Annotated in this window: 53 protein-coding genes and 1 other annotated feature; of the genes, 24 read left to right on the top strand and 29 right to left on the bottom strand. The window is 52.2% G+C overall.

Annotated elements, in window-relative coordinates; all coding sequences use genetic code 11:
• Positions 1 to 215: 215 nt before the first annotated feature.
• On the top strand, positions 216 to 893 hold the full coding sequence (locus CX651_RS03450; protein ID WP_101053542.1) for a cytochrome b/b6 domain-containing protein: 678 nt from the start codon (positions 216 to 218) through the stop codon (positions 891 to 893).
• 60 nt (positions 894 to 953) lie between these two features.
• On the opposite strand, the gene CX651_RS03455 is transcribed toward CX651_RS03450, so the two are convergent.
• A complete protein-coding gene (locus CX651_RS03455; protein ID WP_039034231.1) occupies positions 954 to 1,406 on the bottom strand; it encodes a c-type cytochrome in 453 nt (150 codons plus the stop codon).
• Positions 1,407 to 1,603: 197 nt separating this feature from the next.
• On the opposite strand from CX651_RS03455, the gene trpR reads away from it, so the two are divergent.
• The gene (gene trpR, locus CX651_RS03460) at positions 1,604 to 1,879 is read left to right on the top strand and encodes a trp operon repressor (RefSeq protein ID WP_101053544.1); all 276 of its coding nucleotides are present in this window, start codon (positions 1,604 to 1,606) and stop codon (positions 1,877 to 1,879) included.
• Position 1,880: 1 nt separating this feature from the next.
• Here the strand turns inward: trpR and CX651_RS03465 are convergent, their stop codons facing one another.
• A complete protein-coding gene (locus CX651_RS03465; RefSeq protein ID WP_101053546.1) occupies positions 1,881 to 2,261 on the bottom strand; it encodes a hypothetical protein in 381 nt (126 codons plus the stop codon).
• A 153-nt stretch (positions 2,262 to 2,414) separates the two neighbouring features.
• Positions 2,415 to 3,026 (bottom strand): peptidylprolyl isomerase, encoded by a 612-nt coding sequence (slyD, locus tag CX651_RS03470; RefSeq protein ID WP_101053548.1) that lies wholly within the window; start codon positions 3,024 to 3,026, stop codon positions 2,415 to 2,417.
• Positions 3,027 to 3,504: 478 nt separating this feature from the next.
• Positions 3,505 to 3,625 (top strand) — a sequence feature (Thr leader region).
• Positions 3,626 to 3,659: 34 nt separating this feature from the next.
• On the opposite strand from slyD, the gene thrA reads away from it, so the two are divergent.
• Genes thrA through thrC form a run of 3 tightly spaced genes read left to right on the top strand, consistent with a single transcriptional unit; the run spans position 3,660 to position 8,403 of the window.
• Positions 3,660 to 6,125 carry a bifunctional aspartate kinase/homoserine dehydrogenase I gene (thrA, locus tag CX651_RS03475; RefSeq protein ID WP_101053550.1) on the top strand — a complete coding sequence of 822 codons (2,466 nt, stop codon included), beginning with the start codon at positions 3,660 to 3,662 and terminating at the stop codon, positions 6,123 to 6,125.
• Positions 6,122 to 7,081, top strand: coding sequence for a homoserine kinase (gene thrB, locus CX651_RS03480; RefSeq protein WP_101053552.1), 960 nt, complete (start codon positions 6,122 to 6,124; stop codon positions 7,079 to 7,081). Before thrA ends, thrB begins: the two co-directional genes overlap by 4 nt.
• A gap of 38 nt (positions 7,082 to 7,119) precedes the next feature.
• The gene (thrC, locus tag CX651_RS03485; protein WP_101053554.1) at positions 7,120 to 8,403 is read left to right on the top strand and encodes a threonine synthase; all 1,284 of its coding nucleotides are present in this window, start codon (positions 7,120 to 7,122) and stop codon (positions 8,401 to 8,403) included.
• Positions 8,404 to 8,554: 151 nt separating this feature from the next.
• On the opposite strand, the gene CX651_RS03490 is transcribed toward thrC, so the two are convergent.
• Positions 8,555 to 9,196: a trimeric intracellular cation channel family protein gene (locus CX651_RS03490; RefSeq protein WP_101053556.1), complete on the bottom strand. Its 642-nt coding sequence runs from the start codon at positions 9,194 to 9,196 to the stop codon at positions 8,555 to 8,557.
• Between the two features lie 360 nt (positions 9,197 to 9,556).
• On the opposite strand from CX651_RS03490, the gene ltaE reads away from it, so the two are divergent.
• Positions 9,557 to 10,573: a low-specificity L-threonine aldolase gene (ltaE, locus tag CX651_RS03495; RefSeq protein ID WP_101053558.1), complete on the top strand. Its 1,017-nt coding sequence runs from the start codon at positions 9,557 to 9,559 to the stop codon at positions 10,571 to 10,573.
• A gap of 166 nt (positions 10,574 to 10,739) precedes the next feature.
• Positions 10,740 to 11,108, top strand: coding sequence for an acyl-CoA thioesterase (locus CX651_RS03500; RefSeq protein ID WP_025009448.1), 369 nt, complete (start codon positions 10,740 to 10,742; stop codon positions 11,106 to 11,108).
• A gap of 91 nt (positions 11,109 to 11,199) precedes the next feature.
• On the opposite strand, the gene CX651_RS03505 is transcribed toward CX651_RS03500, so the two are convergent.
• The 3 genes from CX651_RS03505 to trhP all read right to left on the bottom strand — a co-directional run bounded on the left by CX651_RS03505 (position 11,200) and on the right by trhP (position 13,293).
• Positions 11,200 to 11,400, bottom strand: a complete 201-nt coding sequence (locus tag CX651_RS03505) for a hypothetical protein (RefSeq protein ID WP_101053560.1) — start codon at positions 11,398 to 11,400, stop codon at positions 11,200 to 11,202.
• Between the two features lie 7 nt (positions 11,401 to 11,407).
• On the bottom strand, positions 11,408 to 11,659 hold the full coding sequence (locus CX651_RS03510) for a YfhL family 4Fe-4S dicluster ferredoxin (RefSeq protein WP_028779037.1): 252 nt from the start codon (positions 11,657 to 11,659) through the stop codon (positions 11,408 to 11,410).
• Positions 11,660 to 11,928: 269 nt separating this feature from the next.
• On the bottom strand, positions 11,929 to 13,293 hold the full coding sequence (gene trhP / locus CX651_RS03515) for a prephenate-dependent tRNA uridine(34) hydroxylase TrhP (protein ID WP_101053562.1): 1,365 nt from the start codon (positions 13,291 to 13,293) through the stop codon (positions 11,929 to 11,931).
• 311 nt (positions 13,294 to 13,604) lie between these two features.
• Between trhP and CX651_RS03520 the strand changes: the two genes are divergently transcribed.
• Both CX651_RS03520 and CX651_RS03525 read left to right on the top strand, forming a co-directional pair.
• Positions 13,605 to 14,447: an HDOD domain-containing protein gene (locus CX651_RS03520; RefSeq protein ID WP_039034241.1), complete on the top strand. Its 843-nt coding sequence runs from the start codon at positions 13,605 to 13,607 to the stop codon at positions 14,445 to 14,447.
• A gap of 47 nt (positions 14,448 to 14,494) precedes the next feature.
• Positions 14,495 to 15,988: a putative bifunctional diguanylate cyclase/phosphodiesterase gene (locus CX651_RS03525; RefSeq protein ID WP_101053564.1), complete on the top strand. Its 1,494-nt coding sequence runs from the start codon at positions 14,495 to 14,497 to the stop codon at positions 15,986 to 15,988.
• 2 nt (positions 15,989 to 15,990) lie between these two features.
• On the opposite strand, the gene CX651_RS03530 is transcribed toward CX651_RS03525, so the two are convergent.
• Together CX651_RS03530 and CX651_RS03535 are read right to left on the bottom strand one after the other, a co-directional pair.
• Positions 15,991 to 16,425, bottom strand: coding sequence for a thioesterase family protein (locus CX651_RS03530; RefSeq protein WP_101053566.1), 435 nt, complete (start codon positions 16,423 to 16,425; stop codon positions 15,991 to 15,993).
• 62 nt (positions 16,426 to 16,487) lie between these two features.
• Entirely contained in the window at positions 16,488 to 17,234 is a 747-nt protein-coding gene (locus CX651_RS03535; RefSeq protein WP_101053568.1) for a substrate-binding periplasmic protein, read from the bottom strand.
• A gap of 189 nt (positions 17,235 to 17,423) precedes the next feature.
• Between CX651_RS03535 and CX651_RS03540 the strand changes: the two genes are divergently transcribed.
• Complete coding sequence (locus CX651_RS03540) at positions 17,424 to 17,849, top strand: OsmC family protein (RefSeq protein ID WP_101053570.1); 426 nt, start codon at positions 17,424 to 17,426, stop codon at positions 17,847 to 17,849.
• Positions 17,850 to 18,058: 209 nt separating this feature from the next.
• On the top strand, positions 18,059 to 18,412 hold the full coding sequence (locus CX651_RS03545; RefSeq protein ID WP_101053572.1) for a DUF1428 domain-containing protein: 354 nt from the start codon (positions 18,059 to 18,061) through the stop codon (positions 18,410 to 18,412).
• 83 nt (positions 18,413 to 18,495) lie between these two features.
• On the opposite strand, the gene CX651_RS03550 is transcribed toward CX651_RS03545, so the two are convergent.
• The 3 genes from CX651_RS03550 to ettA form a co-directional block, all read right to left on the bottom strand.
• Positions 18,496 to 21,615: a multidrug efflux RND transporter permease subunit gene (locus tag CX651_RS03550; RefSeq protein ID WP_101053574.1), complete on the bottom strand. Its 3,120-nt coding sequence runs from the start codon at positions 21,613 to 21,615 to the stop codon at positions 18,496 to 18,498.
• Positions 21,615 to 22,712 carry an efflux RND transporter periplasmic adaptor subunit gene (locus CX651_RS03555; RefSeq protein WP_101053575.1) on the bottom strand — a complete coding sequence of 366 codons (1,098 nt, stop codon included), beginning with the start codon at positions 22,710 to 22,712 and terminating at the stop codon, positions 21,615 to 21,617. Before CX651_RS03555 ends, CX651_RS03550 begins: the two co-directional genes overlap by 1 nt.
• Positions 22,713 to 22,964: 252 nt before the next feature.
• Entirely contained in the window at positions 22,965 to 24,632 is a 1,668-nt protein-coding gene (ettA, locus tag CX651_RS03560) for an energy-dependent translational throttle protein EttA (RefSeq protein WP_025887609.1), read from the bottom strand.
• A 228-nt stretch (positions 24,633 to 24,860) separates the two neighbouring features.
• On the opposite strand from ettA, the gene glyA reads away from it, so the two are divergent.
• From glyA to CX651_RS03615, 11 genes are all read left to right on the top strand, one after another.
• The gene (gene glyA, locus CX651_RS03565; protein ID WP_101053577.1) at positions 24,861 to 26,114 is read left to right on the top strand and encodes a serine hydroxymethyltransferase; all 1,254 of its coding nucleotides are present in this window, start codon (positions 24,861 to 24,863) and stop codon (positions 26,112 to 26,114) included.
• A gap of 109 nt (positions 26,115 to 26,223) precedes the next feature.
• Positions 26,224 to 26,676 carry a transcriptional regulator NrdR gene (gene nrdR / locus CX651_RS03570; protein WP_025009434.1) on the top strand — a complete coding sequence of 151 codons (453 nt, stop codon included), beginning with the start codon at positions 26,224 to 26,226 and terminating at the stop codon, positions 26,674 to 26,676.
• Between the two features lie 40 nt (positions 26,677 to 26,716).
• Positions 26,717 to 27,841 carry a bifunctional diaminohydroxyphosphoribosylaminopyrimidine deaminase/5-amino-6-(5-phosphoribosylamino)uracil reductase RibD gene (gene ribD, locus CX651_RS03575; protein ID WP_101053579.1) on the top strand — a complete coding sequence of 375 codons (1,125 nt, stop codon included), beginning with the start codon at positions 26,717 to 26,719 and terminating at the stop codon, positions 27,839 to 27,841.
• Complete coding sequence (locus tag CX651_RS03580; RefSeq protein WP_101053581.1) at positions 27,842 to 28,498, top strand: riboflavin synthase; 657 nt, start codon at positions 27,842 to 27,844, stop codon at positions 28,496 to 28,498. It abuts the gene before it with no gap.
• An 81-nt stretch (positions 28,499 to 28,579) separates the two neighbouring features.
• On the top strand, positions 28,580 to 29,686 hold the full coding sequence (gene ribBA / locus CX651_RS03585) for a bifunctional 3,4-dihydroxy-2-butanone-4-phosphate synthase/GTP cyclohydrolase II (protein ID WP_028779054.1): 1,107 nt from the start codon (positions 28,580 to 28,582) through the stop codon (positions 29,684 to 29,686).
• Between the two features lie 119 nt (positions 29,687 to 29,805).
• Positions 29,806 to 30,282 carry a 6,7-dimethyl-8-ribityllumazine synthase gene (gene ribH / locus CX651_RS03590; protein ID WP_025009431.1) on the top strand — a complete coding sequence of 159 codons (477 nt, stop codon included), beginning with the start codon at positions 29,806 to 29,808 and terminating at the stop codon, positions 30,280 to 30,282.
• 13 nt (positions 30,283 to 30,295) lie between these two features.
• Positions 30,296 to 30,703, top strand: a complete 408-nt coding sequence (nusB, locus tag CX651_RS03595; protein ID WP_101053583.1) for a transcription antitermination factor NusB — start codon at positions 30,296 to 30,298, stop codon at positions 30,701 to 30,703.
• 88 nt (positions 30,704 to 30,791) lie between these two features.
• The gene (thiL, locus tag CX651_RS03600) at positions 30,792 to 31,748 is read left to right on the top strand and encodes a thiamine-phosphate kinase (RefSeq protein ID WP_101053635.1); all 957 of its coding nucleotides are present in this window, start codon (positions 30,792 to 30,794) and stop codon (positions 31,746 to 31,748) included.
• On the top strand, positions 31,749 to 32,243 hold the full coding sequence (locus CX651_RS03605; protein ID WP_101053585.1) for a phosphatidylglycerophosphatase A family protein: 495 nt from the start codon (positions 31,749 to 31,751) through the stop codon (positions 32,241 to 32,243).
• Between the two features lie 284 nt (positions 32,244 to 32,527).
• Positions 32,528 to 33,973: an NfeD family protein gene (locus CX651_RS03610; protein WP_101053587.1), complete on the top strand. Its 1,446-nt coding sequence runs from the start codon at positions 32,528 to 32,530 to the stop codon at positions 33,971 to 33,973.
• A 1-nt stretch (position 33,974) separates the two neighbouring features.
• A complete protein-coding gene (locus CX651_RS03615) occupies positions 33,975 to 34,769 on the top strand; it encodes a slipin family protein (RefSeq protein ID WP_039034261.1) in 795 nt (264 codons plus the stop codon).
• A gap of 283 nt (positions 34,770 to 35,052) precedes the next feature.
• Here CX651_RS03615 and CX651_RS03620 read toward each other — a convergent pair whose 3' ends face one another.
• The 3 genes from CX651_RS03620 to CX651_RS20235 all read right to left on the bottom strand — a co-directional run bounded on the left by CX651_RS03620 (position 35,053) and on the right by CX651_RS20235 (position 36,341).
• The gene (locus CX651_RS03620; RefSeq protein WP_101053637.1) at positions 35,053 to 35,370 is read right to left on the bottom strand and encodes a hypothetical protein; all 318 of its coding nucleotides are present in this window, start codon (positions 35,368 to 35,370) and stop codon (positions 35,053 to 35,055) included.
• 13 nt (positions 35,371 to 35,383) lie between these two features.
• Positions 35,384 to 36,022: a hypothetical protein gene (locus CX651_RS03625; RefSeq protein WP_101053589.1), complete on the bottom strand. Its 639-nt coding sequence runs from the start codon at positions 36,020 to 36,022 to the stop codon at positions 35,384 to 35,386.
• A 187-nt stretch (positions 36,023 to 36,209) separates the two neighbouring features.
• Entirely contained in the window at positions 36,210 to 36,341 is a 132-nt protein-coding gene (locus CX651_RS20235) for a hypothetical protein (protein ID WP_268249203.1), read from the bottom strand.
• Between the two features lie 562 nt (positions 36,342 to 36,903).
• On the opposite strand from CX651_RS20235, the gene CX651_RS03635 reads away from it, so the two are divergent.
• Entirely contained in the window at positions 36,904 to 37,188 is a 285-nt protein-coding gene (locus tag CX651_RS03635; protein WP_101053639.1) for an energy transducer TonB, read from the top strand.
• Between the two features lie 71 nt (positions 37,189 to 37,259).
• Here the strand turns inward: CX651_RS03635 and CX651_RS03640 are convergent, their stop codons facing one another.
• The 6 genes from CX651_RS03640 to nadK all read right to left on the bottom strand — a co-directional run bounded on the left by CX651_RS03640 (position 37,260) and on the right by nadK (position 46,339).
• On the bottom strand, positions 37,260 to 37,829 hold the full coding sequence (locus CX651_RS03640; protein ID WP_101053593.1) for a LutC/YkgG family protein: 570 nt from the start codon (positions 37,827 to 37,829) through the stop codon (positions 37,260 to 37,262).
• Between the two features lie 4 nt (positions 37,830 to 37,833).
• Entirely contained in the window at positions 37,834 to 39,210 is a 1,377-nt protein-coding gene (locus tag CX651_RS03645) for a lactate utilization protein B (protein ID WP_039035939.1), read from the bottom strand.
• Between the two features lie 10 nt (positions 39,211 to 39,220).
• A complete protein-coding gene (locus CX651_RS03650) occupies positions 39,221 to 39,964 on the bottom strand; it encodes a (Fe-S)-binding protein (RefSeq protein ID WP_101053595.1) in 744 nt (247 codons plus the stop codon).
• Positions 39,965 to 40,275: 311 nt separating this feature from the next.
• The gene (locus CX651_RS03655) at positions 40,276 to 43,080 is read right to left on the bottom strand and encodes an FAD-binding and (Fe-S)-binding domain-containing protein (protein ID WP_101053597.1); all 2,805 of its coding nucleotides are present in this window, start codon (positions 43,078 to 43,080) and stop codon (positions 40,276 to 40,278) included.
• Between the two features lie 80 nt (positions 43,081 to 43,160).
• Positions 43,161 to 44,807: an L-lactate permease gene (locus CX651_RS03660; RefSeq protein ID WP_101053599.1), complete on the bottom strand. Its 1,647-nt coding sequence runs from the start codon at positions 44,805 to 44,807 to the stop codon at positions 43,161 to 43,163.
• Between the two features lie 653 nt (positions 44,808 to 45,460).
• Entirely contained in the window at positions 45,461 to 46,339 is an 879-nt protein-coding gene (gene nadK / locus CX651_RS03665; RefSeq protein ID WP_039035936.1) for an NAD(+) kinase, read from the bottom strand.
• Positions 46,340 to 46,433: 94 nt separating this feature from the next.
• Between nadK and grpE the strand changes: the two genes are divergently transcribed.
• Complete coding sequence (gene grpE, locus CX651_RS03670; RefSeq protein WP_101053601.1) at positions 46,434 to 47,051, top strand: nucleotide exchange factor GrpE; 618 nt, start codon at positions 46,434 to 46,436, stop codon at positions 47,049 to 47,051.
• Positions 47,052 to 47,195: 144 nt separating this feature from the next.
• Here grpE and CX651_RS03675 read toward each other — a convergent pair whose 3' ends face one another.
• From CX651_RS03675 to CX651_RS03710, 8 genes are all read right to left on the bottom strand, one after another.
• Positions 47,196 to 48,914 carry a proline--tRNA ligase gene (locus CX651_RS03675; protein ID WP_101053603.1) on the bottom strand — a complete coding sequence of 573 codons (1,719 nt, stop codon included), beginning with the start codon at positions 48,912 to 48,914 and terminating at the stop codon, positions 47,196 to 47,198.
• Positions 48,915 to 49,014: 100 nt separating this feature from the next.
• Positions 49,015 to 50,193, bottom strand: a complete 1,179-nt coding sequence (locus tag CX651_RS03680; protein WP_157822661.1) for a GGDEF domain-containing protein — start codon at positions 50,191 to 50,193, stop codon at positions 49,015 to 49,017.
• A gap of 98 nt (positions 50,194 to 50,291) precedes the next feature.
• Positions 50,292 to 50,945 (bottom strand): acyltransferase, encoded by a 654-nt coding sequence (locus tag CX651_RS03685; protein ID WP_101053607.1) that lies wholly within the window; start codon positions 50,943 to 50,945, stop codon positions 50,292 to 50,294.
• Positions 50,942 to 51,676 carry a tRNA (N6-threonylcarbamoyladenosine(37)-N6)-methyltransferase TrmO gene (gene tsaA / locus CX651_RS03690; RefSeq protein WP_101053608.1) on the bottom strand — a complete coding sequence of 245 codons (735 nt, stop codon included), beginning with the start codon at positions 51,674 to 51,676 and terminating at the stop codon, positions 50,942 to 50,944. The genes CX651_RS03685 and tsaA overlap by 4 nt, the downstream gene beginning before the upstream one ends.
• A 10-nt stretch (positions 51,677 to 51,686) precedes the next feature.
• A complete protein-coding gene (rcsF, locus tag CX651_RS03695) occupies positions 51,687 to 52,067 on the bottom strand; it encodes an Rcs stress response system protein RcsF (protein WP_101053610.1) in 381 nt (126 codons plus the stop codon).
• A 61-nt stretch (positions 52,068 to 52,128) separates the two neighbouring features.
• Positions 52,129 to 53,397 (bottom strand): amidohydrolase family protein, encoded by a 1,269-nt coding sequence (locus tag CX651_RS03700; RefSeq protein ID WP_101053641.1) that lies wholly within the window; start codon positions 53,395 to 53,397, stop codon positions 52,129 to 52,131.
• 32 nt (positions 53,398 to 53,429) lie between these two features.
• The gene (locus CX651_RS03705; RefSeq protein WP_101053612.1) at positions 53,430 to 56,516 is read right to left on the bottom strand and encodes an amidohydrolase family protein; all 3,087 of its coding nucleotides are present in this window, start codon (positions 56,514 to 56,516) and stop codon (positions 53,430 to 53,432) included.
• A 260-nt stretch (positions 56,517 to 56,776) separates the two neighbouring features.
• Positions 56,777 to 57,172 carry an H-NS histone family protein gene (locus tag CX651_RS03710; protein ID WP_101053614.1) on the bottom strand — a complete coding sequence of 132 codons (396 nt, stop codon included), beginning with the start codon at positions 57,170 to 57,172 and terminating at the stop codon, positions 56,777 to 56,779.
• Positions 57,173 to 57,348 lie beyond the last annotated feature (176 nt).

Genomic DNA, 57,348 nt, shown 5'->3' on the forward strand with positions numbered 1-57,348 from the left:
TTGTCACTTATTTGATCACTTAGACAAGTTTGGACAATTTTGCCCTGAAAAGTATTGAACCCAGGTTGATAAAGGGCCATATTTGATGAGATCACTGAGTATCAATCCTTTCCAATTGCCTCCTCCCGTCGCTTTAAATATCATCATGTGTATTATCTATAACTCTTTACCCTTATGCCGTTCGGGCCAAAACGGGTGATAACAGGAAGTACTTTATGAATAACAACGAAGTTAAAGTGAAGGTCTGGGATATACCTGTGCGGGTGTTTCATTGGGGCATGCTGCTGCTCTTGGGCGGGCTGTGGTGGAGTGCCGATCAGGGGGAGATGAGCTATCACCAGTTGTTCGCCTATAGTCTGATGATCTTGTTGGTGGTACGGCTTATTTGGGGCTTTATCGGTAGCGACACTGCCCGTTTCAGTCATTTTGTCCGTCATCCCCGTCAGGCATTGGATTATCTTGCCAAGATGCGGGCCAAGCAGGCTCCTCATTCTTTAGGGCATAACCCTCTTGGGGGTTATATGGTGGTACTTTTACTGGTCATAATCAGCTTGCAATTGGTGTCGGGTTTGTTTGCCACAGATGAGATATTTACCGAAGGGCCCTTGGTTTCTTATGTCAGCGGTGAAACCGCTAGTTGGTTTACCTGGTTACACAAGAAGAATTTCGATCTTTTATTGATCCTTGCCGGTATTCATGTGGCCGCCGTCTTGCTGCACCGCTTCAAAGGTGAAAAGCTGGTGGGGGCAATGTTCAGTGGCTATAAGCGCTTACCGGCTGCAGAAGCGCAGCAACCCAGGTTTGCCTCTTTGATACTGGCATTGGTGCTTTTATTGGTAGTCGCCGTGCCTGTGGTGCACTTTTTGATGATGCCAGTGATAGGCATGTTGTAAGTTTCCAAGCAATAAAAAGCCTGCTAGATGCAGGCTTTTTATTGTGATGACTAAAAGGGATTAGTCTTTTTTGTATACGTCGTGGCAGCCTTTGCAACTCTTGCCAACGGCACCGAAGGCTTTTTTCAGCTCATTCTTGTCGCCGCCTTTGGCTGCAATAGCCAGGGCGTCGGCATTGGTTTGCAGTTCTTTGAACTTGGCTTCAAAGTCAGCCTTGTCGGCCCAAATCTTGGCCAGAGCTTCAGTATCACCTTTGTCGGAACCATCGATAAAGCCTTCCAGTGGCAGTTTCGCCAGGGCGGCCACATTGGCTGCACGCATAGCTGCAACATCGGCGTTAAAGTCTTTCTTGCCTTTGAGCATGGCACCGATATCACCGAAGTTATAGGCCATCAGGCTGAAACCAGACTGACGGTACTGGATGGCATCATCGCTGCTTTCAAAGTTGTGGGCCTGAACAGCTGTAGCGCTAAGCGCCGCGGTGGCGGCTAACATCAGTAAGTATTTTTTCATTATCATTCTCACAAGTTTGTGCGTTAATGTGACATTGCTTGGCTATTGTACACATTTTGTTTGACCTAGGGAGTAGACTTTTTCAGTTTACATGTAAAGTTTTGTCAGTAACTGGCTGCTAAAACACGACTTTTTTTCGCAGGAAAACAACGCTATACTGTGTTCACGTACCATTACGTGAACACGAAAGAGTTGCTATGCGCCCTGATTGGATATCAGTACTGGAGAAAGTACTGGCTCACAATAATCCCGAAGACCTAAACTGCCTGTTTGAATTGTTGTTGACCGATGATGAAAGACATGCCATCGCCGGCCGTTTGAAGGTGTTTCAGGTATTGCTTGAAGGGGAGATGAGTCAGCGGCAGATTGCGGCCGAGTATGAGGTGAGCATAGCAACCATCACCCGTTGTTCCAACTATTTGAAGCATATGCCCGCAGCGCTGAAGGAAAAAATCCGAGCCTTGATCCTTTGAGTTACATCAGGGGTTGTCGCGGCAATTTGTGGCGGCGGTAGAGGTGGCGCTGATTCAGAATATAGCCGCTCCAGGCACAGAAGAGCAGCCCCAGTAGCTGGTAAACTTCTTGGTCGGAAAACCTTAACAGTAGCATGCCCGACAGCAGCCAGAGGAAAGGCAATCCTGCATACAGGGGTTCGGGCCAAACTCCTCCCCGCCGTAAGCGTTTGGGATCGCTGCGTCTGTGACTCGAACGCAGGTTGTAAATCCGGGCCGCGGCCAATATAAGCAAAACGGAACCCAGGATCCCAAGCAAGGATTCGAGTAAATAGAGCGCCAGGCTACCGGTCAAAAAATACAGATAGGGCAGGCTCTCGTAGACCAATCTGGACAAGATCACGGGGCATTTCTTCGCATCCGGGGTATCTATTGATTTTAGTCCAAAGAATTACGTCCAACCTTGTTTTCTAAAGTGCCATAAACAAAGAGTCCGGCATTGGCCGGACTCTCGATTGATAGCAATAATTTGCTAGGTGGTCTGTCTGCTTGGTTATTAACCGCGGCAGCCGCAACCACCGTTACCGTCACAGCCTTCTTTCTTGGCGTCTTCCTCTGCATCTGAATTACAGCAGCCGCCGTGCTCGTGATCATGACCGCCACAGCAACCGCCGTGATCCTGGCCGTGACCACCACAACCGCCATGGGCGTGGATATGGCCGTGAGCAATCTCTTCGGCTGTCGCTTCACGCACGTCCATCACTTCGACATTAAAGGTCAGTGATTGGCCTGCCAGAGGGTGGTTGCCATCAACGATAACACTGTTGTCCAGTACTTCGGTCACTTGTACCGGGCGCTGGCCCATTTCAGTTTCGGCGATGAAGCGCATACCAGGTACTATGTCCTGGATATCGCCAAAGGCTTCCAGAGGAACTTCCTGACGCAGACCATCATGGTATGGGCCATAGGCTTCTTCAGACTCTATGGTCACTTCCAGCGTATCGCCTTTGCTCTTGCCTTCCAGTGCTTTTTCAAGTCCCGGGATCAGGTTTTCCATACCGTGGAGGTAGACCATAGGATCTGCCTCAAAAGAACTTTCTATCAACTGACCCTTGGCGTCAGTCAGGCGGTAGTGAATGGTAACCGCACTGTGTTGGGTGATTTGCATATCGCCTCCCGTTCAGAATGTGGCCGCATGATAACGTGCTTTTTCCGCGCTGGCGATATCCGAGCGTTGCTTATGCCAACTGTTGCACAGAGTTTTGCCGCCAAGATGACATTTTGGGGCAGGCTGGAACTAAAAAAGCCATTATTTTTTAAACGTCTTTTCTAAAAATTCTATTTGGGTGTCTTTGATTGCACTTGCTTGGCTGAGACTCAGCTTTTTAGCCAAATACACTTTACGTTAAGGTTAATTATAATGAGGGAGTTTTGTTGATACTTATCCAGTTAAAAACAGACTTTGGTGAGACTTATTCAATGAGATTGGCATTTTATTAGAATTTTCATGAAAGCGCCCCTTGACAAATGCTACAGAAAAAAGCAATCCTGTTTGTATTGCTGTCATTCCAAGGAGCTAAACTCCTGAATGAACCGGCCTGAACACAAGAGAATAAAACGAGTATAGAAACCCAATGTATCAGCTAAGCTCAGTTGTAATTACCACCATTACAACCACCACCATTACCAGTGTGGGGGCGGGCTGACTATACCCTGAAGAATTGCAAACAAGAAGCCCGCTCCCACCAAGGAGCGGGCTTTTTTGTTTCCTGGGCGGGCGCGGTATTTAAAGGAGAGACAGATGAAAGTGATGAAGTTCGGCGGTACCTCGCTGGCAAACTGGCAAAGGTTTGAAATGGCAGCAGAAATTGTTCTGACCAGTGCCAGAGAAGAGCAAGTGGCCACAGTGCTGTCGGCTCCGGCAACCGTAACCAACAATCTATTGGCCATGGTTGATAGGGTATTGGCAAAGGGGGATGTCGACGAGGCGCTTGCCAAGGTGGCTGAGGTATTTGAAGCTTTGTATGCCGATGCATCTGTATCTTTTGCAGAGGAAGCCAGACAACAGCTGAAGAAGGTATTGGCACAACAGTTGGCGAGTTGGCGGGCAAAATTGGCTGGGGTTCAGCTTCTGGGGGAGTGTCCTGACAGTGTGCGGGCCGAGATCCTGGTGGCAGGTGAGCGACTCTCCGCAGCCTTGATGGTTGAAGTGCTCAAGGCCAAGGGAGTCAGTGCCGGTTTACTCGACCCGAGAGAATTATTCCTCGGCGTCGGCACACCATTGGAGTCTGTGGTGGATATCGCTGTCAGTAAGCCCAGATTTGCGTTGCTTAAACTCGATGAGCAGAGAGTGTGGGTCATGCCGGGGTTTACCGCTGCCGGTGCCGATGGCAAGGTGGTGACTCTGGGACGCAATGGTTCGGATTATTCGGCGGCAGTTCTGGCAGCCTGTCTGGATGCTGACAGCTGCGAAATCTGGACAGATGTCGATGGGGTATACAATACCGACCCCCGGGTGGTTGCCGATGCCAAGCTGCTCTCCCAGCTCAGTTACCAAGAGGCAATGGAACTTTCCTATTTTGGCGCCAAGGTGCTGCACCCCAAGACCATTTCGCCCATAGCCCAGTTCCAAATCCCGTGCTACATCAAAAACAGCTTTAACCCCAAAGCGCCGGGCACTCTGGTATCCAATCTGCCGGATCAGACCGGGTTGCAGGTCAAGGCGATTTCCAATCTGGATAACCAAACCATGTTCAACGTCTCAGGCCCGGGAATGAAAGGCATGGTGGGGATGGCGTCGCGTATTTTGGAGTCCATCGCCAGAGCCAAGGTTTCGGTATCGCTGATCACTCAAAGCTCCAGTGAGTACAGCATCAGTTTCTGTGTGGCCACTTTGGATGCCCCCAGAGTCAAGTGGGCGCTGGAGCAGGAGTTTGAACTAGAGCTCAAGAGTGAACTGTTGGAGCCGCTGGAGATGCGGGATCAACTGGCGATAGTGTCCCTGATAGGTGACGGTATGCGTACCCATAAGGGTGTGGCTGCGCGCTTCTTTCAGGCCCTGGCCCAGGCCAGTGTCAATATCATCGCCATTGCCCAGGGCTCGTCCGAGCGCTCCATTTCTGCCGTGGTCGAGCAGCGCAAGACGCGTCATGCGGTAGCTGCCTGCCATCAGGGCTTTTTCGATGTGCAGCAGTATCTCGATGTCTTCCTAGTTGGCGCCGGTAACATTGGCACAGGCTTGCTGGAGCAGATAAAACAGCAGGAAGCCATGCTCAAAGGGCAACATATTAGTATTCGGGTTTGCGCCATCGCCAACTCAGGCAAGATGTTGCTCGACGCCGCCGGTATCTCCCTTGCCGATTGGCAGTCAAGGCTCAACGATTCGCCCGTCGCCTTTGATCTGACACAGATGTTGGCCTGGGCCAAGGAGCAGCAGTTACTCAATCCCGTATTGCTGGATTGCACCTCTTCGGATGTCATTGCCGGCCGTTATCTGGATGTGATGAATGCCGGTTTGCACGTGGTGACACCCAACAAGAAGGCCAATACCCGTGAGTTGGCTTTTTACCGCGCGCTGCGGCAAACCGCGCTGGCCCAGCGGCGCCAGTTCCTTTATGAAACCAATGTCGGCGCCGGTTTGCCGGTTATCGATAACCTGAAAAAGTTGCTGTTTGCCGGTGATAAGCTGCTGCGTTTCCAGGGGATACTCTCGGGTTCGCTGTCGTTTATCTTCGGTATGCTGGATGAGGGGATGAGTCTGTCACAGGCCACGGCTATAGCCCGGGAAAAGTGCTTCACCGAGCCGGACCCCAGGGACGATCTCAATGGTATGGATGTAGCGCGCAAGGTGTTGATTTTGGCACGGGAAGTGGGCTTGCCGCTGGAGCTGGATGATATTCAGGTGGAGTCTGTCTTGCCGGATGACTTCGATGCATCAGGCGATGTAGCCCAGTTTATGGCGGCTCTGCCACTGCTGGATGCGGCCGTTGCCGAGCGAGTCGCTGCCGCCCATGCCAAGGGTAAACGCCTGCGTTATGTCGGCCAGATAGATGAGTCAGGTTGCAGGGTGCGTATCGCCGAAGTGGCGGCCGATGATCCCCTGTTCAGCGTCAAAGGTGGTGAGAATGCACTGGCTTTCTACAGCCGCTACTACCAGCCGATCCCCTTTGTACTCAGAGGCTATGGTGCCGGTACTGAGGTGACGGCCGCCGGGGTGTTTGCCGACTTACTCAGAACCCTCAACTGGACTCGGGAGGTCAGCGCATGAGTCAGTTTATTCCCGCCAATGCACCTGTGACTGTCTATGCGCCCGCCTCTATGGGAAATGTCGGTGTCGGCTTCGATTTGCTGGGCGCCGCACTGGCCCCCATTGATGGCAGTTTACTGGGGGATACAGTTACAGTGGGCGCCGCGTCTTGCGGCGTTTCTCTGACTCAACTTGGCCCCTGGGCTCATAAGCTGCCACAGGAGCCGCAACAGAATATTGTTTATCGCTGCGCCGAGTTTTTCCTAGGTGAGGCCGGGATCAATCAAGGCGTTTCTTTGACCCTGTCCAAGAACCTGCCGGTAGGCAGCGGCCTTGGCTCCAGTGCCAGCTCAGTGGTGGCGGCGCTCTATGGTCTCAATGAATATTTTGGTCGCCCCTATGATGAGCAGGTCTTGCTGGGGTTGATGGGGCGTTTTGAAGGGGAGATCAGTGGCTCGGTGCATTATGACAACGTGGCGCCTTGCTACTTGGGTGGATTGCAACTGATGCTGGATTTACCCGGGCGTATCTGCGAGCCCTTGCCGGCCTTTGATTCCTGGTACTGGCTGGTGGCCTATCCCGGGATTTCATTATCGACAGCGTCCATGCGCGCCTTGATGCCGAACCAATATGACAAGGGAACCTGCATAGAATTTGGTCGCAATCTCAGCGCCTTTGTTCATGCTTGTTACCGCCAGGATGAGGCGCTGGCGCTGACTGTGTTGAAAGACGTGTTGGCCGAACCCTATCGGGCCGAGGCTATCCCCGGGTATCTGGCGGCGCGGCGCGGATTGTCTGAGCTGGGTATGTTGGCCACCGGGATTTCCGGCAGCGGCCCAACCCTGTTTTCTATCAGCGGCGATCTGGCCCGCGCCGAGCAGGCCAAGCGCTACCTGGAACAACACTATTTAACCGAAGCGGGCGGCTTTGCTCACATCTGCCGCCTGGATATGCAAGGCACCCGGGTATTGTCCTGAAACGCATTTTCATCCAAAAAAGAATTTAAGGCATCAATATGGAACTCTATAACCTCAAGCACCCGGCACAGCGGGTAAGTTTTACTGAAGCGCTCAAGCTGGGTCTTGGCATGGACCGAGGGCTCTTTTTCCCAACCCGGATCCCGAAACTGGCAGATGTCGATGCCTTGTTGGCTCTGCCTTTTGTCGAGCGCAGCAAGCAGATACTCGGCGCCTGGCTCGCCGATGAACTGGGGCAGGACTGTGTCGACAAACTGGTGGAGCAAGCGTTTAATTTCCCTCTGCCGCTGGTGCAGGTGGATGCGCAGCGCAGTTGTCTGGAGCTGTTTCATGGGCCAACCTTGGCTTTCAAAGACTTCGGTGCCCGTTTTATGGCTCAGTGTCTCAACCAGCTTGGCGGCTCAGAGCCGCTGACCATTTTGACCGCGACCTCCGGGGATACAGGCGCGGCGGTGGCCGATGCCTTCTTTGGCCTGGATAAGGTGCGGGTGATGGTGCTCTATCCCAAAGGCAAGATCAGTGAGTTGCAGGAGAAGATGTTTGCCACTCTGGGCGGCAATATTCACACCGTCGCGGTCGAAGCCGACTTCGATGCCTGTCAGCATTTGGTCAAGCAGGCCTTTGAAGACAGTGATATTCGTGACGGTTTGCACCTGAACTCGGCCAACTCCATCAATATCAGCCGTTTGCTGGCGCAGATCTGTTATTACTTTGAAGCGGTCGCCCAGCATAGAAAGCTGCATCAATCGGCGCCGGTTGTCAGTGTCCCCAGTGGTAACTTCGGTAACCTGACCGCGGGTCTGCTGGCCAAAGCCATGGGATTGCCCATCAAGCGCTTTGTGGCGGCCACCAACAGCAATGATACTGTACCGCGCTATTTGAGTTTTGGTGATTGGGCGCCGCGGCAAACTGTTGCGACCATGTCCAACGCCATGGATGTGTCCGAGCCGAGCAACTGGCCCAGAGTGGAAGCGATTTTTGCCGAGATGAAATGGCCGCTGTCTGACTTGTCCGGCTTGGCGCTTTCCGAGGGGCAAACCCGTCAGGCCATGTTAGCGCTTGAGCAGACAGGTTATCTGGCAGAGCCCCATGCAGCGGTGGCCGCCGAGGCACTGCGTTTGTCACTGCAGGATGAAGAGCAGGGGATTTTTCTGGCAACCGCACATCCGGCCAAATTCAAGGATGTGGTCGACCGCGAGTTGAACACCTGTCTGCCACTGCCAGAGGCATTGCAAAGGGTGGCTGATAAGCCGCTGCTTTCGGCTGTTCTGCCGGCCGATTTTGATAGCCTTAAACAGCATATGTTTTCGGTATTGGATTAGGGATTAGAGCTTGGTTTTGGAGGTCAAATAGGCTTCCAAAATCAAGGGTTAGGTGAAACATCTACAGCTGTAGGCGAATCAATACAGATCCAATAGATAAAACAATACGTTGGATCTGTGTTTGGCTTGGCAGTATCTGCCAAGTGTATGATCAATCCAGGTGTGGATCTGAGCCGGTTTGGTAGTCGAAAGTTGGCATGGCCCAGTGATACTTAATAGCCAGCATCCTCAAACTGAACCCCAGAGTGAGACACAGGCTGAGATTTAGCCATTCTGCCAGTTGCCATTGCGACAAAAATACATAGAGCCCGGCAGTGATGATGGAGATCACTGCGTACAGCTCCTTGCGAAAGATCAGCGGCATCTGATTACAGAGAATGTCGCGAATAATACCGCCGAAAACCCCGGTAACCACACCCATTACCACAGCCACTACGGGACTGAAACCCAGCAGCAGGGTCTTTTGGGCTCCGACAATGGAAAACACAGCCAGTCCAAGGGCATCGATTGCCAGAAACAGCTTTGACAGGTAACGCATCACAGGGGCGATTATCACAGTTAGCAGTGAAGCAAAGCCGATAGCCACCAGATAATGCCAGTTTTCTACCCAGATCAGCGGGTAGTTACCCAATAGCATGTCTCTGAGCGTGCCGCCGCCTATGGCGGTAGCACAACCTATAATTACCACGCCAAAGAGATCCATCTGTTTTTTACCCGCCGCCAAGGCGCCGGTCATTGCTTCGGCCAGTACACCAATCAGCCAAAGTATGGCGATAAACTGAGCTTCTTGCATAATATTCGCATCAAAATGACAGAGGATCAGAATTCTGCCGGAAAATACCGCAGTTTAACAGTGATTTTATTTAAATATTTTGATTAGTTTTATTTATGTATTATTTGGCTTGTTTAGGTTATAAATTTTTAGTTTTATGATTTTAAATGGTTTTATTTTTTACTTTGCATGAGGATTACTGATTGATGTGTGTGATTGTCTTTCTCTCGTTTTGTTTGGACTATTTGGCTGTGTCAATTTGGTAAAAAGTCCAGTTATATAGCTTTGCCCTCCTGGCGCTGTACAGTCAAGCCGAGCGGCGCTAGAGTGTTTTGTCCCATGTATCTTAATGTGGGCAACTGGATGTGATATGGGGGATAGATGATAGATTTCAGAAGTGATACCGTGACCCAACCTACTGCGGCGATGCGCCAGGCCATGGCGGCCGCGCAGGTGGGCGATGATGTTTACGGCGATGACCCTACGGTCAATCGCCTCGAAGCCATGGCCGCCGAGATGTTCGGTTTTGACAGTGCCTTGTTTACCAGCTCGGGCACTCAGGCCAACCTGTTGGCACTCATGTCCCACTGCGAGCGGGGCGATGAATACCTGTGTGGCCAACAAGCCCATAATTATAAGTTTGAAGGAGGTGGTGCGGCCGTGCTTGGCAGTATTCAGCCTCAACCACTGAATAATCAGGCCGACGGCAGTATAGCGCTTGAAGATATTCGCGCTGCCATCAAACCCGATGATTTTCACTTTGCCCGCACCCGTCTATTAAGCCTGGAAAACACCATAGGTGGAAAGGTATTGCCACAGGAATACCTGGCCAAGGCGCAGCAGTTGGCCTTCAATCACGGTTTGAAAATCCATCTTGATGGCGCACGGGTGGCCAATGCTGCTGTGGCGCAGGGGTTGGAGATAGCCGATATAACCCAATATTTCGACTCGGTATCCATCTGTCTATCCAAGGGGTTAGCGGCACCGGTTGGCTCTTTATTACTCGGAGATGAGCGGCTTATTAATAAGGCGCGTCGCTGGCGGAAGATGCTGGGTGGCGGAATGCGCCAGGCCGGTATTCTGGCTGCGGCAGCCGAGCTGGCCTTGACTGAGCAGGTGGCGCGTTTGGCGGAAGATCACGCCAATGCCAAGGCTTTGGCCGAAGGTTTGAGTCAGTTGGAAGAATTGGCATTGGATATGAGCCAGGTACAAACCAATATGGTGTTTGCCACTTTGGCCGATGAAGTGGATATTGAAGCTCTGGTCAAAGGCTTGTTGCAGGAAGGAGTGCGTATCAGCGGCGCTCGGCAACTACGCCTGGTGACTCACAAAGATATCAGCGCTGCTGATATCGACAAGACTCTGCAGGCCTTCAAGCGGGTGCTCAGCCAGGTTTGAGCACGGTCCATTAGGGTGCAGCAGGAGTTATCCTGGTGCATCGCAATGGTATTTATGAGCATAAGTTTGGTGTAACTTATTGAATTATATTGATTGAATATTTGGCGTCCAATTTGCTTTAGTTCAAGTGCGAATTTCAATCATAGGCGAATGCGAGGACGCAAACATGAAATACTACAGTCGGCGTTTGGTTAAACACGAACATCTCAACCCGGCGGGAGCCTTGTTCGGTGGACAGTTGATGAGCTGGATTGATGAGGAAGCGGCCATCTTCGCCGCATGCCAGATGAAGAGTGTCAGCCATGTGACCAAGCTTATCTCGGAAATCAACTTTATGACCCCGGCCAAGCTTGGGGATGTGATTGAATTTGGCCTCGAGCTTATCAGCCTGGGACATACTTCCATCACTATTCGCTGCGAAGTGCGCAATAAATTGAATCTGGCACCTATTGTCAGCATTGACAAGATGGTCTTCGTTAATGTGAATGAAGCCGGTTTGCCCGTGCCTCACGGTATGAGGGCCAATGCCGCCTGATAACTCTGATGTTTGAATGTGCTTGCCAACCGGGCAGAACTTTGCCCTGTTGGCTGGCGAGAAAGGGCTTGAACTTCTTGGACGTGATGGCTCAGTCTTTCAATTCTTCCTTGACCGATTTGGCGGCATCACGGGAGGCGTGGCCGATTTCACGGGTCACATCCCGGGTGGTGTGGCCTATCTCCTTGGTCACGTCTCTGGTGGTGTGGCCTATGGTTCGGCCGGTTTCCTTGAGCTCGGCACAGGCGCCAAGACTAAGTAATGCAACAAGAAGCAGTAATGTTTTCATCATTTTATCCTTATAGCTTGCCGGTCAATTGAGCGTATTTTACCAGCAATTCGTCTTGGGTTTCCTGATGTTCGGGATCCTTGTCGATACAGTCTATAGGGCAGACAGAAACACAGGTTGGGTTGTCATAGTGGCCAACACATTCGGTGCAGCGCGCCGGATCTATTTCATAGATCTCTTCACCCATAGTGATGGCTTGGTTGGGACACTCGGGCTCACACATATCGCAGTTAATGCAGCTGTCATCAATGATTAAGGCCATTGCCTTGTCTTTCCTCGAAATTACTTATCCTGTCTTGCAGGCTTTCGTTCAATGCTTGGCGCACAAAAATAGTGGCAAGTGGCGCTCAAGCTAAGTCATAACACAGATTTTATCATAGGGGGAGCACCTGTCGGCACCACTATTATTGATAACCAGTGTGCATGGCTACAAAGGGATTGTTATAGAGCACTATGGCTTGCGTAAAACGAAAGACTGCCTGAAGGCAGCCTTTCGTGTAAAGGTTGAGAACATACTCAGGAAGACAGGATTCACTTGGTTGCGGCGTGTGGATTGCGGGTATCAGTTCCTTCCGGCAAGTTACGCAGCAAGATGGCCGAGTCCAGTTCCAAATCGGCCGGTACCGGCATATAGACAGTATGGCCCGATCCTAAACCTGCCTCAACGGCTTCGCCCTTACGGTTTTGCAAACTTTCCAATGTCAGGTTGATGTTGCCTTGCGGTGTCATCATCTCCAGGCTGTCACCCAGCAAAAACTTGTTCTTCACTTCGATTTCGGCCAGGCCTTCGGCGTTACGCTTACCGGTAAACTCACCGACAAACTGCTGGTTGTCACTGATAGAGTGGCCGTATTCGTAGTTCTGGTACTCATCGTGAACATGACGGCGCAAGAAGCCCTCGGTGTAGCCCCTGTGAGCCAAGCCTTCCAGGCGGTTCATCAGGCTGCGGTCGAAGTCTTTTCCGGCTGCGGCATCGTCTATGGCCTGACGGTAAAGCTGCGCCGTGCGCGCCACGTAGTAGAAGGACTTGGTGCGGCCTTCAATCTTCAATGAATCCACGCCGATACGGCTCAGGCGCTCTACGTGCTGAATGGCGCGCAGATCTTTGGAGTTCATTATGTAGGTGCCGTGCTCGTCTTCGAAGGCCGGCATATATTCGCCGGGGCGGTTGGCCTCCTGCAGCAGGAAAATCTGATCGCTGCTTGGGCCCTGGCCTAAAGTCGGCTGCTCTATCTGCACCGGATTGACTGCGACTATGTCGCCGGTTTCATTTTCCTTGGCCTCGTGGGCATCATACTTCCAGCGGCAGGCGTTGGTGCAGGTGCCTTGGTTAGGGTCGCGCTTATTGATATAGCCGGACAACAGGCAACGGCCGGAATAGGCCATGCACAGTGCGCCGTGAACAAACACTTCCAGCTCTATGTCCGGGCAACGCTGACGGATCTCTTCGATTTCATCCAGTGACAGCTCGCGGGAGAGGATCACGCGTTTAATCCCCTGGGACTGCCAGAATTTGACCGAGGCCCAGTTGATGGCGTTGGCCTGTACCGAAAGGTGTACCACCTGCTCGGGAAAGGCTTCACGAACCATCATGATGAGACCGGGATCTGACATGATAAGGGCATCCGGCTGCATGGCGACCACAGGCTCCATGTCCTTGATATAGGTCTTGAGCTTGGCATTGTGGGGAGCGATATTGCTGACCACATAGAGTTTCTTGCCCAGAGCATGGGCTTCCTGAATACCCGTAGCCAGATTTTCCATCTTAAAGTCGTTGTTACGTACCCTTAAGCTGTATCTGGGTTGGCCTGCATATACGGCATCTGCACCATAGGCAAAGGCATAACGCATATTTTTCAGGGTCCCGGCGGGAGACAGAAGCTCTGGTTTAAACATAATTTACTCTCAATTAACGGCAGTCCGGCGGTTGCGCGACTTGGCAGCAGGGGCGGCATTTTACTCAATTAGGGCCGGGCTATCAAATATCCCCGCCCCGGGTTACCAATCAGTAAACTTTGGCCATTTAAAATTGCCTGAATGGCTCAACTTGGCAAGCCATTACGAGGTCTTCAATCCCGGCAAGTTGTTACTTGGTTGAATTTTAGTGGCAGTCAACATCACTTGACGCTTTTTTACGCTCGCGGCCGCCGGGGTTGCTGATATACTGAGTCACAGTATTTGAACAGTTTTTTTACATTGGAGAGTGCATGTCTACCGAACATCAACTCTTGGTTGGTTTGTTGCGGAAACTCAAGAACGATACCCTGGTGCTACCCACTTTGCCGGAAGTGGCCATGCGGGTGCAGGAAGTCGTCAGTCGTCCCGATTCAAGCCTGAGGGAGGTTGCCGATATCATAGGTCAGGATGCCGCCATATCGGCGCGTATGATCAAGGTAGCCAATAGTGCTTTCTACAGCCGGGGGATCCCGGCGGAAAACATCAACAGCGCGGTGACCCGTATAGGCTTGGCGCAGATAAAATCCATCGCTACCTCTATCGCCATGGAGCAGCTGTTTATTTCCACCAACGAAATGGTGTGGGAAGTCATGGACGAAGTGTGGCGCACATCAATAGATGTTACCGCTGCGGCCGGCGCCATGTTACTTATCTATAACAAGACCCATCCGGGCAGCGGCCTGAATTATGATACTTTGACCCTGGCGGGCCTGGTGCACAATATAGGTGCCTTGCCGGTACTGACCGAGGCCGAGGCACACCCCGAGCTCTTTGGCAGCATAGATCAGCTAAGAGCCTTGGTGCGCAAGATGCAAGGGCCCATAGGGCGGGCGGTACTCAAGAGCTGGGACTTTGCCCCGGATGTGATGGAAGTGGTCGAACGCTGGGCCGATCTGCCCTATCTGCCGGACCATGTGACTTACTTGGATTTTATTCGTTCGGCGGCCTTCTATACCGGTGAGTTACGAGCCGGCGCCGAGCTTGAGCAGCGTTTGGAAGTCTTTGTTGACAGAGGTCTACCCGTCAGTGCCGAACTACTTGGCTGTGATGAGTTTCTGGATAAATATCATTCAATCAAGCAAAGCTATGAGTAAGTATTGAATTAACCCATCTTTGTCGTTCACGGGAGAATACCACTTTGATGATAGGCCCATGGTTGCTTTCTATCGCGTTAATTACTGTGTTTATTCTCCTTTTGTGGCGCCGCCAGCGCCAAAAAGAACGTCGCTTTATCAAGCGGCTTGGCATGCAACTCGATAATCAGATAAAAGCCCGCGCACCACTCGAACTGCCTTGGGTGCCGGTCGCATTTTATGATTTGGTTAATAGTCTGGAGAAGTTGCTGCAGGCGCTTCCGCCTCCCGTGGGGAAAGATAAACTCACAGGCCTTGCCAATCGGGTAGGGCTCAAGCGCAGCGTTACCGCCTTGATGCCGTTGCAACAGGGCACCATGGTGCTGCTGGACATCTACCGTTTCCGTTACGTCAATGACTTGTTTGGCTTTGCCTTTGGTGATCAGCTGCTCAAGCAGATGGCAGACCGCCTGCTGGGGTTGCAACATGGGCCCAGGTTATTGGCGCGAATGAATGAAGATGAGTTTCTGCTGTACTTTGAGCAGCAACAGACAGAAGAAGATCTTCATCGGCTGCGGGGCAGGTTGCAGGTGCCTTTTGATATTGACGGTACGCCTGTAAGTATTCGCATTCAGATGGGTTATCTGGATTTACATGCTCATCATACCAATCTCAGCTTGATGTTGCGCCGCCTGGATCTGGCGCTGAAAAAGGCCCGCAATAGCCGTGATCTGCTGGCCGGTTATCAGACGGGTGAAGACAGTATCCAAATGCGCGAGCTGGAGATCATCAACAGTCTGCCCAAGGCGTTGAAGACAGGTCAGTTGTATCTGGTTTACCAGGCCAAAGAAGAGGTGAACAGTGGCCTTTGTCGCCAGGTCGAAGCGCTTATTCGCTGGGAACATCCGAAATTCGGCGCCATTTCTCCGGCCGAGTTTATTCCGTTGGCTGAGTATTCCGGCATGATAGGCCTGGTGAGTCATTGGGCGCTGGAGCAGGTGATGCTACAGCAGCGTAAGTGGCGCAGTGGTGGCTTTAAAGTGCGAATTGCACTTAACCTCTCGGCGCAGGACCTCAACAACGGCTGCATGCTGCAGGAGATTGAACGTCAGTTGCAAGAATACCAGTTGCCGGGTGATGTGCTGGCGATAGAGATCACCGAGAGCAGCCTGATGGCCGACCTCGAGCAGGCGATAAAAATCCTGGAGCGGCTGCGGCAACTGGATATTCGCCTGGCGATAGATGATTTTGGTACCGGGCACTCGTCGCTGGCCTATTTGAAAAATCTGCCGGTAGATGAAGTCAAAATCGACAAGGCCTTTAACGAAGAGCTGCTCAGCAACAGTAATGCCAAGCATATCATGCGTGCCAGTATTCAGATGGCCAAGTCGCTGGGGTTTGAGGTCACTGTCGAGGGGGTAGAGTCGATGGCGCTGAAACAGGTGCTAATTTCCATGGGGGCTGACCAACTGCAGGGAGATATTGTTGCCAAACCCAAAACGGCGCCGGAACTGGAGTACTGGTACGCTAAACACTGCATACATGCCAAGACAGCAGGCTGAACTCAAGGGAACTCAATCTGCTGTAGTTGAGCAGCCAACTGTTCGAGTAGTGTCGCAGGCATGGGACAAAGCTGACGCTGACTATTCATGCATACCATTTCCACCCTGCCGTTGACCGCAGCCCTGACAGCGTTTTCACGCCAGATCTCCTGTTCCCACACTGTGCGGTATTTGCTTTCGAAGGCAAAGCGGGTACGGACATCCAGGATATCGGCAAATTCGACCCCTTCCTGACAGGTAAGCTCGGAGCGGTAGACCGCAAAACCTATTCCATCCGAATGCCACAGGCGTTTGAGTTCGTTGGCCCCTATGACCTGTTCACGGGCGCGCTCGAAGTACTTCAGAAAATTGGGGTGATACACCACGCCGGAAAAATCTGTGTCTTCGTAGTAGATCTGCAATTGAAAATGGAACCAAGGGCTGAAGCTGAGTTGCATGCGGATACCTGTGGTAGATTCGTGCCCGGCAGTTTAACACTGTGATAGCGAAAGATGAGCACTCAGAAGCGACCATTGTTGATTATTTGCTGATATTGACCGCTTTGTTTCATCTGTCGCAACCCTTTATCCAATGCCTTGGCCAAAGCCGGTGAGTCGGCGTCCTGCAGTGAGAATGCCAGGAATATTCGGCTCTGATGGTTGGGAAATGCCGGCAGAATCTCCTCCTTCACTCCCATACGTTTGATAACGCCTTCGGCCACCTTGTCGAACATAATGGCGGCATCTATACGGTTGAGCAGCAGGAGATTGAGCAGTTGTTCCTGACTGGCGACCTGAACCAGCTGCAACTGTTTGCTTAGTTTGGCGAATTCATCGCCATATTCATAACCTTTGATAACCCCTACGACACTCCCCCTCGGAAGTTGCCATTTGTTTTGGGCACTCAGTGGCCGGTTTTTGTTGTAGTAGAAGGAGGCATTGGCAATAAACAGTGGCTCTTCACCAAACAGAAAACCCGCCTCAGTACTGCGCTCACGAGTGACATTGAACACTCCTTGAACCTGGCCCTTTCGGGCCATCATCAAGGCTCTGGAGTAGGGTACTACCAAGCTTTCCACTTGGATATGTTCAATAGAAAAAGCCGCGGCGATCAGTTGGTGAGATAAGCCTTGCCCGGTTCTGTCGGCGAAAGGGGGCCAACTGTCTTCGGCGGCGAGTAAGACTTTATTCTGAGGGGTTGCCCTGGTTGACTTGGTAGGTAATATGCAAAGAAAACAAATTAATACAGCTATTATTCCAGATCTCATTCTCGTCCTTTGGTTGAGCGGCCCGGTTATAAAGACTAAAAATAGTACCTGAGTCTTAGTCTTTTCGATAGTCTCAGCGAGACAAGTTTTTGAGTTGTGAGCTTGGCGACAGTTACGTTATACGGGTTTGCATTACAATAATCATTAGATTAATCTCATTAAAATTTTTCTAATGGATGAGGTAGTACCATGCCAGAAAAGATTATTGAACTTGAAACCAAAATGGGTAAAGGCTGGAAAGTGACAGCACAGGTGCGTGAGCATACCTTGGTCATTGACCAACCGACGGCCGGTAACGAAGGGGCCAATCCGCTGGAGACTTTCCTGTTTTCTCTGGGGGGCTGTATTTCTGCCATTGCCAGAATGGTGGCCAGAGAGCAGAAAATCGATCTCCGGGGGATGAATATCAAGGTGCGTGGCGAGATGAATTCCGACGGTTTGCTGGGGAAAGTCAGCGAGGATCCTGTCGGATTTCGCCGTATCACCTTGGATGCCGATATCGATGCCGACTTGACGGCAGAGCAGAAGCAGCAGTTTCTCGATACTGTCTGCCATCGTTGTCCCGTGCATGACAACCTGCTGAGTGCCTCAAGAGTTGAGCATCAAAGTATCTGAGGCCTGAAGCTTCAAATGCGCTTGGCTTGAGCACAGCCAATCCTGGCCAAACCCGGGCTAAATAAAATAAAGCGCTGATCCAGGCTTGCTGCTGTGAATACTGGCAGGCTGACAGATAACCACTGACTCAGACGGCAAAATGCCGTTTCGCCTCCTACACTTGCAAGGGAAGATGCAAGTTCAGGGATAACAGAGCAAAGGAGGCGAAAATGAGTTATATCGATGTGGTGGTCGCTCCGGTTCCCAGCGCCAAGAAACAGCAATATCTTGAGCATGCACGCCGGGCGGCGGGTCTGTTCAAGTCTCAGGGCGCTTTGGAGCTGGTAGAATGCTGGGGGGATGATGTCCCGGAAGGTAAGCTTACTTCCATGCCTATGGCGGTAAAGCGCCAAGACGACGAGACTGTGGTGGTTTCCTGGATCCTTTGGCCGGACAAGGCCACGCGTGATAAAGGCATGCAGTTTATCATGACAGATCCTTCCGTTCCCGAGACTCTCGGCGATATGCCGTTCGATGGCAAGAGAATGATCTGGGGCGGCTTTGAGATGCTGTTCAAGGAATAGCTTTTCTTTTACTCCTCAATAAAACAAGGGATGCCGCTTGGCATCCCTTGTTTTATTGAGGCTCCTTATTGACCCAGACAGAATCAATCTGAACCTGAGCCTATGTTTATCTGCGCCTGCTGCCGGGCGATAGCGGCATTGAGCCTGTCTTTGACATGGCCGGGCGACTTGGTGTTATAGGACAAGAGTCGATACATGGCCGGGATCACCAACAGGGTGACAAAGGTCGCAAACGCCATACCGAAGAACACCACAGTACCCACGGCAATACGGCTCTCAGAGCCGGCACCAGTGGAGAAGATAAGCGGAATCGCGCCGACAATCGCGGTGAAGGAGGTCATCAGGATAGGCCGCAAACGCCGCGCTGAGGCATCGATAACCGCCTGTTCGAAGGCCAGCCCCTTGTCTCGCAGTTGGTTGGCAAATTCGACGATCAGAATCCCGTTCTTGGTTACCATGCCTATCAACATGATCATCCCTATCTGGCTGTAGAGGTTGAGTCCTTGTTGTGTCAGCCACAGACCAAGGAAGCCGCCGAATACCCCCATAGGGACGGTCAACATCACCACCAGTGGGTTGATAAAGCTTTCGAACTGAGCCGCCAGCACCAGATAAACCACCAAGAGGGCCAAACCGAATACCAGCAGCATGCTGCTCTGGTTTTCCTTGAAGTCTTTCGACTCACCTGTGTAGCTGATACTGATATCACCGGGCAGGGATTCAATCGCCTTGGCGTCGAGGAAATCCAGTGCTTCCCCCAGAGTGGCGCCATCCATGAGGTTAGCCTTGATGGTGATGGATTTTTGTTTATTGGTATGGCTCAGTCGCTGCGGCGAGGCCACTTCTTCGATATGCGCCAGGCTGTCGAGGGTAACCAGCTCGCCCTTGGTGGTCCGCATATAGATCTGGCTGAGGTCGCTCATGCTGCTGAACTGTTTTTCATCCCCGCGCACGTAGACATCATACTCTTCACCCCTGTCCACATAAGTGGTTTGCTTGCGGCCGCCGAGCATCACCTCCAGGGTTTCCGAAACATCGGCAACACTGACACCAAGCTCTGCCGCCCTTTGTCGGTCAACCGTGACCAGAAGCTCAGGGGTGGTTTCGGCATAATCCAGATCGGCGCCGCGCATCAGGCCACTGCTGTTGGCCTCCTGTTGCAGCAGCTGTGCCCATTTGAACAGCTCTTTATAGTCGGATCCGCCGATAACAAACTGCACCGGCTCACTGGAGCGTCCACGGAAGCCGGGTAACATGGGACGCACCATCACATCGGGAATATCTTTCAATACTTGGGCTATCATCACCAGCGCCTGATCGGCGTTGATATCCCTGTCCTCCCAATCCTCGAGCTGCATGATCACAAAACCTGTTTGATCACCGGCGCGGCCACCAAAGGCCGGCGCCTGCACACTGAAGGACTTGAGCACGCCCTGGCCCAGCAGCGGCATCAGCCTATCCTGTACTATATCCATGTTGGCTGTCATGCGGTTATAGCTGGTGCCTTCGGCGCCCTTGATAAAGGCGAAGATCACTCCGCGGTCTTCCTGCGGCGCCAGCTGTGCAGGAATATGGTTTACCAGCAAGGCACTGCCGCCGATACAGGCGAGGATCACCAGGGGCGCCGCAACCTTGTGACGTATGGCAATGGCCACCATGGCGCGATACTTAAGCTCGAGCGCCGCAAAGAATCGATTCAAGGCGCGGTTGAAGGCGTTGGGTTTGACATTGGCCTTGAGCAACTGGCTGCTGAGCACAGGTGTCAGTGTTAGCGCGACCAGGGATGAGAACAGTACAGACACCGCCAGCAGCACGGAAAACTCGGTGAACAGCAAGCCGACCATGCCTTCCATAAAGGAGATGGGCAGAAATACCATCACCAATACCGCCGTGGTGGCAATAACGGCAAAGCCCACTTCGCGGGTGCCCTTGTAGGCGGCCAGCAGCGGATCTTCCCCGCGCTCTATGTGGTGAAAGATATTCTCTACCACCACAATGGCGTCATCCACCACCAGGCCTATGGCCAGGATCAGTGCCATCAGGGTCAGCAGGTTGATGGAAAAGCCCAAGAAGTAGGCGGCCATAAAGGCCGAGATCAGCGATACCGGCACAGTCACAGCAGGAATAAGCGTTGCCCGCAGCTGGCCGATAAAAATATACAGTACCAGCAGTACCAGCGCCGCCGTGATATAGAGGGTGTAATACACCTCGTCTATGGCCTGATCGATAAACACGGTCGAGTCGTAGTCCACATATAGCTGGGTACCGGCCGGCAAAAACTTTTGCAGTGCGTCCACCTGCTTGTAAACATCTTTGGCGACATCCAGCGGGTTGGCATCCGATTGCGGCACTATCCCCAGGCTGAGGTTGACTATGCCATTGCTCTTGAAAGTGGAGTTTTCATTCTCGGCGCCGACAAACACCTCGGCCACATCCTTGAGATAAACCGGCGAGCCGTTTGCGCTGCTGACCTGCAGATAGTCGAATTGCTCAGGGCTCAGATAGAGGCGGGCGGTGCGCACTGTCATCACTGTGGTGTCGTTACGCAGCTCGCCGCCGGGGGATTCCATATTCTCCGCCTTGAGGGCTGTAAGGATATCCTGCACAGTGACATTGCGACCGGCCATCTGCTCAGGCTTGAGGCGCACATACATCACCTTGTAGAGACCACCTGAGATATCCACCGAGCTGACCCCTGTGATCAGGTTGAACTTATCTTCCAGTACCCGGCGGGAATAGTCAGTGAGCTGGGTACGATCCATCTCGCTGGAGCTCAAGTTGACATAGATGGAGGGCTCGCCCGAGCCGTTGTCTTTGGAGACTACCGGGTCGTTGGCCTCTTCCGGCAGCCTGCGCTGCGCCCTGGCCACCGCATCACGGACATCGCTCACCCCTTCGGTGAGATTCCAGCCCAATTTGAAGGTCACAGTGATCCGCGACATGCCGTTGCGGCTCACCGAGGTGATTTCATCGATACCGCTGATGCCTGTCAGCTCATCCTCAAGGTTTTTAGTGACCTGACTCTCCATGATAGAGGCGCTGGCCCCTTCATAGGTGGTCATCACAGTGACGACCGGGCTCTCCACATCCGGCATTTCCCGCACCGACAGCTTGCTGAAAGACACCAGACCAAAGACACACAAAAGCAGGCTCAGCACTATGGCACTGATTGGCCGTTTGACCGATACATCGGATAACAACATCAGTGAAGCTCCCCGGTCTGCTGTACTGCTTCGGCGGTCAAGGGCTTGACACTGGCGCCATCACGAATATTCACCAGCCCCTGAACAACAATGCGATCCCCCTGGCTGACGCCATCTGTGATCAGCACCAGATTGTCGACCCGGGCGCCCAGATGCACTTCGGTGCGGTGGGCTATGCTGCTTTCATCTATGCGATAGACATAACGCTTGGTGCCGGAATACTCCAACGCCTGCACCGGCACTACCGCCTGATGCAGTGGTGGGAAGGTCAGGGTGGCCGACAACATCATGCCAGGCCTCAAGTGTTTGTTTGGGTTGTTGAACTCTACCCTTACCCTGACATTGAGTGTATCCGGGTTGACTCTGGGATCTATGGCAACAACCTTGCCCTGAAATAGTTGGCCGTTCCAGGCACTGCTGCTGCCTTGTACCTGCATGCCGACACTCAGTTGCGACAGATAAGACTCGGGCACCTGCAGATCGAGCCGCAACAAGCTCAGATCATCGAGACTCAAGAGTTCGGTTCCTTGGCTCACCAGCTTACCCTTGCTGAAATCCACCAGGCCCACTGTACCGGAAAAGGGAGCCCGCAGATGATGGTAGGATAGTTCGGCCCTGGCCGAGGCCAGCCTGGCTTCGGCGATACTGACGCTGGCGCGTTGGGCATCAATTTCTGTCTGGGTAATGGCGTTGCGGCCGATCAGTTTTTCATATTCGCCCAACTTACGCCGCTCATCGGCCAGATAAGATTCGGCTTCCATCACTGCCGCCTTGGCCTTGGATTCTTCCAAAACCAGCAAGAGTTCACCTGCCTTCACCTCTTGATTGGAGCGCACTGCGATAGCGTCTATCTTGCCGGCGACTTGAGGCGCTATGGTGACCGAGCGTTCTGCTTCCAGCTTGCCTATCAGAGTCAGGGATTGCGCCAGGGATTGCTCTGTGACTGTGGCGGTAATTACGGGAACGGCGGCTTTGCCCATCCCCATCCCCATGCCTGAGCCGGGCTTTTTGACGGTATTTTCTGCCGTTGGCGTCAATAGGAGATAGGTGGCCACACAAAGGCCAAGGACCACTAGTCCTATGTAGCTTTTCTTCATGGTGTCTTATCTGATTCCGGTAGAGGTCCATTGCGGATCTTGAGGGCACCTATTTTACGTTAGCCTTATGCATAAAGCTGGTAAATGAGTGTAAAAAAGCGCAAATTCCAGTACGAAAATGTGACTGGAAAATCGATTTACGTAACCGCCTCTGGCCTATGCTATTTGAATGACGTGATGTTCAGGGAATAAAAAACGGAGGCAGCTACCTCCGTTTTTTTATGTATGACTGTGGGTATTGCCCTTGAGGCCCTACTTGGTCATCCGCTTGTACTTGAGTCTGTGCGGCTCAATCACATCGGCACCGAATTGGTTTTTCAGCCAGGCCGAGTATTCTGTGTAGTTACCTTCGTAGAAGTTAACCTGACCCTCGTCACGGTAGTCGAGGATGTGAGTACAGATACGGTCGAGGAACCAACGGTCGTGCGAGATCACCATGGCGCAGCCCGGGAATTCCAACAGCGCTTCTTCCAGTGCCCGCAGAGTTTCCACGTCCAGATCGTTGGTCGGTTCGTCGAGCAGCAACACGTTGCCGCCGGCTTGCAGCAGCTTGGCCAGATGCACCCGGTTACGTTCACCACCGGAAAGTGAGCCGATGATCTTCTGCTGATCGCCACCACGGAAGTTGAAGCGACCGACATAGGCGCGGCTCGGGATCTCCAGATTGTTGATCCGCATTATGTCCTGACCGCCGGAAATCTCTTCCCAAACCGTGTTCTTGTCGTTCATCGAGTCACGGAACTGTTCCACAGAGGCGATTTGTACCGTATCACCTATCTCGATTTCACCGCTGTCCGGTTGTTCGGCGCCACTGAGCATTCTGAACAGGGTCGACTTACCGGCACCGTTGGCACCGATAATACCGACGATGGCGCCCTTGGGAACACTGAAGCTTAAGTTGTCTATCAGAATGCGGTCACCATAGCTCTTGGTGAGATTACGCACCTCAATTACCTTGTCACCCAGACGAGGACCGGGCGGAATAAACAGCTCATTGGTCTCGTTGCGGCGCTGATAATCTGAGCTGTTCAGCTCTTCGAAGCGGGCCATACGGGCCTTGCCCTTGGACTGACGTCCCTTGGCACCCTGACGCACCCACTCCAATTCCTTGGCGATCGTCTTCTGGCGGGCGCTTTCGCTGGCGGCTTCCTGCTTCAGACGGGCATCTTTCTGCTCCAGCCAGGAGGAGTAGTTGCCCTGCCATGGGATACCTTCACCCCGGTCCAGTTCCAGGATCCAGCCGGCGGCATTGTCGAGGAAGTAACGGTCGTGGGTAATGGCGACTACAGTGCCTGAGTATTCCTGCAGGAAGTGCTCCAGCCAGGCAACGGATTCGGCATCCAGGTGGTTGGTCGGTTCGTCCAGCAGCAGCATCTCCGGCTTTTCCAGCAGCAGACGACAAATGGCCACCCGGCGACGTTCACCCCCGGAGAGCACCTCCACCTTGGCGTCCCATTCCGGCAGACGCAGGGCGTTGGCGGCGCGCTCGAGAATGTTGTCCAGATTATGGGCATCCTGCGCTTGAATGATGGCTTCCAGCTCGCCTTGCTCCTTGGCCAGGGCGTCGAAGTCGGCATCCGGCTCGGCATAGGCCGCATAGACTTCATCCAGACGCTTGAGGGCGTTTTTGGCTTCGCTGACGGCTTCTTCTATGGTTTCCCGTACTGTCTTGTTGGGATCAAGCTGGGGCTCCTGGGGCAGGTAACCTATCTTGAGTCCCGGCATGGGACGGGCTTCACCTTCAATTTCGGTGTCCAGACCTGCCATGATTTTCAACAGGGTGGATTTACCCGAGCCGTTGAGACCCAGGACACCAATTTTGGCGCCGGGGAAGAAACTCAATGAAATATCTTTGAGGATCTGCTTTTTGGGCGGCACTATTTTGCCGACCCTCAGCATGCTGTATACAAACTGAGCCATATTGTTTCTCTGTTGTCCTGAACTGAGTTTTCCTAAACTGGCGGCAGTTTACCAATTTGCCAGGGCTCCTGCCAGATGCGGCCGGATAGCGGCACCATTGTTCAGCAAATGAAACATAGTCATCTGCTGACACAAGGATTTTCATCATCCTGCGACTGGGATATTTGTCACACTCAGAGTAGAATACCGCGCAACCCTACCAATAAGATTTGCCAGCTGGAGTGACAGATGCTGAAGAAAAGTATGAACATTGCCGACTATGATCCTGAGCTGTTCAAGGCGATTGAGGATGAAACCCGTCGTCAGGAAGAGCACATTGAGCTGATCGCCTCCGAAAACTACACCAGTCCCAGAGTCATGGAAGCCCAGGGCTCACAACTGACCAACAAGTATGCCGAAGGTTATCCCGGCAAGCGTTACTACGGTGGTTGTGAGTATGTCGATGTGGTGGAGACTCTGGCAATTGAGCGTGCCAAGCAGCTGTTTGGCGCTACTTACGCCAACGTTCAGCCACACTCAGGTTCACAGGCCAACAGCGCGGTTTATATGGCGTTGCTGCAACCCGGCGATACCGTACTGGGGATGAACCTGGCTCACGGTGGTCACCTGACCCACGGCTCTCCGGTTAACTTTTCCGGCAAGCTGTACAACATCATCCCTTACGGTATCGATGAGTCTGGCAAGATTGACTACAGCGAACTCGAAACGCTGGCGCTGGAACACAAGCCCAAGATGATCATCGGCGGCTTCTCGGCCTACTCAGGCATAGTTGACTGGGCTCGCATGCGCGAAATCGCTGACAAAATTGGCGCTTACCTGTTTGTCGATATGGCACACGTAGCTGGTCTTATCGCTGCCGGTGTTTATCCTAACCCTGTGCCGCATGCCCACGTGGTGACGTCGACTACTCACAAGACACTGGCCGGTCCCCGCGGCGGTGTGATTCTGTCGGCTGCCGACGATGAAGATCTGTACAAGAAGCTGAACTCCGCGGTATTCCCGGGCGGTCAGGGTGGTCCTCTGATGCACGTTATCGCCGGTAAAGCCGTAGCCTTCAAAGAAGCATTGGAGCCGGAATTCAAGACCTATCAGCAGCAGGTGGTCAACAACGCCAAGGCCATGGTTGAGGTGTTCCTCGAGCGCGGTTACAAGATAGTTTCCGGCGGTACAGATAACCATCTGATGCTGGTGGATCTGATTGGCCGTGAGCTGACCGGTAAAGAAGCCGACGCCGCTCTGGGCCGCGCCAACATCACAGTCAACAAGAACTCAGTGCCTAACGACCCCCGCTCACCCTTTGTGACCTCCGGGGTGCGTATCGGTACACCGGCCATCACTCGCCGCGGCTTCAAGGAAGCCGAAGCCCGTGAACTGACCGGCTGGATCTGTGATGTGCTCGACAATGCTCACGATGACGCCGTTATCGAGCGCGTGAAGGGCCAGGTGCTGGAACTGTGCGCTCGCTTCCCTGTTTACGGTTAACCTTTTCAAGGGAATAGGATAAACTTCGATGGCCGCTGAATTAAGCGGCCATTTTTATTTCTGCCATTTAGCAGCAGCGGCTGCCGGCAACTGAGCACCAGGAGGCATAATGCATTGTCCATTTTGCAGCGCGACGGATACCAAGGTGATAGATTCCAGGCTGGTGGCAGACGGTCATCAGGTGCGCCGTCGCCGGGAATGTACTCTGTGTCATGAACGCTTTACTACCTTTGAAGGTGCCGAGCTCGTCATGCCCAGAGTGATCAAGCGCGATGGCAGCAGGCAGCCGTTCGATGAGGACAAGCTGCGCGGCGGTATGCTGCGCGCCGCCGAGAAACGTCCGGTTTCCATGGATAAGATTGAAGAGGCGATCAGCAAGATCAAGTCTACCCTCAGAGCCACAGGCGAGCGGGAAGTGACCTCGGAAATGATCGGCAACCTGATGATGGATCATCTTATCGAGCTGGATAAGGTGGCCTATATTCGCTTTGCCTCCGTGTATCGTGCCTTTGAAGATGTGTCAGAGTTTGGTGAAGCGATTGCCAAGCTGGAGAAAAAATAGGCTGTCAGTCACAGCCAACTGTTAAGTAACGGAAACCCCCATGTGGTCCAATACTGATATCGCCATGATGAGCCGCGCCATAATGCTGGCTCGCCGTGGCCGTTATACAACCCGTCCCAACCCCAATGTCGGCTGCGTTATCATAGATGCCGATGGCAAGATTGTCGGCGAAGGCTGGCATCAGCGTGCCGGTGAGCCCCATGCCGAAGTACATGCCCTGAAAATGGCCGCTGACAAGGCCCGCGGCGCTACTGCCTATGTCACCCTCGAACCCTGCAGTCACTATGGTCGCACGCCGCCCTGTGCCGAAGCCTTAATTAAACATGGCCTCAAGCGGGTGGTGGTGGCAATGACAGATCCCAACCCTCAGGTGGCCGGCCGAGGTATCGGCATGCTGCAGGAAGCCGGGGTTCAGGTGCAGAGCGGTCTCTTGGCCGAACAGGCCAGAGCGTTGAATCCAGGCTTTTTATCGCGGATGGAGCGAAATCGCCCCTGGGTCACTCTCAAGCTGGCGGCGAGTCTCGATGGCAAGACGGCGTTGGCCAACGGCGAGTCCAAGTGGATAACCGGCCCCGAGGCGCGCCGCGACGTGCAAAGGCTCAGGGCCCGCAGCTGCGCTCTGCTCACCGGCATTGAAACCGTATTGGCCGATGACCCCTCCCTGAATGTCCGGCACGCTGAGCTTGGCAGTCTGGGTGAAACCCTCAGCGAGCAGGAGCTTATTCAACCGCTGCGGGTGATACTCGACAGCAACTGCCGTATGCCGCTCGATGCCAGGTTATTGAAGATTGTCAGCCCAGTGCTCTTGGTCAGCTGCCGCCCCTATGAGGATGAGTTCCTAGCCGCTTTGCCGCCTTATGTCACCACTTTGGTGTTGGTCGGTGAAGACAACAGAGTCGATATCACAGCGCTGCTGCAACACCTGAGCCAGAGCTGTAATGCGGTTTTGGTCGAGGCCGGGGCAACGCTTTGCGGCGCCTTTATTACCGCGGGACTGGCCGATGAGCTGTTGCTCTACCAAGCCCCGAAACTGCTTGGCGCAGCTGGCCGAAACCTGCTGGCCTTGCCAAACTATCAGCAGATAGCCGATACCCCGGCGATACGGGTAACTGATCAACGTAAGCTTGGCAATGATACCCGGCTTACTCTCAAGATAGGTGATTGAATGTTTACCGGAATAATTGAAGCTGTCGGTACAATACGGGCACTGGAGCGCCGTGGTGATGATATTCGTCTGACTGTGGCCAGCGGCAAGCTGGATCTTGGCGATGTCCAATTGGGTGACAGCATTGCCACCAACGGCGTGTGTCTGACCGTGGTTGAACGCCTGGCGGATGGTTATGTGGCCGATATTTCGGCTGAAACCGTTAGCCTCACCGGCTTTGACCGCTACAGTGTCGGCACCAAAGTCAACCTGGAAAAGGCGGTCACGCCAAACACCCGCTTGGGCGGGCATCTGGTCAGTGGCCATGTGGATGGTATGGCGCGGGTCATCAGCGTGACCCCAAGGGGCAAGGCGCTGGAGTTTTGGCTTGAGGCGCCTGCTGAGCTTGCCCGTTACATTGCCCATAAAGGCTCCATTACCGTCGATGGCGTCAGCCTTACGGTCAACGAAGTGGATGGCCGCAATTTCCGTCTCACCATAGTGCCGCACACCGCCAGCGAAACTACTTTGCTTGATCTACGTCCCGGAGTTCAGGTGAATCTGGAGGTGGATCAGATAGCCCGCTATCTTGAACGTCTGATGCAGCACGAAGAGGAAGGGCAGCCCAGCGAAGGCGTGACTCTTGCTATGCTCGCCAAGGCCGGTTTCATGCGCTAGATGTGCGCAAGCACACTGGTTATCGCGCGCTAACAGGTTAGAATTCATTGATTACACAGAACAAGAGATAAAGGTCTTACAATGGCGCTACACAGTATCGAAGAGATCATCGAGGATATTCGTCAGGGCAAAATGGTTATCCTGATGGACGATGAGGACAGGGAAAATGAGGGCGACCTCATCATGGCGGCGGAGAAAGTTACCCCGGAAGCGATCAACTTCATGGCTCGCTTCGGCCGTGGTCTTATCTGCCAAACCATGACCAAGGCTCGCTGCCAGCAGCTGAATCTGCCGCTGATGGTCAGCAATAACAACGCCCAGTTTTCGACCAACTTCACCGTCTCCATTGAGGCCGCTGAAGGGGTTACCACAGGTATTAGCGCCCATGACCGCGCCGTGACAGTGCAGGCGGCTGTGGCTAAAAATGCCAAGCCGTCCGACATAGTTCAGCCCGGGCATATTTTCCCTTTGATGGCACAGGATGGCGGGGTGCTGGTGCGCGCCGGTCATACCGAAGCCGGTTGCGATCTGGCGCGTTTGGCCGGTTTGGAACCTTCGGCTGTGATCGTGGAGATCCTCAATGAGGATGGCACCATGGCGCGCCGTCCGGATCTGGAAGTGTTCGCCAAGGAGCACGGCGTTAAGATGGGCACCATTGCCGATCTGATCAACTACCGCAATAACACAGAAACCACAGTGGTACGTGAGGCCAAGTGCAAGCTGCCTACCCGTTTCGGCGAATTTGAGCTGCATACCTTCCGTGACACCATAGATAATCAACTGCACTTTGCCATGGTCAAGGGCGAGATTGTCGACAATATTCTGGTGCGGGTACACCTGCAAAACACCATTAATGACCTGCTGTTCTCTGAGCGTGATGAAGTGCGCAGCTGGCCGCTTGAGCAAGCCATGGCGAGGATTGCCGCCGATGGTGGCGTGCTGTTGCTGCTGGGTAACCAGGAGCCTAACGAGAGCATTATCGCCAAGGTCAAGGCATTTGAAGCCGAAGACAAGGGTGAAGTGCCGGTGACCGCCAAATGGCAGGGAACCTCCCAAAGGGTTGGGGTAGGCTCACAGATTCTGGCGACGCTTGGTGTCAACAAAATGCGCCTGCTCAGCTCGCCCAAGCGTTATCACTCTTTGGGGGGCTTTGGTCTGGAAGTCACTGAGTATATTCCCGGCGAATGAGCCGACAGAATTAATTAACCATTTCCGAATAATTGCATAGGGCGGAGGGGTAAATTGCGTGCTATCATAGCGCCACTTTTTGCCCCCGGCCGGGTGCTTTAGCCAAGTTAGGTAAGATAATGAACATAGTTCAAGGTAATATCGAAGCAAAAAACGCCAAAGTCGCGATCGTTGTATCCCGTTTCAACAGCTTTGTGGTTGAAAGTCTGCTGGAGGGTGCCGTAGACACTCTTAAGCGTTTCGGTCAGGTAAGTGAAGACAACATCACTGTGGTACGCGTACCTGGTGCTTTCGAGCTGCCTTTGGCCGCCCGTCGTGTTGCCGCCAGTGGCAAGTTCGACGGTATCATCGCCCTGGGGGCAGTGATCCGTGGTGGTACACCACACTTTGATTTCGTTGCAGGTGAATGCAATAAGGGTCTGGCTCAAGTGGGTCTGGAATTCGACATCCCGGTATCTTTCGGGGTATTGACTACAGACACTATCGAACAGGCCATTGAGCGTTCCGGCACCAAGGCTGGCAACAAAGGCGGCGAAGCTGCCCTGGGTCTGCTGGAAATGGTGAACGTGCTGCAACAACTTGAGCAACAGCTGTAATACAGGAAAAAGCATGAAGCCTTCAGAGCGCCGCAGAGCCCGCCGTTTAGCGGTTCAAGCCATCTATTCATGGCAACTGAGCGGGAACAATATTGCCGATGTGGAGCACGAGTTTCTGACCGAGCAAAACATAGACGGCGTGGATGTCGCCTACTTCCGTGAACTGTTCACCGGAGCGACAACCAAAAAGGCTCAACTGGACGAGTTAATTGCCCCCCATCTGGATCAACGTCCCATAGAGGAGGTGGATCCCGTGGAGAAGGCCATTTTGCGTTTGGCGGCTTACGAGCTGACTTTCCGCAAGGATACGCCATACAAAGTGGTGATCAACGAGGCTATCGAGTTGGCCAAGGCGTTCGGCGCTGAGGACAGCCACAAGTTTGTCAATGGCATATTGGACAAGCTGGTAGCTCGTCGCTGAACCAGAAAGAAATTAGACAAACGGTATCGTCAGATACCGTTTTTTCATTGGAAAACCGGGAGGCTGCGAACCTGTGGCCAAGTCAACAGTGAAAGAATTTCAAATTATCGAGCGCTATTTTCACGGCCGCGGCCAAGCGCGCAAAGATGTCCGCCTGGGCATAGGTGATGATTGTGCCCTGGTGCAACCCGCCGAACACAAATCCATTGCCATCTCCTGCGATACCCTGGTGGAAAATGTCCACTTTTTGCCGGATATGCCGGCTCAGGCGCTGGGTTACAAAGCCTTGGCGGTCAACCTGTCCGATCTTGCCGCCATGGGGGCCGAGCCCGCATGGATGACCTTGGCGTTGACCATGCCTAGTGTCGATGAAACCTGGCTGGAGCAATTTAGTGCAGGTTTATTTGAAGCGGCTGATTACTATGGTATTTCTCTGGTTGGAGGCGATACCACTCGCGGTCCTAAGGCCATCAATATCACGGTTCATGGCCAGGTGCCGGAAGGCAAAGCACTCATTCGTAGCGGCGCCCGCGCCGGTGATTGGATTTATGTCACAGGTTCCCTGGGTGATTCTGCCCTTGGGCTGGATATCATCCGCGGTGAATTGAAGGCGAGGGCGGAACACAAGGAATACCTGGTCAACCGTCACTATCATCCCAGCCCCAGAGTACTGGCCGGTCAGTCGCTGAGAGGCTTGGCGTCGAGCGCCATAGATCTCTCTGATGGCTTGCTGTCGGATATCAAGCATATACTCAAAGCATCGGCCGTCGGTGCGGTTATCGAAGTGGATAAGCTGCCGCTGTCCCAGGCGATGAAAGATACAGTCACAGCGGATGCGGCACTCGACTATGCCCTCTGTGGCGGCGAAGACTATGAGCTGCTGTTCACTGTGCCGGAAGCGCAGCGCGGCGCGCTGGAAACCGCCTTGGGCCATGCCGGAGTCAAGTTTTATCAAGTCGGCCAGATACTCGCCGGCAATCAACTCAGGCTGCAATATCATGGTGAAGTATTCGAGCCGCAACAGACAGGATTTGAGCATTTTTAAATGAAGTGGTTTGCTCATGACGAGGCGCTCGCAAGGGTCAGCCTCAAGAATCCGGTGCACTTTCTGGCACTTGGTTTTGGCTCCGGCCTCGCGGCCAAGGCGCCGGGGACTTTTGGAACCTTGGCTGCTGTGCCAGTGTATCTATTGCTGTCTCAGTTTAGTTTGGGTGTGTATCTTGCCGTGACACTGCTGGCCTGTATCGGCGGCATCTATCTATGCGACAAGACTTCCAAAGATATGGGGGTGCATGACCACGGCGCTATCGTTTGGGACGAAGTGGCGGGGTTACTGATCACCATGATTGCAGCGCCCGCCGGAGGGCTCTGGTTGCTGCTGGGCTTTGTGTTATTCCGCGTTTTCGATATCTTCAAACCCTGGCCCATTCGGGTGCTGGATGCCAAGGTGCATGGCGGCCTTGGCATCATGGCCGATGATATCCTGGCCGGTATCTTCTCAATGTTGTCACTGCAGGCGATTGTCTGGGCGATAGGCTGAAACAGCCTTGAGCCGAAATGTATAAGCCTTGAGCCCAAATGTATAAGCCTTGAGCCGAAATGTATAAGCCTTGAGAGTGGGTTCCCAGCGCTTGCTCTCTAGCTTTGAAGCAAGCTAGCCCGTTACTCCAGAAAATAACTGACGCCATCGATTCGGTGCCTTTCCCCCTGTTATCCCCTTCTACTCATATTTACCGGTTTGGGTTAAGCCCGTTATTTGAGTGCTTTATGCCTAATCCCCAAAGCCGACTATCCTTAAGCTAAGGGAACCCTCATGGGGGCAGTATGATAGGTTGGCTGGCCAACGCCTTGTTCCGGCGCTGCGGCTGTGTAGGACTCTTGGCTCTGTTGTGGATCTTGCCTGGCTTAGGTGCAGACCACGTCCGGCCAGAATCTTACTCACCGGCCGTAGCGCCGACCATTACCCTGCTCAGTGTCAAAGGGGCTATAGGCCCTGGGGTCAGCGACTATTTGATCCGGGGGATAGAGAGTGCTGCTGCAACCCCAGACAGTCAGTTGGTGTTGATCACTCTGGATACCCCGGGAGGCCTGGTATCCAGCCTACGGGATATCAATCAAGCGATTCTCGGTTCCAGGGTGCCGGTTGCCTGCCTAGTCTATCCATCCGGAGCTCGTGCAGCCAGCGCCGGGACTTACATCTTATATGCCTGTCATATCGCCGCCATGGCGAGTGCCACCAGTCTTGGGGCGGCGACTCCTGTGCAACTGGGACCCATGGGAAATGAACCTCCGGAGCCCAAGCCGTCAGAGAATGAAGCCGAAAAACCAGTGGGCGACAGCAACAGTCAAAAACTTGAGCGCAAGCAGCTTAATGATGCCATTGCTTATATTCGGGCACTGGCGGAGCTGCGTCAGCGTAATGTCGAGTGGGCCGAGAAGGCGGTACGTGACGCGGCAACCCTGACGGCCTCGGAAGCGCTGGAGGCTAATGTTATCGACTATATCGCCGATACGCCGCAGCAACTCCTGGCCATACTTGATGGCAAGTCGGTAGCCATGCCTGGTGGTGCTCGGATACTCAATACCGAAAACGCCATAGTGCTGGATCGCAGCCCGGATTGGCGTGCCCGATTTATTAATCTGCTCACCAACCCTAATATCGCTTACATCCTGATGTTATTGGGGATCTACGGTTTGCTGCTGGAATTTTACAGTCCTGGCGCCATGTTGCCCGGGGTAATAGGGGGGATCTGTCTGCTGTTGGCCTTGTATGCCTTCCAGTTGCTCCCCATCAGCTATGCCGGTGGCGGTTTATTGCTCTTGGGAATTATTTTGCTGCTCGCCGAGGCCATGTTGCCAAGCTTTGGGATTTTGGGATTCGGCGGCCTGGCAGCCTTCGTGCTGGGGTCGGTATTTTTGGTGGACAGTGAAGTGGAAGCCTTTCGTATCGCCTGGCCTGTGATAGCTCTGGTTAGTGTCGTGAGCCTGCTGTTTTTCCTGCTGTTAATCAGCTTTGTGTTCAAGACCCGCAAATTGTCCGGAGTGGCCGGCGCCGAGGGGATGGTAGGAGAATATGCCAGGGTGATAGAGGGTTTTCCCGGGCGCGGCCGGGTGCATTTTATGGGGGAAGATTGGCAAGGTGACAGCGAACAGGCCTTGAGCCCAGGGCAACGGGTGCGGGTTTTGGGCCTTAAGGGGCTGGTACTCAAGCTGGCCGAGGTGAAAAGTGGTGATATCGAGCCGACCGAAAATCAACGCAGAGGAGACTGACATGGGCGAAGCTATCAGCGGTAGTTTAAATATTTCCTTTGGGGTGTTATTGGTGCTGTTTGCGGCCTTGCTTATCAGCATGTTCCGCATCCTCAGGGAGTATGAACGTGGGGTGATTTTCTTTCTCGGGCGTTTTTACCGGGTCAAGGGGCCTGGGCTTATCATACTGATCCCTGTGGTGCAGCAGATGGTGCGGGTGGATCTTCGAACCATAGTGATGGATGTGCCCTCCCAGGATGTGATCAGCCGTGATAATGTCTCGGTGCGGGTTAATGCCGTGCTCTATTTTCGGGTAGTCGATCCGCAAAAGGCGATTATCAATGTGGAGAACTTCCTCGCCGCCACCAGTCAGTTGGCACAGACCACCCTGAGATCCGTGCTCGGTCAGCATGAGCTGGACGAGATGTTGGCCAACAGGGAGATGCTCAATGCCGATATTCAAAGGATCCTCGACTCCCACACAGATGCCTGGGGCATCAAGGTAGCCAATGTGGAGATCAAGCACGTGGATCTCAATGAAAGTATGATCCGCGCCATCGCCCGTCAGGCCGAGGCGGAGCGGGAGCGGCGGGCCAAGGTGATCCATGCTCTGGGGGAGATGGAAGCCTCGGAAAAACTGGTGGAAGCGGCGCAGACGCTGGGGAAAGAACCCAATGCCATCATGCTGCGCTATCTGCATACCCTGACGGAAGTGGCGGCAGAAAACAATTCGACCATCCTGTTTCCGCTGCCGCTTGAGTTACTGAGCAAATTAAATGGTGCATTTAGCAATTTAAATGAAAAATCCAAAAATTAGCCTGAAACTGTTTGAAATTTCGCCTATTTACAAGGGGTTAATATATTGTTAGTTTGAGCGTTTGGGGATAGCTCAATAACAGGCCTCCGGCCTAAGTTGTTTTAGTCGCGACTTGATCTGACACATTATCTTGAAAAGGTGAGAGTTACCCGTTTTGATAAAGGAGTCAAAGCTTCAATCAAAACAAAAGAGGTAACTCTCATGCTGCATACTAACAATCCCATAATTAAACACAAAGCAGATCACACATGGGACTTGCTTGTATCTTCCTTAGGCTCTAAGTTCACAATACTATAACGGCTATAATTGCTGCACCTAGTATATATAGGCCACTAGATAATGAAATTGATTTAATCACGCTAAACTCTTTTATCTCTATCTTCTTGATATTATCCATTTTTACAGACTTCCCTTCTCCGGATAACGTCGAATCAGTTGTGCTCTCGACTTTAAACTCAATTATTTCATCTGAGGTAGTGGTTATTTTGATATCCTTTCCTATATAGTTTGATGGGGGGGTAGAATCAAATTTAACTTCGTTCAATGATGTACAGCCAGATAACATCAAACTGATTAAGAGGATCATGGTTAAATTTTTCATAGTAACCTCAATTTTATGGTTCATAACATCCATGGCTTGCGCCACCTGGTCTTGCGCATGGGTTTATCCAACGTCCTGTATCATAAACCGCTTGGTTTTCGTAAGATATTTTATAGTTTCCTGATATATCAAAATCAACTTTGTTCATGTAGTATTCTCTGTAATTCCAACCAGTGTAATATCTATGGTTTTTTTCAGATATTGCTATTGATATATATTTTTCAGGATGTATTCCTTTTATTGTGTTTTTTATTTCAAAGCCTAAGTCCATACCATTAATAATCCAAGTGTTATCAGGTATAACGCTTTCAATTCCAGCCACATAATATTTGTGGTTGTGAATGCTGCTTAAGATGGAGTTCAATTTTTGTTGGAAAAAATTAGGCTTAAAAATCTTTAGCAATGATTTTGTTACCTTTGCTACTAACTTGTTAAATGTTCCATTCCCGTCAATATCTATATGGACTCTAAGGTTTCCATTGTCTCTAATGTTATAGATTTGACCATTAATAGGGTTATAATCTGCCGAAAGATTTAACTCTGATGTTTTGATTTTTGCGTATAATGTCAGTCCAGATATGTCAATTTTTATCTCAGTCGATATTGTAAATCCTTTAACAGTTGCTGTTATTATTCCATCAGGCTGTGTCATTATTTTTTTTCTAATGGCCCATTTAAAGTTACATGTTTCAACTCCCTATACCTGAATGTTGGTAGCTTGTTGATTTCCGCTCTTGTGCTTGATTCTATAGATGAGAAGAGTTTTTCATTAATAGATTTTAATATTTTTTTTGTTTCATTATGTATTGGGAGTCCTATGGATTCATTGTTGATAACCATCAAGCAATTCCATTGACCTGATTTTTTTCACTAATTTCAACAAGGTGGTTGGTTCTAGATACATAAGTTGGATAATAAGCCGTACTTGATGTTGAAAAAAATAACGTTAATACTAATAATATTTTTCTCATAAAAACTCCTTTTTCGTATTTGCCCCTTGAGCATAATTTGTAAATTATGCATTTCTTAAGTAACCAAAAAAATGCGTATAAGGCAATCAAAAAATCAATCTTTAACATTTTTGCATTTATTTTTTATTTGTTAAGCTTTTGGTTGATTAGTTGCTTTATTGGGTGGTGTTTGTTTTAGTTGTTGATTTTTGTCTTTTGATTGGTGTGTTTTTGTGTCACCTTGTGTTTTTTGTACTTTTCTAACACCAACTAAAGCTTTGCCAACCTGAGTATTGTAATCTCACAGGTTCAGTGTCGGGTTTATCAGTTGTATGTATCGGCGCATCGGCTGTCAGATCCATTAATTTTCCTTGCCAGGCTTATGGGGTTTCCAAGGCGTTGTTGCCTAAATCAGTGGAACCTTTTTGGCACTTTATGATCAGAGCTTGCATCGCAAGGTTTACGGTCAATATCATGGGCAAGTCAAAGCGCACTATCACCAATTGGAAGCAAATTAGTTAACCGTAGCTCTATCATTTTCTGGTTGGACAAAGCGACTCAACACTGTCAGGTGATAGGCAATATGCGCCCCTGGAGTGTGGATCAGGAGCAGCGGCCCTTGTTTCGTGCCGTGCCCGGTTATCCAATTCAGTATGCCAGGATGAGCCGAGAAGGTTGGGTCAACGTGGAAGTGACTGTAAACGAACAGGGCTTTGTCAGCCATGTGGAAGTGCTGGATTCCAAGGGTGGCAAGCAGTTTGAAACTGAAACCGTCAAAGCCGTGTCAAAGTGGCGCTATGCACCCAAGTTTGTCGATGGTAAGCCCGTTAGCGCCAAGACGTGGTCAAAGATTTCCTGCACGCTGTAAGGCTGCAGAGCTGATTGTAGCCCAATAAAAACGCCGGCAGTTGCCGGCGTTTTTGTCCTCCTCATCCTGAGTTAGATAAGGAACACATTCAGACTACAGGCGCCGTGGGCACCAACTACCAGTGCCTGCTCAATGTCAGCCGTCTTGGATGGGCCGGCGATAAACACCCCAAACTCACCCGAGTCCAACATTATCTTGTCGGCTGCTTCATGCATGTTGGCGACAATGGCATCGGCTTCAAGTACCAGGAACAGGTTCTCACAGATAAAGGGCGTGATCCTGTGGGACAGAGATTTCTGACTGACCCAGATGGCACCGTTTTCAGCAACACCCACTTGACCTTTGATCACTGCATAATCGATATCACGCAGATCATGGCTGTCTTCAGGGACTTCACGGTTACCGCTAACCCCTTCCACTTGAGAGATAATCTGCTTGCCTTCGGCTATCAGGGCATCGACTTGCTGTTGCAGCTCACTAAAGCCTCCGCGCTTATGCAGTTTGCCGGCAACGGTTCCCAGGTTGGTTTCAAACTGGCCAATCAAGTCGTCCAGTCGGGGGGCCACATCTATGGCCGGCATATTGTGTCCTTCAAGTGCGCAGGACTTAAGGGCATCCAAAATAAAAGATTTGCTGGACATCTGATTAGCTCCTGTTTTTCTTGAACCAGGCCTCGAAACTAGAGGCGGGTGCCTTGGGCAGTTCACGGTATTTACCCCAGGCGCCGGAGAATGGCTTGAGCAGGCTGCCGGGCAGTATTCTCAAGCCCAGTCTAGCCATGCTCATGGAGCAGTTCAGCATAGTGGTACTGGCCATAAATTTGCCGACCAATGGCATATAACTGCCTTTACCGTAAGGCAGTTTACCTGACTCGGCCTTTAGACGACGCTGACGGAAGATGATCTTGTCCAATGGCACCTTAGTGGGGCATACATAGGAGCAAGAGCCGCACAGGGTACAGGCCCAGGCGATGGAGTTGGTGTCATCGTCCTGCGCACCGACTGCGATGCCAATTGGACCTGGAATAGTGTAGTTGTAGCTGTAACCACCGCTGCGACGATATACAGGGCAGGTGTTCAGACAACCGCCACAGCGGATACACTTGAGCGACTCGGCAAGGATCTTGTCCTTGAGCATCTCAGTACGGCCGTTGTCCACTATGATGACGTGCATCTCACCACCGGCCTGCGGGCCGCGGTAGAAGCTGGAGTAAGTGGTTACCGGCTGGCCGGTGGCGTTGCGGGCCAGAGTACGCAGGTAAACTGCGGCGCTTTCCACCGATGGTACCAGCTTGTCTATTCCCATGGAGTGCAGCTGCAGCTTAGGCAGGTTACAGCCCATGTCGGCGTTACCTTCGTTGGTACAAACAACCACTGCGCCCTTGTCGGCGATGGCCATGTTAACCCCTGTCATGGCAGCATCGGCACTGAGGAATTGCTCACGCAGATGGGCACGGGCGGCACGGGTCAGGTAAGTCGGGTCGCTGGCACCGGCCTCTGTGCCGAGTTTTTCATGGAACAGTTCGCCCACTTCCTCTTTCTTGAGGTGAATGGCGGGGACCACGATATGTGAAGGAGGCTGTTTTTTCAGCTGAATGATGCGTTCACCCAAGTCAGTGTCTATGACCTCTATGCCCTTGCTTTCGAGGAAGGGATTGAGGTGGCACTCTTCGGTGAGCATGGACTTGGACTTCACCAGCTTCTTCACCTGATGGCTGGCCAGAATCTCATGTACTATACGGTTGTGCTCGGCGCCGTCTTTGGCCCAATGCACTTGAATACCGTTCTGGATACAATTGGCTTCGAACTCTTCCAGATACTTGGCCAGATTGGTCAGGGTATGCAGTTTGATGGCCGAACCCAGATCCCTCAGTTGTTCCCACTCGGGCAGGCTGCCGGCGGCGCGGTCGCGTTTTTCCCGCAACACCCACAGGGCTTTGGAATGCCAATCAACTCTGGACTCATCGCGGCAGAAGATCTCTGCTTGGCTGGCGTGGGCTTTGGCCCCTTGTGTCTGTGACATGGCTATCTCCCTAAATGGCAGCGTTGAGGATCTGTGCCAGATGGCGGGTTTCTATCGGCAAGTTTTGGCGGCGGATCATGCCATCCAGATGCATCAGACAGGATGGATCAAAACCTACGGCATAGTCTGCTCCCGTGGCTGCATGGGCCTGAGCCTTGTCTTTGCCCATTTTGGCAGACACAGCACCTTCATCTACCGCAAAGGTACCGCCGAAGCCGCAGCATTCATCGCGGCGATCCGGATAGGTGATCTCTATGCCGGGAATGCGTTCCAGCAGGGCTTCCATTTTGTTGTAACGTGGGCCCATGTATTCACTGGGGCTGGCGAGATCCAGCATACGGATACCGTGACAACTCAGTTGTAGGCTCACCTTGTGCGGGAAGGGCTTGGGGAAGCTCTCTACCGGGGCGATATCGTGCAGGAATTCGGTCAATTCGTACAGTTTGGCGATAACGGCCGCGGCTTCCGGGCTGTTGTCAAACTCATGGAAGTTTTCTTTGGCGGCTACCAGGCAGGAGGCCGCTGGACATACGATAGCATCGCATTCGACTCCCTTGAAGGCATTGAGCAGCTTCAATGTAGTGTTACGGGCTTCGTTGAAACAACCCGAGTTGGTCATGGGCTGACCACAGCAGGTTTGGCCTTCAGGCAGGATCACCTGGTGCCCCAGTTTCTCCAGCAGTTCCAAGGTGGCGATGGCCACATCCGGCAGCATCTGGTTGACCAGACAGGGAATAAACAAGGCTATCTTCATTTGGTGTTTCCTAATTGGATGTTGCTTGCGTTAACCGACATCATCTATGTCCGGTGTGGCCAGATGCTTTCTGACTCTGTATTTGAACATCACCTGACACAGGGTAAATATGCTTGAATATAAGCCTATAACCACACAATAAATAGTGCTAATTCAGTAAATGATTAAAATCTTTTTTGCAAAAATGAGAAGGTTTTAATTATTTGATTTTAATGGTGTTTTTAGTCTTTAGTTTGTTCGTTAATCCGAACGCAAATCCGTTATATAACACAGATGAAAAAAGAGGGAGCTAATGCTCCCTCTAAGTATAGTCAGCGACTGCACTCCTCCAGCAGATAAGCTAGGTGGCGGTAGGAAATACCACTGTGGTGACTCAGGCCCACTTCACACATACGGTTGGCGTAGTAGCCTTCCTTGAAGTCGGTGGGGATGAGTTTCTTGATGTTACGCAGCGCCGAGGCGTTGATCTCAGGTTTGTAGAGACCTTTCTCTCCGGCATAACCACAACAGTCGACACCGGCCGGGCGCAGCACCTTGTTGGAGCAGGCATCGGCAATGGCTTGCATCTTGGGTTCCAGCTTCATTTTACGTGCCGAGCAACCCAGGTGCAGTGCCACATTGACCTTCTTGGTGAGGGTGAGTTTCGGCAATACCTTGTCGTGCAGGAACTCGACCAGATCCAACAGTTCAACCTTGGGATTGCCGGAAAGAGCACGGTAGGTGCAGGAGAGAGCATCGACAACCACGGGCAGCTTGCCGCCCTCTGTCATGGCACTGACCGCGTCAATAAGTTCGTCACGTTTCATGTCGGCGTTCTTGAAATCCCCTTTGGATTCCCACATCTGGCCGCAGCACAGATTGCGGGTCTTGGCCGGCGTAATCACGTTATAGCCGGCACGCTCCAGCAAGGTCACTACTACTTCAGGTAGGGTGCGGTCATCGGGATCCAGCGGTGTTGGGCCGAAGGTGCGGCCGCCGCAAGCGGCGAAATAGACCACGGTTTCCTGGTTGGCTTTGGGAGCTGATGGCTTGGGCAGCTTACCGCCTTTGGGGAAGTCAGGGTTCCAGTAAGGCACTTCTTTGGAAATTGCCCGGCCCATGTTCATCAGCCCAGAGGTGATCCCCGTGCCCGTGAGTTTGTGTATTGTGCCCAGGGCATCAAAGCCTGTGCTCAGCACCTGGTTGACGGCGCCCCAGTGCTTGGCCTGGAAATCCAGAACCTTCTGCTCTGTGGTGGTGATGTAGGGAGTACGCAGCTTGCGGACCAGCTGGCCCATGCTGTTGTCTACCGGGCAGGCAATGGTACACAGCTGGCAGGCGGCGCAGGTATCCACTACATCATACTTGGCGGCGGCACGCATCTTCTCGGCCGCTTCCTTGTCGCCGCTCTGTTCCAGACGCTCGATTTCACGCAAGGTAGCTATCCGCTGTCTGGGTGACAGGTTCAGCGCCGAGGTGGGGCAGGTCTTTTCACAGAAACCGCATTCGATACACTTGTCTACCAGGTCGTCCACTTCGGGACAAGGCTTGATATTCTTGATGTGTACCTGCTTGTCGTCGTTGAGGATCACCCCTGGGTTCAGCAGTCCTTCGGGGTCGAAGATCTGCTTGATGTTTTTCATCAGGGTGTAGGCGTCACTGCCCCATTCCATTTCCACAAAAGGTGCCACGGCGCGGCCTGTGCCGTGCTCGGCCTTCATCGAACCGTCGTACTTGTTGATCACCATATCGGCGACCGCTTCCATAAATTGATGGAACTGTTCGATATCGGCCTGGGAGCCGAATTTAGGGGTAATGATAAAGTGGAAGTTACCGGCCAGGGCGTGGCCGTAGATCACCCCTTCAGGATAGCCGTGCTTATGGAACAGCTCGGTCAGATCGTGGGCTGCACTGGCCAGGTTTTCAACCCGGAAAGCTACGTCTTCGATGATTACCGAAGTGCCCTTGGGGCGCTCGCCACCGATAATGGGGAATAGGCCGGAGCGCATGGCCCAGTATTTACCGTAAACGGCAGGATCACGGCTGAAGCTGATGGGGCGCTCGGTCTCGATATGTGCCAGTTTCGCGATAACGTCCTGGGTATAGCGTTCCAAAGTTTCATCATCATTGGCGCGGGATTCTATCAGCAAAATCGCGGCGCCTTCCGGCAGTTCGGCCAGCCAATCCGGCATACCTTTCTTGCCGGTAACCGCCTTAATGGAGGCCCAGTCCAGCAGTTCGGCAGCGGCTACGCTTTCGCCCTGAATAGGAGGGATTGCCCGGGCCGCATCTTCCATATTGAAGAATACCGCCATCGCCGAGGCCTTGAATTTAGCCTCGTCCACTGTGTGATAGGTGACTTCGTTGACAAACGCCAGGGTGCCTTCGGCGCCGACTATGATGTGGTTAATGATGTCGAAGGGATCTTCAAAATCCACCAGGGCGTTGAGGCTGTAACCTGTGGTGTTTTTAATGGCGAATTTTTTGCGAATTCGCGCTGCCAGGGTCTCATTACCGCGAGCCATGGCACCCAAGTCTGCCAGCGCCTTGAGCAGTTCGGGGTGTGATTGACTGAAGGCTTCTCTGGACTCTTCGCTGCCGGTATCAAGCTCTGTGCCATCGGCCAGCAGCAGTTTTACTGAGGAGATGGTTTGGTAGCTGTTTTGGGCCGTGCCGCAACACATACCGGAAGCGTTGTTGGAGACGATACCACCCACCATGGCAGAAGCCAGAGTTGCCGGATCCGGGCCGATTTTCTTATTCAAAGGTTTGAGGGCAGCGTTGGCATCGGCGCCAATAACAGCGGCACCCAGAGTGACCTTGTTACTGTCTTCACTGATATCCAGAGTACGGAAACCGTCGAATCCCAGGATAAGCAATATGCCTTCTCCTATGGCCTGACCCGACAGACTGGTACCTGCGGCGCGGAAAGTCACCGGAGCACCGTAGCTTCTGGCTACAGCCAGAGTGCGTTTTACCTGCTCCAGATCCTCGGCATGTACCACAACCTCGGGCACTATCCGGAAATAGCTGGCATCGGTTGACCAGGCAAAACGGCGCACAGGGTCGTCACTGACGGCAGTTTCTCCCAACTGTTTACGCAGGTCACGGATCACGGCTTCATAGTTGATAGACATAAGACATTTCTCTACACATTAAATTTGATAATAAAGGCAGCGCCAAGGGCGGCTGCCTTATCGAGGAGTTATTATCGTTTTTAGAATCCACCCCAAAGCATTGCCAAGGTACCGGCCAGCAAAGCATAGCCAAGTGCTACAGGCATAGTCTTGCGGATGATTTCAGATTCGCGACCGGCCATACCGACCACAGTTGCCGCCGCGACCACGTTCATCACGCACATCATGTTACCGGCGTTGGCACCAATACCTTGCAGTGCCAGGATAAGTGCATGGTTGGCCCCTATGTTATCAGCCACGCTGTATTGCAGGCCGGAGAACATCATATTGGAGAAGGTGGCCGAACCCGACAGGAAGGCACCGAAAATACCGACTATGGGGGAAATCCAGGCCCAAACGCTGCCGAGGCTTCCAGCCAGCATATCCGCCAATGCTACCGGCATGGATTGCAGACCTGCACTGTTGGTGCCTGAGTTTAGGAAGATTTTTACCATAGGCACGGAGGCACCCAGGGAGATAATGGTTGGCACCATGGATTTGCAGGAAACTGTGACCGATTCTTTGATGGCCTTGGAGTTCATTCTGAACAGGAAGAAGCCCAGAATACACACGGCAACAAAGAAGGCGCCCGGTGCAAAGAAGGTGGCGAAGCCAGCCTTGAGCTCTGTGCCTAATAGGCCGGTCCAACTGATGTTGAAGCTGTTCAACCAGGCTTTCAGTGGCTGTACCACACGTGAAAGCACCAAGAGACCTGCCATGATCAGGTAAGGGGTCCAGGCGGCCAACTGGGAGAAACGCGCCTTGCTCTCCACTTGAGCCGTTTCGCCCTCTTTGTCGTTTTCGGCAAAGTCATTCCAAGGGGTTTTAGGCAGTAACCAGCCTTTGCGGGCAACTGGGATTACCAATGCCATACCGACCAGGGCACCAATCACGGAAGGGAACTCTGGACCGGCGAAGAAGTTGATCAACCAGGCTGGAATGGTGAAGGCCAAACCGGCAAATAGGGCAAATTTCCAGATGGCAAAGCCTTCCTTGAAGGACTTATTGCGACCAAAGAAGCCTGTCAGTACAGACACCATTACCAAGGGGATCAGCGTACCTGTTATCAGATCTATGGTGATCATATGCATGGCAATGAACTGGGCATAATCACTGAAGTGACCGCCATGTTCGGCAATTTGCGCCGCAGCCATGCTGGTACCGCCTTCGAGCAGACCCTGTTCCATACCAAAGAGCACCGGCAGACCAATGGCACCGAAAGACACTGATGTTGAGTCGGCGACCAGAGCAACCACGGCGGCCGCAACTGGTGGGATACCCAAGAGGACCAACAGAGGCGCGCCAATCGCGGCGGGTGTACCAAAACCGGCAGAGCCTTCAATAAACGAGCCGAACAGCCAACAGATGATAATCACCTGTACCCTGGCGTCTGAGCTGATATTGGTAAAGCCGGCACGAATGGTATCCATGGCACCTGAATATTTCAGGGTGTTGAGCAGGAATACTGCACCGAAGATGATGGTTAAAGGTGTAATCGCCGACAGCAGGCCTTCAACCACGGAGGCGGCCAGTAGAGTAGTGTCCATCTGCCAGATAAAAACGGCGGCCAGGGCGGTTATCACCATGGAGATTGGCATAGCTCTGGATGCAGGCATCCGGAGCAACACCAGGAACAGCATAACGCTGATCACGGGTGTCAGACTTGCGAGTAACTGAAGAAATGTCATGGTTGCCTCATCATTTCATATGTTGCTTGTGCTTATTGTGGTGTTGAGAAAGTGCTATCGCCTTTCCCATTTGTTGTTGTGCGTGCTTATCATGGTTAATTTACCCGGAACCAAAATGATCTGGATCATCTTGCCTTTCGTATCTGGCTTAAGTTTTTGGTTATGGGAGCCGCGTCTCCGCTGGCAAATGAAAAAGTGTGACGAAGATCACTGTTGCTCTGGCGTTTATATAACTTTGGGGAATAGATATTTAAAAAATGGCCCACAACCTTAGGAATTATGGCTTTGTTTTACTCAAAATGGTAATAAAGTGATCCTGTTATTTCATTTGTGATGGAATGACAGGCTTATATCGCAAATCTCGAATGTGATTTAAGTCACACTAATTGAGCTTTTGGTGAAGTTGGTTTTGGGGTGTTTTTATTTAAACCAATAAAAATCAGATAGATAAGTTGTTTTTTCTTGCAGGGTTACCGTGATCTTGGTCACCGTTATATCGGGCGCTATAAAACGTGATATTGATCACGTGAGTGCTGTTTTACATTTTTTGAAAATAAATAACAAAAAAGCACCTTTGTTCTCAGGTGCTTTAACCTTGACCTAATGCTGAACTGTGTTTGTAGCTGCAAGAGTTTGCTCAGACCACTCAAGCTTCAAAAGAGTTTACTGCCCCAGCCCAATTTGTTACGCAATACATGAAAGTAGTTGTGCCCCTTTGGGTGGATGAGTTTGAGCCGCTCCTTGCTGCGTCTTAGGATAATTTCATCGCCCGGCATTACAGACAAGGTGACATGGCCGTCACAGCTTACTTCCAGGTTTTCGCCGTTTTCCGGTGACACCACCAGTTTGATGATGCTGGAGGCGTCGACCACTATGGGGCGGCAGGAGAGGGTATGGGGAAACATGGGCACCAGGATCAGTGCTTCGAGATTAGGGGTCAATATCGCGCCGCCGGCCGACAGCGAATAGGCGGTTGAGCCGGTCGGTGTAGACACTATCATGCCATCGGCCCTTTGGCTGTACATGAATTGGTTGTCGATATAAACCTCGAACTCGATCATATGGGCTATCTTGCCTGGGTGCAGCACGGCCTCGTTGACGGCGGTATTGCTGGCTTTGACTTCGCCGTGGCGATAAACCTCGGCTTCGAGCAGGAACCTGTGTTCTGTGGCGTATTCGCCATCCAGCACCTTGGCGAGCGACTCTTCAAAGGCATCCGGCGGCAGATCGGTTAAAAATCCCAGATTACCGCGGTTGACACCGATAACACCAAGATCGAAGCGTGCCAGAACCCGGGCCGCGCCCAGCATATTGCCATCCCCCCCGACCACTATCGCCAGATCACAGTGCTCGCCGATATCCAGTAAGTCTACTGCACGTACATCTTTCCCGAGTTCAGCCGCGACTCTTTCTTCCACCAGCACATCATAGCCTTGCATTTTCAGCCAATAATGCAGACGCTTAAGGGTCAGGTTGGTCCCCTGATGGTGGGGTTTTCCTATCAGGCCTATAGTATGAAACTCAGTGGACATAGATTTTGGGAACTCTGGGGGTTGAAACGGTCAATTTGATCCCCATAATATGCCCAGAGTATGCAGAAACAAAGCATTTTTAGCTGGAGTAGAAATGAACAAAGAGTCATTTAAAGCAGAGCAGGAACAGGTCGAAGAAGTGGTTGACCAGGTTGAAACCACCGAGGGCGTAGCTGAGGAAGGCGGCATTATCGACGAGCTGACTCAGGCTAACTTCCGTATTGAGGAGCTGGAACAGGCTTTATCTGACGCACAGGCGACAGTTGAGGAGCAGAAAGATTCTGTCATCCGTGCCGCAGCTGAAGTTGATAACATACGTCGCCGGGCGGCGCAGGATGTAGAGAAGGCACATAAGTTTGCCCTGGAAAAGTTCAGCAATGAACTGCTGCCTGTGATCGATAACATGGAGCGTGCTCTGGTGGGCGCAGATAAGGCCGATGAAGTCACCAAGCCTTTGTTTGAAGGTGTTGAGCTGACACTGAAGAGCTTCCTGTCAGCGGTGGAGAAGTTCGGCGTCAAACAGATAGATCCTATGGGTGAAGCCTTTAACCCTGATCAGCATCAAGCCATTGGCATGCAACCAAGCGCCGAGTTCCCGGCCAATACCGTGATGTTGGTGATGCAAAAGGGCTATCAGCTTAATGAACGTCTGTTGCGTCCTGCCATGGTAATGGTGTCCAAGGGCGGTGAAAGCGTCGATACCCAAGCCTGATAGCGCACTAAAACGCCCGTAGCGGCGAGACTAAAAAACCGCAGATAAGTCTGCGGTTTTTTATTTGCAAGCAGGTTTCCAGCCATGAAAAAGCCGAGCTAAGCTCGGCTTTCTTGGTCTTGGATTTAAAAGCAACCCAGAAGCTTACTTCTGGCCAGCGGCCTTTTTGATAAAGTCCACTATTTCTGCCATAGGCACTTCCTGCTTTTCTCCGGTGCGGCGGTTCTTATACTCATAAACACCGGCATCCAGGTTGCGGTCGCCAATCACTATGGTGTGAGGTAGACCAAGGAGTTCCATATCGGCAAACATCACGCCAGGGCGCTCTTTACGGTCATCAAACAGCACTTCGATACCCGCATCGGTCAGCTCTTTATAAAGCTGTTCGGCAGTGTCTGTCACTCTGTGTGACTTGTGCATATTCATCGGCAGAATACCCACTGTGAATGGGGCAATCGCTTCCGGCCAGATGATACCGCGGTCATCGTGATTCTGCTCGATGGCGGCGGCAACGATGCGGCTGACGCCGACACCATAACAGCCCATCAGCAGAGTCTGAGACTTGCCATTCTCGTCCAGCACAGTGGCGTTCATGGCGGCAGAGTAGTTGGTGCCCAGCTGGAAGATATGGCCAACTTCAATACCGCGGGCGAAGGCGTAAGTGCCTTTGCCATCAGGGGTGGTTTCACCTTCCACTACGTTACGGATATCGGCAGCGCTGACCAGCGGCAGATCCCGCTCCCAGTTGATACCGAAATAGTGTTTGTCATCTAGGTTAGCGCCAGCGGCAAAGTCGCTCATCACGGCAACACTGTGATCTATGATAACAGGAATAGACAGACCGACTGGGCCAAGAGAACCTGGGCCGGCTCCCAAGGCGTCACGGATTTCTGCTTCAGAGGCAAATTCCAGCGGCGCAGCAACCAGTTCCAGTTTGTCGGCTTTGACTTCGTTCAGCTCATGGTCGCCACGGACAACCAGGGCCACCAGTGGGGCTTCTTCGGTGGCGCCTTTGACTATCAGAGTCTTAACCGTCTTGGTGATATCCAGGCCAAACTGCTCAACCAGTTCGTCTATGGTCTTGGCATTTGGGGTGTCGACCAGGGTCATTTCCTGAGTGGGCGCGGCGCGCTCTGTGGTTGGCAGCGGCGCTTCAGCCTTCTCGATATTGGCGGCATAGTCGCTGCCATTGGAGTAGGCAATCAGATCTTCTCCGCTGCTTGCCAGCACGTGGAACTCATGTGACATGCTGCCACCGATAGAGCCGGTATCTGCCAGTACAGGCCGGAAGGCCAGGCCCATGCGCGACAAGATGTTGCTGTAAGCCGTGTACATGGCCTGATAGGTATCATCCATGGTTTGCTGATCCAGATGGAAAGAATAGGCATCTTTCATCAGGAACTCACGTGAGCGCATAACACCGAAGCGTGGGCGAACTTCATCACGGAATTTGGTCTGGATTTGATAAAGGGTCAGCGGCAGTTGCTTGTAGGAGCTGACTTCTTTGCGCACCAGATCGGTAATCACTTCTTCATGGGTCGGGCCCAGGACGAAGTCACGATTGTGACGGTCGACAAAGCGCAGCAGCTCTGGACCAAACTTGTCCCAGCGACCTGTTTCCACCCAGAGATCCCCCGGCTGTACCATGGGCATCAGAATTTCGATGGCCCCGGCCTTGTTCATCTCTTCACGCACAATGGCTTCGACCTTGCGCAGTACACGCAGGCCGGACGGCAGCCAGCTATAGAGGCCTGAGGCGTTGCGGCGTATCATACCGGCGCGCAGCATAAGCTGATGACTGACTATCTCTGCATTGGCAGGGTTTTCTTTCTGTGTTGATAACAGGTATTGACTGACTCGCATTACCTTGGGTCCGAAATGAATTGAATGGCCGCCATTTTATCACTTGCTTCGATGATGTCACGCGGCCAGCGCGGATAAATTCCCCTTTCCTTGTTCGAATTTAGCTCGTTGTTAACTGATTGACACCGGCGCTACAGTTGCCGCCGCGGTTTTGGGCGCTGAGCAGGGCTTCTTCTGCTTGAAACACCAAGCTGTCCCAATTATTTTGTCTGCTGGGTTGGATGTTGGCCACGCCGATAGAAACAGTGAGTCGCGGGCTTTGGGTTTTGGCTCGCAGATTGGCCGCCAACACAAATTGATTGAGGCTCTGGGCGATGCGGATACAGGCTTCCGGATCCTGGTTTGGCAGTAACAGCGCCAACTGAGATTGTTGTAATCGCGCCAGAAAATGTTCACCGCTAATTTCAAAGTCCAGCAGCCTTTGGGCCAAATGCAACAGGGTTTCACTGGCAATGGCCTGATCGCTCTGAATGAGAAGTAAGCCTATCCTGTGCTGTCTTACGATTCCCTTATGCCAGGACTGTTTCATCAACTGGTTGAATGTACGGCGGTTATAAAGCCCCGTGAGTTCGTCTTGTTGCTGCTCGCTGGTCAAGGCTCTCATCTGCGCCTCAAGGGACAACAGCGCATGGTTTATCTTGAGTGTTTCCCGGTTCACCGGGGCTGGCGAGCGGCCACCAAAGTTTTGCTCTACCAGTTCGCTGAGCTTGTTGCTGGTCTGCAATAAAGGCTTGAGCAAGTGGCGACCAATGACTGTCCAGGCTACAGATTGGCTCAAAACTATCAGTGCCAGTGAGCCGAGCACCAGCCATAACAGGGTTTGCATCAGCGATTTGCTGTTCTTTTGCATCTGGGCATCCAGATGGGTCAGCCCTATGCCGGACAGACGCAGAGAAAGATGATCTATGGCGCTTATCATGCCGTTCATATGTGGCGCTTTCAGGGGGTGACCGCTCATCACTGACAACTGCTGCCCCAGAACTAAGGCCTCGTCATATTCTTTGGTTGCCAGGGTAAACTGGCTCAGGGTGGATATTATCTGTTGTTGTCTCTGCCTGGTTTCATCAAGAATCGCCTCCCGTTCATTGAGGGGATAACTGGGCCAGTTGTTTTTGAGTTTCAATAGTGCCAGATGCTGCATTTGATTGGCTCTAATGGCCTGCAGCAGCTGTTTTTGCTTCTGCAGTTCGGTGATATGAGTTGTGTTTGTGCTATCCATTATCCAGAGGCTGGCACCGCCAAAAAACACTATCAGCCCGGCCAGCAAGAAAAAACTCAACAGTAACCGGCTGCGGATACCCGGTAAACCCTTTGGTATGCTTCTTGGTGTTTGTGTGTTTGGGCGGGTTTGGCAATCCATGGCGCTCATCTTCCTAATTATTGATTTTTCTCTCTGCCCGTCAGTGGCTTATTGCGTCTGTCTCCCACTACTTTAGCAGGGTTTCCCGCCATTATGGCAAACGCTGGTACCGACTTGGTGACAATGGCGCCCATGGCAATGACGGCGCAGTCGCCTATGGTCACGCCATCGACGATACCTGCCTGGGCGCCAATCCAGACATCTTCGCCAATGACTATTCCCTTGGATTGGCTGCTCTGACGATAGATGGGCATATCCGGTGCCATGCCATGATTGAAGGCATAGACAGTGACATTGTTGGCAATGCGGGTCTTGTCACCTATCACTATGCCGCGACTGCCGCCATCCAGCGAGCAGCCGTGGTTGATACTGACCTCTCGGCCTATCTGTATCGGCCCGTGCAGAAAGCAGTTGGCGGCTATCATGGACTCATCGCCAAGGGTTATCGGCCTGCCGGGTTCGGCAAACAGCTCTGCCTCGGGGGCGATAAAGCAGTTTTGCCCTATGCTGATGGTTTCAAGGGCTTGGAGCCTGGCCTGAATCGCTTGTTGCCAGGGAAGGGCCCATTCTAGATGCTTGGGTTTGAGGCGATACCAGAGCCAGGGCATCCAGGAGAGGCGCCTTTTGTGCTGCGCCTGATAATCATCTGCTGAGGGCTTAAAATCACTCATGTTTCGGCGCCGGACGCTTTGGCACAAAAGGGCTGTATGGTTTCGACCTCAATGCCTTGCTCATGGGCATGCCAGAAGATATCCAGATCATACAGAGCCACTTGATAGCGTTTGGGGTCCGGCTTGCCTTTCTTGTAGGCGGGTCTCGGGTCTTGGGCCAGCACCGCCTGAATAAGCTTATCCAGCCCGGGATAGCGTTTATCGAGTCGGATCAGTTGTTCTACAGCGAGATGGCTGAAGTTGACCTCAAGCTGCTCGGGAGCCTGCTGCGCTATGCCGCCTATCGCCTCAGGTATCGCATCCGAAAAGGGAATATAGGGCTTGATGTCGATTATCGGAGTGCCATCGAGCAGATCCATGCCGGAGATCTCCAGTATCACCTTACCTTTGCCTTGGTGGATCCGATGCAGCTTCACCACAGATTGGCCAATGCCATTGGGCCTGAAGGTGGAGCGGGTGGCAAACACCCCGAGTTTTTCATTGCCGCCGAGCCGGGGAGGGCGCACTGTGGTTTTCCAGCCCTGGGCCAGATTTTCATGAAAACAGAACAGTAACCAGAGGTGGGAATACTGCTCCAGCCCACGCACCGCATCAATATGATTGTAGGGCGCTGTCAGTTCGACAAAACCGCGAACAAAATCCACCAAGCCCGGCTGACGAGGAATACCAAACTTTTGTTTATATGGTGTCCGGCAATAGGCAACCGCTTCTATTTGAGTCGAAAACCCCATAACGTCAGGCTTACTCCTTCGGGGTTGCCAGGCGAATAGCCTGGCCGACACACATGGCGCTGGTGTAGCAACCGGCTGCGGCTTCCTGGGTTTCGACACAGTTTTTAATGATAAGACCATTGGCTTTCATATCTGCTGCCGCCCGGCGCGCCTCAGTGCGGGCATCGGCCATAGTGGCCGGTACACCATCTGGCTCGGACTGGCAGGCATTGCCCTCAACCAATCCCAGCACTTCATATTGGCCTGTTGGTCGGCTGCCATCGAACAACTGTACTTCCGAGGGTTTGAAGTACTCTTGAATAGCCTGGCTGTCTAAGTTTGAATTGAAGCTGTATTCCCCGGCGCAGCCGCCAAGCAGCAATACCAGAGTGGAAAGAAAAATCGGTTTCATGGCCCGGCCTTATAGTTATTCGTCCATGCTCCCGGCCATCCCGGGAGCTGTATGGGAAATTCTATCGCTTCAAATACTTTTGATAAAGCTGCCGATGACGATTGTTGAGATCCACCTGCCTGCCGTCAATAAACATCAGCTCTATCCGGCTGCTCATGGGGTCGAGAATATCGCCGCTGCTGACCACAAGGTTGGCCTGAAACCCGGGCGCTATGGCCCCCAAGTTATCTACGCCCAGTATCTTGGCGGCATCTTGTGTAATGGCCTTGAGAGCTTGCTGCTTGCTGAGCCCCCAAGCCACGGTTTGGCCCGCGGCCAGCGGCAGGTTACGGCTGTCCCAATCGGAGCTGAAGCCGAGGGCGAAGGGAATACCGGCGCGTTTGAGCAATGCTGGTACTCTGAAAGCCTGACCTATGGGTTCATCTTCTCGTAGTGGCAAGTCAAGTGTATGGGTATAGATGACGCTTGCCTCTATTTCATTGAGCGCTGCACCCAGGCGCCAGGCATCATAGCCACCGACCAGGGTTAACTTGAATCCATACTGACGGGCCAGGGCTATGGCCGCCTCTATCTGCTGCTGCCTGTCGGCATGAACAAACAGTCGCGCCTCCTGGCGATACAGCGGCAAGAGCGCTTGCCAGCGGCTGTCTTCAAGGGCACTTTCGCTGCTTTGCTGACTCAAGGCGTAGCGTTTACCCGCTTCAAAGTGCTTGTGTATCTGTGACAGGGCGTCCTGATAGGTCATTTGTGCCTGCTTATCTGCCTCGCTGGTACCTTGTTTTTGCGGCTCCGTTGGCCAATAGAGGTGGAACTGTGGTCTAGATGGGACCTGGGCATCTTCTATGGTCCAGGCATCCAGGGAGACCAGTGCCGATTGCCCGGCAATGCCTGTGCCTCTTGGGACTATTTGCGCGTGGGTGATACCGTTGGCCCGCACACTGGGCAGCAATTCTGAATCCGGGTTGAAGGCGCTGGCGGCTTCAAGCTGTGGATTGGCACTGCCCACATCGCGGCTATCGACTGTTGGCCTGGCCATGGCTATCTCTACCAAACCCAGGGTGGTATCCAGTGCTATGAGGCCGGGATAAAGGTGTTTGCCGCTGAGATCAAATTCCCGGGCATTTTCAGCCGTTAATCCTGGGCCTACGGCGCTGATAACGCCTTGCTCGAGCAGCACATCGGTATTTTTGAGTATGCCTTGGCTGACGCTGTGAACCGTGGCGTTTTTCAGCAATATGGCTTGTTGCTGGCGCTCGGCCGGGATCAGGTTATGGGCCTTTACCGGTACGAACATCAATAGCGAACCACCTAGCAGCAGATGTGCCAGCATAGATGCGATGCGTGGCAATAGAGGAAACTTGGTCACAGGCGGCTCTCCTTATTTTGACCCCAAGCGTTGAATTGGGTGTCGCATTGCCACAAGGGCTCTAGGATTTCTGAAGTCGTTTCGCCTTGAAGCCGCGCCGGGTCGCTGCCAAGAATTTTCTGGATCAGTGCCTGACGCTCGTCGGCGATAGCCTGGGTCATTTGCTTATCCTCAGCGCGGTCAAAGTAGCGTTTGCCGCCAATCCACACTGCCTGGCTCTTGGCATAAACCGATAGGGGGTTGGCATCCCAGAGCACCAAATCTGCCTGTTTCCCCTCTTCAACTGAACCTGTTATGGCGTCTATTCCGAGCTGTTTGGCGGGGTTGATGGTTACCATATTCCAGGCATCTTCCTGGGACATGTCGCAGTATTTCACCGACTTGGCGGCTTCCTGATTCAGGCGCCGCTGCATTTCAAAGTCATCTGAGTTAATCGAGGTGAGCACGCCGGCATTCATCATCAAACAGGCGTTTTGCGGAATGGCATCATAGACCTCAAATTTATAGGCCCACCAGTCGGCAAAGGTGGAAGCGCCAGCACCATGAGCCGCCAACTCGGGGGCCAGCTTGTAGCCTTCCAGTACATGGGTGAAGGCGGTGACCTTGAAATCGTAAGCCTCGGCGAGGCGCAAGAACATCAGGATTTCAGACTGGACATAGGAGTGAATATGCACATCGCGCTCGCCATTCAGCACTTGGGCAATCGCCTGTAAACGATAATCGGGGCGAGGGGAGAGCTGCTTACGTTTCTCCCGTGAGCGCAGCTCGGCATATTGGGCTTGGGCGTCTTGATAGTCTCTGGCGGCATTGAAAGCATCACTCATCAGAGCCTTCACCCCCATGCGGCTTTGCGGGAATCTGCGGGTATAACGCTCGCCCCAGTTGCTCTGTTTGACGTTTTCCCCCAAAGCAAACTTAATTCCCTGATGGGCCTGGGTGAACTTGAGTCCCTCGGCCGACTCCCCCCAGCGCAGTTGAATGACCTGCGACTGGCCACCTATAGGGTTGGCGCTGCCATGCAGCAGATTGGCGGTGGTGACGCCGCCGGCCAAGGAGCGATAGATGGCAATATCATCCGGGTTAAGCACATCGGCTATTTGTACTTCTGAGGTGATGGCATCGGACATCTCATTGAGGCCGCCGTTCACGGCAATGTGGGAATGCTCATCTATGATCCCGGCAGTCAGGTGCATGTCTGCTCCCTCTATGACCTGATAACCTGCCGGAGTGCTGAGATCTGTGCCAATCTCTTCAATCTTGCCGTTGGCCAGAATCAGGTCGCTGTTACCAATGATGCCTGCCTCGCTTGAGGTCCAAAGGGTGACATTGCGGATATGCAGTTTTTCCGTTCTTGGCAGCTCACTGCGGCCATAGGCTTGCAGTGGACTCGTCAAACGACTGAGATACTCGGGTTTAGTCTTGGAAGAGGCTGGCGGGGAATTGGCATTGTCTCCCGTCTCTGTATCGGCCGTTAAAGGCGCGTTCGGCAATCTTGAGCCGGCCAGTTGAGTCACGGCGCCATCGGCATGCAAGAGTCTGCCCTGCAGCCCTTCATCATCTTGCCAAAGGGTTATTCGACTAATGCCATTTATGCCGGCACCCTGTAAATTGACGCTGAAGCTCAGGCGTTTGTTGTCGGCTTTCAGGTGAGCAAGCTCTATCTGTTGATCACCACTGCTGAGGCTACCCCTGAGTGTTTGGGGCGTTTGCTGGCTCAGTTGCAGCTCAAGATCCAGTTCCAGTTCAGCTAGATGCAGACGATAACTGCCTTGCCATTGGTATCCAGGAGCCGTTTGGATTTGTTCTTCACCTTGTAGCCAAACGCTGACTATTTCGCCGTCCTGAAACAGATTGCCTTTGGCTATTACCAGATCGGCCATATAGCCGGGCGCCAGTTTACCGACTAAATCCTCAATGCCGGCAACTGCAGCAGCTTCTGTTGTCAGTGCCGCCAATGCGGTTTCTTCATCGAGACCGGCCTGCAGCGCCATTCTCAATCTGGGCCAAAAGGTTTTGCCGTCCATGCCATATTGGGTGAAGGAGAAAGGAATGTTATTGGCGGCCATTACAGCAGGATTGCTCGGTGCCCGCTCCCAGTGTCTCAAGGTTCTGAGTGGTACTTCCCTGGCATTGTCTTCGTCACTGACCTGAGGAGCAGCTGGGAAGTTCAATGGCAATATCAATATGGGGCGATATTCTTGCAGTTCTTTCACTCTTGCGTACTCCTGGCCATTTCCCAGTAAGATTGGCTGGATATCTTCTTGGCTCAAGAGTTTGGCTGCACGCAACTGGTTATTGAGGTTTCGGGTGTCAAATATCGCACCACGAGTTTTTATATCGTGCAAGCGTTCAAGGGCGATATTAAATTCCGGTGATAATAGATCCTCGCGGTTGGCTGCTTTCTTTTTATTCTGGTTATACCAGTTGGCATCACTGAGAGTCTGTCTTATTAACGCTATGCTTCCCATCAGAGAATTGGGATAATCCTGCGGTGAATTACCTTTATCAAATGCCATAAAATGTCGGCTTCTGGGGCGATATATCACTTGGTTACTCTTTTTGTTCGCCAAAGAAAGTGAGACGCCTATTCCTCTGAATATTCCGTTAAGGTGTGCACTCTGGACACTGGTGAAGCCATTACTTATCCAGTTTGATGCAGTTTTGTTATCCGACAAAACATAAGTAAACCATTCCTTCTCTGCATGAATGGCACCATTTGCGGCTATCGCCCCTTTTGACTTAATTTGATAGACGGGAGCTTCAATAGTTGCCGGTGATTCTGAATATTCCAAACCATATTCGGCAAAGGGATCGATAAATCCCGGATAGATGGTGTAACCATTGAGATCTATCTTATAAGCATTTTGTGGAATTTCATTATTGGGAATTACTTGTTTTATCCGGTTATTTTCAATAAGTAATGTAGCGTTATCCAGCTGTTTTCCAGGTGAAAGTATAAGCTTGGCATGGGTTAAGGCGGTCAATCTCGGAGTATTGTCTGTCAGCTGTGTCTCATCGGCAAAGGCGCTACAGGCCACAAGACTGAACAACAGTAGGTTTATGGCGGGAAAAGAAAGTCTCATCTGTTGTGGCTACCTTGTCATAATTCCTTGGGGAGAGTCATTGTCATCAGAGAGGGAAAGGTTGCGATCATTCAGTACGTTTTCCCCTAAGAGTGATAAAAAAGCGGACGAGAGCCTCGCTTTAAGTTGGCAGTGGTAAACTTAACTCAGCCTAAATGTAAATGCCAAGGCGTAATTGTAAGGCTTTTTAACAGAAATATGGTTTTCTCCAGGCATAAAAAAGCCCCGACACTGTCGAGGCTTGAGCAAGGGGAACCTGATTAAATCAGGAAATCATCCATTGAACGACCTTTGTCTACTTCGTTCTTGAATACAGTTGGCATACGGCCTTGGCCGGTCCAAGTAATAGTTTCACCATCTACAACGATTTTGTATTTTGGTGGGCGGGGAGCACGCTTCTTGGGAGCAGCCTTGGCGGCAGCAACATTACCCAGATCTTCAACAGATAGGCCAACGGCTTCCATCTGCTTACGGATCTCTTCAATTTTAGACAGACGTTCAGCCTGCGCCTTTTCTTCTTTCTTGGCTTCTTCTTCACGATCAATAATGATCTTATCCAATTTGACTGCCAGATCGCGCAGATCTGCAACGCTTAACTCTTTTACTGCGGCTTTAAAACGACGGCCGTGAGTCAATATATCAAGAAAATCGCTCATAAGTATTTAGGTCCCACGCTAATTTATAAATTGGGTTAAGGTGAACATCGCTATAAATAATAGAAACTATAAGTGTCAGGATCAAATATTTTTACGTCAATTGACATTAATTTCTTTATTTATTTCAATTCTACGACCATAAAAGTTGCCAAGTGTTCAAAAAACTGACCATAAAG

It is taken from the genome of Shewanella chilikensis (assembly GCF_002836945.1).
Lineage (GTDB): Bacteria > Pseudomonadota > Gammaproteobacteria > Enterobacterales > Shewanellaceae > Shewanella > Shewanella chilikensis.

Coding starts and splice junctions, on each gene's coding strand:
- CX651_RS03620 (WP_101053637.1), bottom strand. CDS start 35,370: ATGAAAAATTTAACCATGATCCTCTTAATCAGTTTGATGTTATCTGGC.
- CX651_RS03635 (WP_101053639.1), top strand. CDS start 36,904: ATGCGCCCCTGGAGTGTGGATCAGGAGCAGCGGCCCTTGTTTCGTGCC.
- trpR (WP_101053544.1), top strand. CDS start 1,604: ATGCGCCCTGATTGGATATCAGTACTGGAGAAAGTACTGGCTCACAAT.
- CX651_RS03700 (WP_101053641.1), bottom strand. CDS start 53,397: ATGCTGGCACATCTGCTGCTAGGTGGTTCGCTATTGATGTTCGTACCG.
- CX651_RS03605 (WP_101053585.1), top strand. CDS start 31,749: ATGAAGTGGTTTGCTCATGACGAGGCGCTCGCAAGGGTCAGCCTCAAG.
- trhP (WP_101053562.1), bottom strand. CDS start 13,293: ATGTTTAAACCAGAGCTTCTGTCTCCCGCCGGGACCCTGAAAAATATG.
- CX651_RS03450 (WP_101053542.1), top strand. CDS start 216: ATGAATAACAACGAAGTTAAAGTGAAGGTCTGGGATATACCTGTGCGG.
- CX651_RS03655 (WP_101053597.1), bottom strand. CDS start 43,080: ATGTCTATCAACTATGAAGCCGTGATCCGTGACCTGCGTAAACAGTTG.
- CX651_RS03500 (WP_025009448.1), top strand. CDS start 10,740: ATGAAATACTACAGTCGGCGTTTGGTTAAACACGAACATCTCAACCCG.
- CX651_RS03645 (WP_039035939.1), bottom strand. CDS start 39,210: ATGTCACAGACACAAGGGGCCAAAGCCCACGCCAGCCAAGCAGAGATC.
- nadK (WP_039035936.1), bottom strand. CDS start 46,339: ATGTCCACTGAGTTTCATACTATAGGCCTGATAGGAAAACCCCACCAT.
- ettA (WP_025887609.1), bottom strand. CDS start 24,632: ATGGCTCAGTTTGTATACAGCATGCTGAGGGTCGGCAAAATAGTGCCG.
- rcsF (WP_101053610.1), bottom strand. CDS start 52,067: ATGAAACCGATTTTTCTTTCCACTCTGGTATTGCTGCTTGGCGGCTGC.
- CX651_RS03505 (WP_101053560.1), bottom strand. CDS start 11,400: ATGATGAAAACATTACTGCTTCTTGTTGCATTACTTAGTCTTGGCGCC.
- CX651_RS03530 (WP_101053566.1), bottom strand. CDS start 16,425: ATGCAACTCAGCTTCAGCCCTTGGTTCCATTTTCAATTGCAGATCTAC.
- ltaE (WP_101053558.1), top strand. CDS start 9,557: ATGATAGATTTCAGAAGTGATACCGTGACCCAACCTACTGCGGCGATG.
- nrdR (WP_025009434.1), top strand. CDS start 26,224: ATGCATTGTCCATTTTGCAGCGCGACGGATACCAAGGTGATAGATTCC.
- CX651_RS03545 (WP_101053572.1), top strand. CDS start 18,059: ATGAGTTATATCGATGTGGTGGTCGCTCCGGTTCCCAGCGCCAAGAAA.
- CX651_RS03555 (WP_101053575.1), bottom strand. CDS start 22,712: ATGAAGAAAAGCTACATAGGACTAGTGGTCCTTGGCCTTTGTGTGGCC.
- CX651_RS03510 (WP_028779037.1), bottom strand. CDS start 11,659: ATGGCCTTAATCATTGATGACAGCTGCATTAACTGCGATATGTGTGAG.
- CX651_RS03525 (WP_101053564.1), top strand. CDS start 14,495: ATGATAGGCCCATGGTTGCTTTCTATCGCGTTAATTACTGTGTTTATT.
- CX651_RS03710 (WP_101053614.1), bottom strand. CDS start 57,172: ATGAGCGATTTTCTTGATATATTGACTCACGGCCGTCGTTTTAAAGCC.
- ribBA (WP_028779054.1), top strand. CDS start 28,580: ATGGCGCTACACAGTATCGAAGAGATCATCGAGGATATTCGTCAGGGC.
- CX651_RS20235 (WP_268249203.1), bottom strand. CDS start 36,341: ATGAGAAAAATATTATTAGTATTAACGTTATTTTTTTCAACATCAAGT.
- CX651_RS03535 (WP_101053568.1), bottom strand. CDS start 17,234: ATGAGATCTGGAATAATAGCTGTATTAATTTGTTTTCTTTGCATATTA.
- CX651_RS03520 (WP_039034241.1), top strand. CDS start 13,605: ATGTCTACCGAACATCAACTCTTGGTTGGTTTGTTGCGGAAACTCAAG.
- CX651_RS03540 (WP_101053570.1), top strand. CDS start 17,424: ATGCCAGAAAAGATTATTGAACTTGAAACCAAAATGGGTAAAGGCTGG.
- CX651_RS03675 (WP_101053603.1), bottom strand. CDS start 48,914: ATGCGAGTCAGTCAATACCTGTTATCAACACAGAAAGAAAACCCTGCC.
- ribD (WP_101053579.1), top strand. CDS start 26,717: ATGTGGTCCAATACTGATATCGCCATGATGAGCCGCGCCATAATGCTG.
- CX651_RS03580 (WP_101053581.1), top strand. CDS start 27,842: ATGTTTACCGGAATAATTGAAGCTGTCGGTACAATACGGGCACTGGAG.
- CX651_RS03490 (WP_101053556.1), bottom strand. CDS start 9,196: ATGCAAGAAGCTCAGTTTATCGCCATACTTTGGCTGATTGGTGTACTG.
- CX651_RS03550 (WP_101053574.1), bottom strand. CDS start 21,615: ATGTTGTTATCCGATGTATCGGTCAAACGGCCAATCAGTGCCATAGTG.
- CX651_RS03625 (WP_101053589.1), bottom strand. CDS start 36,022: ATGACACAGCCTGATGGAATAATAACAGCAACTGTTAAAGGATTTACA.
- grpE (WP_101053601.1), top strand. CDS start 46,434: ATGAACAAAGAGTCATTTAAAGCAGAGCAGGAACAGGTCGAAGAAGTG.
- tsaA (WP_101053608.1), bottom strand. CDS start 51,676: ATGGGGTTTTCGACTCAAATAGAAGCGGTTGCCTATTGCCGGACACCA.
- CX651_RS03685 (WP_101053607.1), bottom strand. CDS start 50,945: ATGAGTGATTTTAAGCCCTCAGCAGATGATTATCAGGCGCAGCACAAA.
- thrA (WP_101053550.1), top strand. CDS start 3,660: ATGAAAGTGATGAAGTTCGGCGGTACCTCGCTGGCAAACTGGCAAAGG.
- CX651_RS03610 (WP_101053587.1), top strand. CDS start 32,528: ATGATAGGTTGGCTGGCCAACGCCTTGTTCCGGCGCTGCGGCTGTGTA.
- glyA (WP_101053577.1), top strand. CDS start 24,861: ATGCTGAAGAAAAGTATGAACATTGCCGACTATGATCCTGAGCTGTTC.
- CX651_RS03640 (WP_101053593.1), bottom strand. CDS start 37,829: ATGTCCAGCAAATCTTTTATTTTGGATGCCCTTAAGTCCTGCGCACTT.
- thrB (WP_101053552.1), top strand. CDS start 6,122: ATGAGTCAGTTTATTCCCGCCAATGCACCTGTGACTGTCTATGCGCCC.
- CX651_RS03615 (WP_039034261.1), top strand. CDS start 33,975: ATGGGCGAAGCTATCAGCGGTAGTTTAAATATTTCCTTTGGGGTGTTA.
- ribH (WP_025009431.1), top strand. CDS start 29,806: ATGAACATAGTTCAAGGTAATATCGAAGCAAAAAACGCCAAAGTCGCG.
- slyD (WP_101053548.1), bottom strand. CDS start 3,026: ATGCAAATCACCCAACACAGTGCGGTTACCATTCACTACCGCCTGACT.
- nusB (WP_101053583.1), top strand. CDS start 30,296: ATGAAGCCTTCAGAGCGCCGCAGAGCCCGCCGTTTAGCGGTTCAAGCC.
- CX651_RS03650 (WP_101053595.1), bottom strand. CDS start 39,964: ATGAAGATAGCCTTGTTTATTCCCTGTCTGGTCAACCAGATGCTGCCG.
- CX651_RS03455 (WP_039034231.1), bottom strand. CDS start 1,406: ATGAAAAAATACTTACTGATGTTAGCCGCCACCGCGGCGCTTAGCGCT.
- CX651_RS03660 (WP_101053599.1), bottom strand. CDS start 44,807: ATGACATTTCTTCAGTTACTCGCAAGTCTGACACCCGTGATCAGCGTT.
- CX651_RS03705 (WP_101053612.1), bottom strand. CDS start 56,516: ATGAGACTTTCTTTTCCCGCCATAAACCTACTGTTGTTCAGTCTTGTG.
- thrC (WP_101053554.1), top strand. CDS start 7,120: ATGGAACTCTATAACCTCAAGCACCCGGCACAGCGGGTAAGTTTTACT.